This window comes from Peribacillus sp. FSL K6-5616 (assembly GCF_038008245.1).
Classification (GTDB): domain Bacteria; phylum Bacillota; class Bacilli; order Bacillales; family DSM-1321; genus Peribacillus; species Peribacillus frigoritolerans.
This window is the reverse complement of record NZ_JBBOYT010000001.1, coordinates 1,315,572-1,373,242: the sequence shown is the minus strand read 5'-3', so window position 1 is coordinate 1,373,242 and position 57,671 is coordinate 1,315,572. Positions and strand designations below refer to the sequence as shown.

General features: G+C 38.5%; 54 protein-coding genes and 3 pseudogenes (2 of these 57 cut by a window edge). 14 read left to right on the top strand and 43 right to left on the bottom strand.

The features are described from left to right. Positions 1 to 73, bottom strand: the start of a protein-coding gene (locus MHB45_RS06645) for a sulfite oxidase (RefSeq protein ID WP_048680987.1). The gene continues 992 nt to the left of window position 1, outside the view; the window shows 73 of its 1,065 coding nt (coding positions 1–73); the start codon lies at positions 71 to 73; its stop codon lies beyond the left edge, outside the window. Between the two features lie 1,247 nt (positions 74 to 1,320). On the opposite strand from MHB45_RS06645, the gene MHB45_RS06635 reads away from it, so the two are divergent. Next, complete coding sequence (locus MHB45_RS06635; protein WP_048680977.1) at positions 1,321 to 1,773, top strand: hypothetical protein; 453 nt, start codon at positions 1,321 to 1,323, stop codon at positions 1,771 to 1,773. Positions 1,774 to 2,096: 323 nt separating this feature from the next. On the opposite strand, the gene MHB45_RS06630 is transcribed toward MHB45_RS06635, so the two are convergent. The 3 genes and pseudogenes from MHB45_RS06630 to MHB45_RS06620 form a co-directional block, all read right to left on the bottom strand. Further along, on the bottom strand, positions 2,097 to 2,411 hold the full coding sequence (locus MHB45_RS06630; RefSeq protein WP_072272759.1) for an MTH1187 family thiamine-binding protein: 315 nt from the start codon (positions 2,409 to 2,411) through the stop codon (positions 2,097 to 2,099). Between the two features lie 236 nt (positions 2,412 to 2,647). Continuing rightward, positions 2,648 to 3,808 (bottom strand): annotated as a pseudogene (locus tag MHB45_RS06625) (MFS transporter). Positions 3,809 to 4,060: 252 nt separating this feature from the next. Then, complete coding sequence (locus MHB45_RS06620) at positions 4,061 to 5,437, bottom strand: aminotransferase-like domain-containing protein (protein WP_048680966.1); 1,377 nt, start codon at positions 5,435 to 5,437, stop codon at positions 4,061 to 4,063. Between the two features lie 161 nt (positions 5,438 to 5,598). Here MHB45_RS06620 and MHB45_RS06615 point away from each other — a divergent pair, with 161 nt between their 5' ends. Together MHB45_RS06615 and MHB45_RS28235 are read left to right on the top strand one after the other, a co-directional pair. Next, entirely contained in the window at positions 5,599 to 6,501 is a 903-nt protein-coding gene (locus MHB45_RS06615; RefSeq protein ID WP_048680964.1) for a DMT family transporter, read from the top strand. A gap of 56 nt (positions 6,502 to 6,557) precedes the next feature. Further along, positions 6,558 to 6,620 (top strand): annotated as a pseudogene (locus MHB45_RS28235) (FMN-binding negative transcriptional regulator); the annotation flags it as partial. Positions 6,621 to 6,955: 335 nt separating this feature from the next. On the opposite strand, the gene MHB45_RS06605 reads toward MHB45_RS28235, so the two are convergent. Further along, positions 6,956 to 7,204, bottom strand: a complete 249-nt coding sequence (locus tag MHB45_RS06605) for a hypothetical protein (RefSeq protein ID WP_253349249.1) — start codon at positions 7,202 to 7,204, stop codon at positions 6,956 to 6,958. Positions 7,205 to 7,536: 332 nt separating this feature from the next. Then, complete coding sequence (locus MHB45_RS06600) at positions 7,537 to 8,028, bottom strand: hypothetical protein (protein ID WP_340907534.1); 492 nt, start codon at positions 8,026 to 8,028, stop codon at positions 7,537 to 7,539. 581 nt (positions 8,029 to 8,609) lie between these two features. Between MHB45_RS06600 and MHB45_RS06595 the strand changes: the two genes are divergently transcribed. Further along, positions 8,610 to 9,701, top strand: coding sequence for a GerAB/ArcD/ProY family transporter (locus tag MHB45_RS06595; RefSeq protein WP_048680949.1), 1,092 nt, complete (start codon positions 8,610 to 8,612; stop codon positions 9,699 to 9,701). 310 nt (positions 9,702 to 10,011) lie between these two features. On the opposite strand, the gene MHB45_RS06590 is transcribed toward MHB45_RS06595, so the two are convergent. Beyond that, positions 10,012 to 11,244 carry a serine hydrolase domain-containing protein gene (locus MHB45_RS06590; protein ID WP_142953072.1) on the bottom strand — a complete coding sequence of 411 codons (1,233 nt, stop codon included), beginning with the start codon at positions 11,242 to 11,244 and terminating at the stop codon, positions 10,012 to 10,014. Between the two features lie 428 nt (positions 11,245 to 11,672). On the opposite strand from MHB45_RS06590, the gene MHB45_RS06585 reads away from it, so the two are divergent. The 4 genes from MHB45_RS06585 to MHB45_RS06570 all read left to right on the top strand — a co-directional run bounded on the left by MHB45_RS06585 (position 11,673) and on the right by MHB45_RS06570 (position 15,292). Next, positions 11,673 to 12,350 carry a vanadium-dependent haloperoxidase gene (locus MHB45_RS06585; RefSeq protein ID WP_237766601.1) on the top strand — a complete coding sequence of 226 codons (678 nt, stop codon included), beginning with the start codon at positions 11,673 to 11,675 and terminating at the stop codon, positions 12,348 to 12,350. 1,283 nt (positions 12,351 to 13,633) lie between these two features. After that, positions 13,634 to 13,879 carry a hypothetical protein gene (locus MHB45_RS06580; protein ID WP_072272758.1) on the top strand — a complete coding sequence of 82 codons (246 nt, stop codon included), beginning with the start codon at positions 13,634 to 13,636 and terminating at the stop codon, positions 13,877 to 13,879. Between the two features lie 69 nt (positions 13,880 to 13,948). Further along, positions 13,949 to 14,140, top strand: a complete 192-nt coding sequence (locus MHB45_RS06575) for a hypothetical protein (RefSeq protein WP_072272757.1) — start codon at positions 13,949 to 13,951, stop codon at positions 14,138 to 14,140. Positions 14,141 to 14,509: 369 nt separating this feature from the next. Further along, positions 14,510 to 15,292: a S8 family peptidase gene (locus MHB45_RS06570; RefSeq protein WP_072272756.1), complete on the top strand. Its 783-nt coding sequence runs from the start codon at positions 14,510 to 14,512 to the stop codon at positions 15,290 to 15,292. 71 nt (positions 15,293 to 15,363) lie between these two features. Here the strand turns inward: MHB45_RS06570 and MHB45_RS06565 are convergent, their stop codons facing one another. From MHB45_RS06565 to hflX, 11 genes and pseudogenes are all read right to left on the bottom strand, one after another. After that, positions 15,364 to 16,020: a hypothetical protein gene (locus tag MHB45_RS06565; protein ID WP_072272755.1), complete on the bottom strand. Its 657-nt coding sequence runs from the start codon at positions 16,018 to 16,020 to the stop codon at positions 15,364 to 15,366. Next, positions 16,017 to 16,250 (bottom strand): hypothetical protein, encoded by a 234-nt coding sequence (locus tag MHB45_RS06560; protein ID WP_072272754.1) that lies wholly within the window; start codon positions 16,248 to 16,250, stop codon positions 16,017 to 16,019. The genes MHB45_RS06565 and MHB45_RS06560 overlap by 4 nt, the downstream gene beginning before the upstream one ends. A 327-nt stretch (positions 16,251 to 16,577) precedes the next feature. Beyond that, entirely contained in the window at positions 16,578 to 16,919 is a 342-nt protein-coding gene (locus MHB45_RS06555; RefSeq protein ID WP_072272753.1) for a YolD-like family protein, read from the bottom strand. A gap of 205 nt (positions 16,920 to 17,124) precedes the next feature. After that, on the bottom strand, positions 17,125 to 17,706 hold the full coding sequence (locus MHB45_RS06550; RefSeq protein ID WP_072272752.1) for a VanZ family protein: 582 nt from the start codon (positions 17,704 to 17,706) through the stop codon (positions 17,125 to 17,127). Between the two features lie 21 nt (positions 17,707 to 17,727). Next, positions 17,728 to 18,117 (bottom strand): hypothetical protein, encoded by a 390-nt coding sequence (locus MHB45_RS06545; RefSeq protein ID WP_072272751.1) that lies wholly within the window; start codon positions 18,115 to 18,117, stop codon positions 17,728 to 17,730. Between the two features lie 307 nt (positions 18,118 to 18,424). Further along, entirely contained in the window at positions 18,425 to 18,943 is a 519-nt protein-coding gene (locus MHB45_RS06540; RefSeq protein ID WP_260089155.1) for a peptidoglycan-binding domain-containing protein, read from the bottom strand. Between the two features lie 36 nt (positions 18,944 to 18,979). Beyond that, a pseudogene (locus MHB45_RS06535) lies at positions 18,980 to 19,123 on the bottom strand (M15 family metallopeptidase); the annotation flags it as partial. 271 nt (positions 19,124 to 19,394) lie between these two features. Then, entirely contained in the window at positions 19,395 to 20,729 is a 1,335-nt protein-coding gene (glnA, locus tag MHB45_RS06530) for a type I glutamate--ammonia ligase (RefSeq protein WP_034313424.1), read from the bottom strand. 36 nt (positions 20,730 to 20,765) lie between these two features. Beyond that, positions 20,766 to 21,170, bottom strand: coding sequence for a MerR family transcriptional regulator (locus MHB45_RS06525; protein ID WP_048680941.1), 405 nt, complete (start codon positions 21,168 to 21,170; stop codon positions 20,766 to 20,768). 196 nt (positions 21,171 to 21,366) lie between these two features. Then, a complete protein-coding gene (locus MHB45_RS06520) occupies positions 21,367 to 22,635 on the bottom strand; it encodes a methionine gamma-lyase family protein (protein WP_048680936.1) in 1,269 nt (422 codons plus the stop codon). A gap of 12 nt (positions 22,636 to 22,647) precedes the next feature. Continuing rightward, positions 22,648 to 23,901: a GTPase HflX gene (gene hflX / locus MHB45_RS06515; RefSeq protein ID WP_048680932.1), complete on the bottom strand. Its 1,254-nt coding sequence runs from the start codon at positions 23,899 to 23,901 to the stop codon at positions 22,648 to 22,650. A gap of 168 nt (positions 23,902 to 24,069) precedes the next feature. Between hflX and MHB45_RS06510 the strand changes: the two genes are divergently transcribed. Further along, positions 24,070 to 24,678, top strand: coding sequence for a trimeric intracellular cation channel family protein (locus MHB45_RS06510; protein WP_048680928.1), 609 nt, complete (start codon positions 24,070 to 24,072; stop codon positions 24,676 to 24,678). A gap of 37 nt (positions 24,679 to 24,715) precedes the next feature. Here MHB45_RS06510 and spoVK read toward each other — a convergent pair whose 3' ends face one another. The 12 genes from spoVK to MHB45_RS06450 form a co-directional block, all read right to left on the bottom strand. Continuing rightward, positions 24,716 to 25,672, bottom strand: a complete 957-nt coding sequence (gene spoVK / locus MHB45_RS06505; RefSeq protein WP_048680925.1) for a stage V sporulation protein K — start codon at positions 25,670 to 25,672, stop codon at positions 24,716 to 24,718. Positions 25,673 to 26,056: 384 nt separating this feature from the next. After that, positions 26,057 to 26,290, bottom strand: coding sequence for an RNA chaperone Hfq (gene hfq / locus MHB45_RS06500; protein ID WP_034313436.1), 234 nt, complete (start codon positions 26,288 to 26,290; stop codon positions 26,057 to 26,059). Between the two features lie 3 nt (positions 26,291 to 26,293). Then, complete coding sequence (miaA, locus tag MHB45_RS06495; protein ID WP_048680990.1) at positions 26,294 to 27,214, bottom strand: tRNA (adenosine(37)-N6)-dimethylallyltransferase MiaA; 921 nt, start codon at positions 27,212 to 27,214, stop codon at positions 26,294 to 26,296. A gap of 342 nt (positions 27,215 to 27,556) precedes the next feature. Beyond that, positions 27,557 to 28,915, bottom strand: a complete 1,359-nt coding sequence (locus tag MHB45_RS06490) for an IS1182 family transposase (protein ID WP_072272405.1) — start codon at positions 28,913 to 28,915, stop codon at positions 27,557 to 27,559. A gap of 334 nt (positions 28,916 to 29,249) precedes the next feature. Beyond that, positions 29,250 to 30,572, bottom strand: coding sequence for a sensor histidine kinase (locus tag MHB45_RS06485; protein ID WP_340907528.1), 1,323 nt, complete (start codon positions 30,570 to 30,572; stop codon positions 29,250 to 29,252). A gap of 588 nt (positions 30,573 to 31,160) precedes the next feature. Next, positions 31,161 to 32,819 carry an FtsX-like permease family protein gene (locus tag MHB45_RS06480; RefSeq protein WP_142953070.1) on the bottom strand — a complete coding sequence of 553 codons (1,659 nt, stop codon included), beginning with the start codon at positions 32,817 to 32,819 and terminating at the stop codon, positions 31,161 to 31,163. Further along, positions 32,752 to 33,051 (bottom strand): hypothetical protein, encoded by a 300-nt coding sequence (locus tag MHB45_RS06475; RefSeq protein ID WP_142953069.1) that lies wholly within the window; start codon positions 33,049 to 33,051, stop codon positions 32,752 to 32,754. Before MHB45_RS06475 ends, MHB45_RS06480 begins: the two co-directional genes overlap by 68 nt. Next, a complete protein-coding gene (locus MHB45_RS06470; protein ID WP_340907526.1) occupies positions 33,029 to 33,805 on the bottom strand; it encodes an ABC transporter ATP-binding protein in 777 nt (258 codons plus the stop codon). The genes MHB45_RS06475 and MHB45_RS06470 overlap by 23 nt, the downstream gene beginning before the upstream one ends. A 98-nt stretch (positions 33,806 to 33,903) precedes the next feature. After that, positions 33,904 to 34,965 carry a sensor histidine kinase gene (locus MHB45_RS06465; RefSeq protein WP_081088562.1) on the bottom strand — a complete coding sequence of 354 codons (1,062 nt, stop codon included), beginning with the start codon at positions 34,963 to 34,965 and terminating at the stop codon, positions 33,904 to 33,906. Next, positions 34,962 to 35,669 (bottom strand): response regulator transcription factor, encoded by a 708-nt coding sequence (locus tag MHB45_RS06460; protein ID WP_048689149.1) that lies wholly within the window; start codon positions 35,667 to 35,669, stop codon positions 34,962 to 34,964. The genes MHB45_RS06465 and MHB45_RS06460 overlap by 4 nt, the downstream gene beginning before the upstream one ends. A 72-nt stretch (positions 35,670 to 35,741) precedes the next feature. Further along, positions 35,742 to 36,197: an SMI1/KNR4 family protein gene (locus MHB45_RS06455; RefSeq protein WP_081088561.1), complete on the bottom strand. Its 456-nt coding sequence runs from the start codon at positions 36,195 to 36,197 to the stop codon at positions 35,742 to 35,744. A gap of 397 nt (positions 36,198 to 36,594) precedes the next feature. Continuing rightward, positions 36,595 to 36,888 carry a hypothetical protein gene (locus MHB45_RS06450; RefSeq protein ID WP_142398553.1) on the bottom strand — a complete coding sequence of 98 codons (294 nt, stop codon included), beginning with the start codon at positions 36,886 to 36,888 and terminating at the stop codon, positions 36,595 to 36,597. 308 nt (positions 36,889 to 37,196) lie between these two features. On the opposite strand from MHB45_RS06450, the gene MHB45_RS06445 reads away from it, so the two are divergent. Then, complete coding sequence (locus tag MHB45_RS06445; RefSeq protein WP_048883030.1) at positions 37,197 to 37,634, top strand: DUF1641 domain-containing protein; 438 nt, start codon at positions 37,197 to 37,199, stop codon at positions 37,632 to 37,634. A gap of 38 nt (positions 37,635 to 37,672) precedes the next feature. Beyond that, the gene (locus MHB45_RS06440; protein ID WP_161922677.1) at positions 37,673 to 38,854 is read left to right on the top strand and encodes an FAD-dependent oxidoreductase; all 1,182 of its coding nucleotides are present in this window, start codon (positions 37,673 to 37,675) and stop codon (positions 38,852 to 38,854) included. A gap of 63 nt (positions 38,855 to 38,917) precedes the next feature. Here the strand turns inward: MHB45_RS06440 and chbG are convergent, their stop codons facing one another. The 5 genes from chbG to MHB45_RS06415 are packed head-to-tail and all read right to left on the bottom strand — an operon-like array spanning position 38,918 to position 43,142. Continuing rightward, positions 38,918 to 39,649, bottom strand: coding sequence for a chitin disaccharide deacetylase (chbG, locus tag MHB45_RS06435; RefSeq protein WP_072272745.1), 732 nt, complete (start codon positions 39,647 to 39,649; stop codon positions 38,918 to 38,920). Next, complete coding sequence (locus MHB45_RS06430) at positions 39,646 to 40,989, bottom strand: 6-phospho-beta-glucosidase (RefSeq protein ID WP_048684678.1); 1,344 nt, start codon at positions 40,987 to 40,989, stop codon at positions 39,646 to 39,648. The genes chbG and MHB45_RS06430 overlap by 4 nt, the downstream gene beginning before the upstream one ends. Further along, the gene (locus MHB45_RS06425) at positions 40,986 to 41,333 is read right to left on the bottom strand and encodes a PTS lactose/cellobiose transporter subunit IIA (protein ID WP_048684681.1); all 348 of its coding nucleotides are present in this window, start codon (positions 41,331 to 41,333) and stop codon (positions 40,986 to 40,988) included. The genes MHB45_RS06430 and MHB45_RS06425 overlap by 4 nt, the downstream gene beginning before the upstream one ends. Before the next feature lie 17 nt (positions 41,334 to 41,350). Next, positions 41,351 to 42,700 carry a PTS sugar transporter subunit IIC gene (locus MHB45_RS06420; RefSeq protein WP_048684683.1) on the bottom strand — a complete coding sequence of 450 codons (1,350 nt, stop codon included), beginning with the start codon at positions 42,698 to 42,700 and terminating at the stop codon, positions 41,351 to 41,353. Between the two features lie 4 nt (positions 42,701 to 42,704). After that, positions 42,705 to 43,142, bottom strand: a complete 438-nt coding sequence (locus MHB45_RS06415; RefSeq protein ID WP_072272744.1) for a PTS sugar transporter subunit IIB — start codon at positions 43,140 to 43,142, stop codon at positions 42,705 to 42,707. Positions 43,143 to 43,293: 151 nt separating this feature from the next. Between MHB45_RS06415 and MHB45_RS06410 the strand changes: the two genes are divergently transcribed. Then, positions 43,294 to 44,010 (top strand): GntR family transcriptional regulator, encoded by a 717-nt coding sequence (locus MHB45_RS06410; RefSeq protein ID WP_048684935.1) that lies wholly within the window; start codon positions 43,294 to 43,296, stop codon positions 44,008 to 44,010. Positions 44,011 to 44,748: 738 nt separating this feature from the next. On the opposite strand, the gene MHB45_RS06405 is transcribed toward MHB45_RS06410, so the two are convergent. Continuing rightward, positions 44,749 to 45,483, bottom strand: coding sequence for an alpha/beta fold hydrolase (locus MHB45_RS06405; RefSeq protein ID WP_072272743.1), 735 nt, complete (start codon positions 45,481 to 45,483; stop codon positions 44,749 to 44,751). 610 nt (positions 45,484 to 46,093) lie between these two features. Between MHB45_RS06405 and MHB45_RS06400 the strand changes: the two genes are divergently transcribed. Next, on the top strand, positions 46,094 to 46,615 hold the full coding sequence (locus MHB45_RS06400; RefSeq protein ID WP_340907520.1) for a hypothetical protein: 522 nt from the start codon (positions 46,094 to 46,096) through the stop codon (positions 46,613 to 46,615). A gap of 201 nt (positions 46,616 to 46,816) precedes the next feature. Here MHB45_RS06400 and MHB45_RS06395 read toward each other — a convergent pair whose 3' ends face one another. The 4 genes from MHB45_RS06395 to MHB45_RS06380 all read right to left on the bottom strand — a co-directional run bounded on the left by MHB45_RS06395 (position 46,817) and on the right by MHB45_RS06380 (position 50,787). Continuing rightward, entirely contained in the window at positions 46,817 to 47,425 is a 609-nt protein-coding gene (locus MHB45_RS06395; protein WP_048684692.1) for a methyltransferase, read from the bottom strand. A 110-nt stretch (positions 47,426 to 47,535) separates the two neighbouring features. Continuing rightward, positions 47,536 to 48,348: an SDR family NAD(P)-dependent oxidoreductase gene (locus MHB45_RS06390; RefSeq protein WP_072272740.1), complete on the bottom strand. Its 813-nt coding sequence runs from the start codon at positions 48,346 to 48,348 to the stop codon at positions 47,536 to 47,538. Between the two features lie 191 nt (positions 48,349 to 48,539). After that, on the bottom strand, positions 48,540 to 48,905 hold the full coding sequence (locus MHB45_RS06385) for a PqqD family protein (RefSeq protein WP_048684696.1): 366 nt from the start codon (positions 48,903 to 48,905) through the stop codon (positions 48,540 to 48,542). Continuing rightward, positions 48,895 to 50,787, bottom strand: a complete 1,893-nt coding sequence (locus MHB45_RS06380) for an OPT family oligopeptide transporter (protein ID WP_048684698.1) — start codon at positions 50,785 to 50,787, stop codon at positions 48,895 to 48,897. Before MHB45_RS06380 ends, MHB45_RS06385 begins: the two co-directional genes overlap by 11 nt. Before the next feature lie 334 nt (positions 50,788 to 51,121). On the opposite strand from MHB45_RS06380, the gene MHB45_RS06375 reads away from it, so the two are divergent. Continuing rightward, the gene (locus MHB45_RS06375; protein WP_048684700.1) at positions 51,122 to 51,775 is read left to right on the top strand and encodes a cupin domain-containing protein; all 654 of its coding nucleotides are present in this window, start codon (positions 51,122 to 51,124) and stop codon (positions 51,773 to 51,775) included. Positions 51,776 to 52,404: 629 nt separating this feature from the next. Here the strand turns inward: MHB45_RS06375 and mutL are convergent. The 3 genes from mutL to MHB45_RS06360 form a co-directional block, all read right to left on the bottom strand. Continuing rightward, entirely contained in the window at positions 52,405 to 54,345 is a 1,941-nt protein-coding gene (gene mutL, locus MHB45_RS06370) for a DNA mismatch repair endonuclease MutL (protein ID WP_048684702.1), read from the bottom strand. A 22-nt stretch (positions 54,346 to 54,367) separates the two neighbouring features. Next, positions 54,368 to 56,992: a DNA mismatch repair protein MutS gene (gene mutS, locus MHB45_RS06365; protein ID WP_072272738.1), complete on the bottom strand. Its 2,625-nt coding sequence runs from the start codon at positions 56,990 to 56,992 to the stop codon at positions 54,368 to 54,370. 202 nt (positions 56,993 to 57,194) lie between these two features. Then, positions 57,195 to 57,671 carry the 3' portion of an outer spore coat protein CotE gene (locus MHB45_RS06360; protein WP_034313495.1) on the bottom strand. It continues 63 nt past the right edge of the window, so the window shows 477 of its 540 coding nt (coding positions 64–540); its start codon lies off the right edge, out of view — the gene reads right to left on this strand; it ends in the stop codon at positions 57,195 to 57,197.

The window sequence follows — 57,671 nt, the reverse complement described above, 5'->3', positions numbered from 1 at the left end:
TGGGTGTCTCCTGATTTTCCGGCAGCAAACTACGCGTAGTTAAATAGGGTCTCACTTTTTGAGGTTTTGTCATGATTCCCTCCTAATTAATTTGAATCATTATAGATGTATACGATCATTACTGCCCATTTCATCCTACACACCATCCTGTTTAAATCCAGTTTGACTAATCCTACGGCCGATCCCATTGATCCAGATGCCCTTAGGATATTAATCCAATTGCACTTTTGAGTACTTTCGGTGCCTTTTTAATTCCTTCCGTTCCAACAAAACTGCTCGCACTCGCTATTAAAATGCTTGAAGAAATGAATTTGACCACATAAAAAATTCCTGATCCAATAATTAGATCTAGGATTAAAAACCTTTTAATTGTTGAACCTTTTATTATATAAATAACGATTTGGTCGTTTTTCTTCATACCCAGAATAGTCACACCCTTATCTTTTTCTAAATGTTATGTCAAAGGGGGTTGTCATATTCTTGTGCATCTTGCCTTTACTATTTAATTAGAACTGCTTTCTGTTAGCGTTGGGCATAAAAACATATTTCTTTTGCTGCAATTTTGTGACGACTCCATATGGTCGATATGAATGTCTTTCATTCCACCAATCTAAAATCCTTTACGTACTGAATGGGTTCTCCAGATGGAATATTAACAAACTTGTCATGGCGTTACAGGCAGGAATAATAACTGGCAAACAAAATAAAAGATATCGGATAACTTAGTGGGTACTAGTTGCTCTTACAGTGTTTTCACTGTCAGGAGTTTATACCCCTTCATCTATGAATGGATATGATGTTATTGATCTAATTTTATTTTTTATTATCAATGTGATTGCAATCTATCTTTTAGTCGGTATTTATAAAAAAAGAATGAGGAAAGAATTAGATTTCTTCTTGCCCTTTTTTGGCTTACTGATTCCACTTTTTTTACATAACAGCATATGGACCATACTTTTAACTATCATTGGCTCTATTTACATTGTCTTATTTGCTCCTTATCATTCACTTGAGGAAACTAATATTATCGATTTAAGTATTAATGCTATGGTCGAAGTTGTCATGAATATTATGTTTGTCCATTATTTTAAGAAGATATATAACTAGGAAGCACCTATTTTGGTGCTTTTTTTAATTTGACTTCACACTTTCACTTCTTCCTGACAGCTTCATTCATGCCTTATAGGTATCACGTTTCATTCCTATTAATTAAACAAACGAGAATCAAAAACAAAAAAAATTTGCCTCTTATCAGGTTCTTAGTACTAATCTCTTTTTCTCCTAATAAACTTAATAAACTAACTATTTAGGAGGGATGCAATGTTTAATCAAAAACTGGATAATATTAGGCCGCTTATTTGTAAAATTAATGACGTCACTTACCAAAAGTACCATCTATATAAGAAATCATATGAGCGGGAAGTTTTCGTCATAAAAGATTACTGTGAAGACCGCGGTATTACCAATAAGAGTATTGCATTATTCGAAGCAGTCAAGGATCATTTTGATCGTTTTAAAATCGCTAAAATTACTAAAGAAATTCATAAAGATAATATTTTTCTCGATAGCGATCTTATCCTTATAGACAAAAAAGGAAATGAGTTACACCTTTCTGGTTGTAGTTGCGGGTATGCTGGCACTGGTTCACAGGGGACAGTTGAAGTTTTGAATAAGGCTGGATTCGAGATAGATAGAAGGTTTGTGTTTTGTTCAAAAGGATTCACTCTTTTTCATCCAAATGAAGAAAAAGAACTTTATGGCGAACGTTTATAAATTATCCAGATAACGGTTTATATCTATCATTACCTAATCTCTCAGCAAGATAAAAATGGAAATGTATGAAATAAAAAATAAAAAAGCCTTGGGAACTGATAAATCAGTAATACCAAGGCTTTAAAACGATTAATACATTGACATTAATTAAAATCATTAACGAAACTCGGGATATATCTATGAAGAACAGCATTATATCTTCGAAAAACTACAATATATCGACGAAATTCAGGATATATCTCCGAAAACAGCAATATATCGACGAAATTCAGGATATATCTCCGAAAACATCATTATCTACCCACTGTTATTTACAAAGCCTGTTATTCCTCAAGCATGCCCTTCACTCGCTCTACTTTGTCTTCCATCCTGCGTTCTTTATCACGACGGTCATCGATTCGGATATTCGTACAAACTCTAGTAAGACCTTTTTCAAAAGGTACTTCGTGCATCGCTTGGATCACTTCAAACAATTTAGGCAGGTCGCCTTCAATGATTGTATTCATGGGTGTCAATTGAAAACGAATTTCCCCCTTATCTTCATATTGCTTTAATACTCTTTGAATATCCGCCACATAGCTGCTAACACTTGGAGTTTGTGTCCCGACAGGAATAACCGTTACATCAACTATTGCCATTCTTATTCACCAATCCTTTATATGTATTTCAATCAAGAAGCATCCATCCTATAGAAGACGGATGTTTTTTACTATTATAACTCAAACTTCGCACCTGGGAAATTTGATAGGAGCTTTGAAGTTTGCCATTCGTGAAACAAAGCGCTTCTACTGGCAAGAAAATTACTATAAAATCGGCCAAATAAAAAAGAACCAGCAAACAAATCCACCTCTATTAAAATAGAGGTGGATTTATTTTAGATATGCCTTATCTTTTCATTTAAATAATCCTTATAGACCAACACAGCAACAACAATAAAACTTAGACTAACAAACCTGAAGATCATCTCTAAACTGATCTATTCTGCTAAAATACCTAATACAAACGCGCTAACTCCAACACCAACGTCAAAACTGGAAAAAAAGGTTGCGTTGGCTGCTCCTCTTTTTTCTTCACATACCTTTTGAACAGTCCATGTTTGTAAACATGGCATAACGGTGCCATAACCTGCCCCAAATAAAATCGCCGCAATGATAAGTTGAGATTCATTTGTCATATATGACAGGATAACAAGTGAAAAGAATCCTAACACAGCTGCCATAATGATAATAGACCAAGGTCCTTTTTTGTCATACCATTTTCCGGTAAACGGACGTAGTAAAGTTGAGACCGTTGCATTGATAAGGAAGAATAGAAAAATATGATCTACTTCCCTTTGCTTCCCAAAAAGAACCAAAAATGTGATGATAGCCCCAAAACCTAGTGTTGTAATAACCGTAAGTAACGCTTGGAACCATACGTCTTTTTCAAAAATCATATCCCAAAAGCGAAATGGCTTCTTCTCACGCTTTACAATAGTAGGTGAATAGACAAATTGAAGCGCAAGTAATGCCAATAAGCTCAATACTGCTGATGACCATATCAAAATATCGAAGGAAAAAGAGTCATAGATAAGGATACCTATACTCGGTGCAATGATAGCCCCGACCGTTGTGGATATAGAAAAATACCCTATTCCTTCTCCTAAGCGTGTCTTAGGAATAAAATCCACTACCATTGTACTGTTAGCTGTGGTTGATACCCCCCAAGCTGCACCATGGAAAAGCCTTAACAATAGAAGAAGCCATATCATATTAAGAAACGGATATAGAATTGTAATGACCATTAAAGCTGCACTTGCACAAATGGCCAGACTTTTCCTCTGGCTATCCATTAAATAGTAACCTACAAAAGGCCTGATTAAAACAGCACCTATCGTAAATAATGATGTTACCAGACCAACTTGAATGGAAGATGCATTCATGCTTAACAAATAGGCAGGCAAAATAGGAAGCATCATTTCAAACCCAATAAAAACTAAAAAGTTGCTTATAAATAAAAAAAGAAATGATTTATTAAAGATTCTTTGATTTTTCATATAATTATTCCTCGCTTCTAAATTATTTTTCTAAGTTAGAAGCGTTTGGAACACCGAAACATTTTTCAATTGCCTAAGGTTTTTAGTCAATTGACTCACCCTCTCTTAACCCCTTAAAAAATTTATCAAACAATCATATCAGAACCCACCTTTATAAACAAGCAGTTCTTTTTTTTATAACTTTATAGGAAGGAATTAAGTGAGCGACAAGTTAAGATTATTTAGGTTGTGACCGGAAAAACCCGACACTTTCTAAATGAGTAAAAAGTTATTGGGAGTACTATGTTTTTTTCTACTGTCAAGTAAAGCAATACAGTGAGCCAATCGCTCTACCCCTAGTTTAATTTGACTCTCGTTCACTTGAGAGATGCATAAACGAACGAGATTTTCCTTTTTATATTCTGCTAAAAACATTCTGGAGGCATCATCAACATATATATGCTGCTCGTTTAGCATATGAACCACCTGTTTTGCTTTCACATGCTCGGGCAAACTGATGGAAAGATAGAATCCGGAATTCGGTTTAGAAAAAGAAGTATTAGCCGGCAGCAATAATTCACATGCATCTTGAAGGATTTGCATTTTAGTTCGGTATACCTCTTTTACTTTTTTGAGATGACTATTAAACATACCGCTTTTTAAATAGATTTCTAGCGCACCTTGAGAAAGTGCTGAACTATTAAAATCCGAACTGAATTTATACCGTAAAAAGTTGTTCATCATTAATGCAGGAAGAACGACAGTCCCAATCCTTAACCCTGGGAGAAAAATTTTCGAAAGGCTTTTAATATAAATCACTCTCCCAGAAGGATCAAAAGAAAATAAAGGATCTGATTTTGGATTTGGATCAAGGTCTCCTAAAATATCATCCTCCACTATATATACATCGTATTTTTCAGCTAACTCAACGATTTTTTTCTTTTCGCCATTTGTGTAACTATGTCCAAGTGGATTGTGAAATCTCGGGATAATATAGAAAAATTTTATATCATTATTTCGAAAAATGTATTCCAGTCGATCAAGGTCTATTCCTTCCATTGATAATTCGATCCCAAAAGTGGTGGCTTGATGCAGATTGATGGACTCGATGAATCCAAAATAAGTAGGCTGTTCAATTAGAATATTGTTTTTCCCATTTGGAAATGGCATAGAAACTAATAAATGGAGGGCTTGCTGCGAGCCAGAGACAACGACTAATCTTTCTGGTTGGGTGAAAACCTGTAAATTTTGCAAATATTTCACCAACTGTACTCGCAGTGGGTAAAGTCCTTGTTGATCAGAGTATGTAAAAAGCTCTTCTTTATAATGGTCAATTGCTTGATTCATACAATGTTGAAATTCTACATAGGGCATAACATTTTTATCTGGACCGGCAGATAAAAAATCAATCACCCCATTTTCTTCCGCCTCTTTTTGATAATCATTCACAACATAGTAGCCGCTTTTAGGAACAGAATAAATTAAATGCTCTTTTTCAAGTTCGTCGTATGCTTTAATGACCGTATTCTTGCTACATGAAAAATACTCAGATAACTGACGAACAGAAGGAAGTTTACTGCCTGCATTTAGCGAACCACCTGCTAGTCGAAGCTTAATGTCTTCCATTATCTTAATATATTTTGAGTTCATCACATAATCCTCCTTAAACTGTACCAGGTCAGATGGGTAAAAAATGGGTTTATTTTTATTGTATGTACTCATAGTATGTTAATTATAGCAAAACTGTTTTTTATGATAAATAAACAATGGTACAGATGTGATACAAAATATAAAGATTGGGGTTGGGTAAGATGCAGGGAGTAACCAGGGAGAAATTAGGATTATTGTTGGGATTAGCAGGCGTCATTTGTTTTAGCTTAACGCTCCCCGCTACAAGTATTGCTGTAGAGTATTTTGGGACTACGGTCGTCGGTTTAGGAAGAACGGTTGTTGCTGCTATTTTAGTAGCGGTGGTATTGTTCGTTCGAAAGGAAAAACTGCCTTCTCCAAGTCAATTCAAAAGTCTACTTATTGTTGCTGTTGGTGCAGTTTTAGGATTTCCTCTCCTCACTTCTTGGGCAATGGAATCCTTGCCTGTTTCTCATGGAGCTGTGGAAGTAGCACTGTTACCGTTAGCAACAGCTGGATTTGCTATGTTTAGAGCAGGTGAAATCCCTTCAATCAAATTCTGGATTTCAAGTATAATCGGCTCTTTAGCTGTCATTATGTATGCACTTCATCTTGGATTCGGTCAATTGCAATTTGCCGATTTAGCTTTACTAACGGCTGTGATCATACTTGGGCTTAGCTACGCAGAAGGGGGGAAATTAGCGAAAGAATTAGGCAGCTGGCAAGTGATTGCTTGGGCAATAATGATCGGTGCTCCATTTTTCATTATTCCAGTTGGACTAAACCTTACAACTGAAATGCTCCATGCCCCTATCCAAGCTTGGGTTAGCTTAATTTATCTCGCAGTGGTTAGTCAATTTCTAGCATATGTTGCTTGGTATAGCGGAATGGCTATGGGCGGGATAGCAAGGGTTAGTCAGATTCAATACTTACAACCATTTTTGATGATTCTATTTGCAACAGTATTTCTAGATGAATCCATCACATCTTTCACTCTTGTAACAGCAGTGATTGTTGTCTTTTCTGTCATATTAGGCAAAAATGCTCCCGTAACAAAAAAAGTAGCTGTATCAGGGAAAAGCTAACTGCATTTAGAACAACCGAATTCCAATAGATGAAAGAGACCGACAGTCATGAATATGGATTCAAAATAAAAATCAACAAAATAGAAGGGAAAGCTAAGTTAAGTCAAAATCATCCATTGTAAAGACAAAAGTTAATCGTTGAACAACTGAACGAATTTCGAATACGGATGAGCAACTGATTTCATTATTAATGAAATCAAATCTAAAGAAATAATAGAATGTTACTGCACTAACAGGAGTGTTGATCAAATAAGGATTAACGCTCTATCTTTTTTCACATTAGGCTTAAATCTCGTATTGTAAAATCCTTATATGTAAAAGTTTTCATTTTCATTAGGTCTTCCAGATCCCGCGACTTAGCTTCACTGGCTTCTTAGCCGTTTTCTTTTCTTATCATGGTTCATCGTTCTCACCGCCATAAAAAAGCACCCAAATTATTGGATGCTCCTCCTTTTTATTCGTCAATTTTGACTTCTTTCAATAGATCATTTCTATACGAAATTGCATCTCGTTCAAAAACTTTTTTAAACCTGTTTTCGTACTCTTCACGGGTTATTAGACCTTTTTCTTCCAGTAATTCCACTATAGCTCTAACCCTTACTCTACTCGACACTAATTCGTTTGTCATATTGGACAATAAAATACTGATTTTCTCATCATCATTCATTTTCTCATCATCATTCATTTTCTCATCATCATTCATTTTCTCATCCCCTTTGTTTAACTAATTTGACAAAAGGGACCAATTCCCTGCAAAGAAAAGCACCCAAAATAATCGATGCTAATGTTTTTCAATAGGTTAAATGAGGATGGTGTTAGTTCCTTTTTTACACCCTCATATAAACTATGAGCCATACTATAAAACCATATTATCGAAAACTTTATAAGGACTACCTAATTGTATCCTATGGTAATAATGCACCTTTTACTCTATGTAAACTCCTTCAATCTTTGCTACATTAAATAATGAATGCATGTTAACAGCTAAGAGTTTATGCTATTCTATCGGCTTAACCTTATATCTCAAAACTGTTTTTAATTTTGAAGGTTCAACTTTCCCAAAATCTGAAAGATATATTTCCCTATGTTGTAATATTTTTCCAGATTATTATTTTTTATGAATTCATTCATTACTTTAAAACTTTGAGGTTCATCATATGGACCAACATGAAGGATTTGGACAGATAAACCATCTTGAAATGTACCGAACCTTACATCATTTAGAAATGGATGTGGTTTCTTTTTTTCTACATGTTCAAATGCTCTGTCCACTATTTCCTTTGTTACAAAATCTGGTTGTCTAATCATGATCGTATATAATAATTCATCTTTATTTAATGTATCTAGTTTCTTACCCTCTTCCGTTAAATCCCAAATTCCTTCTAATGGATATACGGTATATTCAAAATATCCAGCTGGAGTGTATCCTTGCTTCGGCATCATTCTGACCGCATAAGCCAATGAATAAAGAACACCTATCTTTTCAGCGAATTCGTGCTCATTTGGATTTCCTTTTCCCTTTATCAAAAAAAATTTCTGTTCTGGAATTGATACAAGTTCAGGTTTTTGTTTTGGAATATATAAATTCTTCTCTTGTTTTTATTTCATTAGCTTTTGTTCCCTTCTATATATTTTTTCCATTCATCAAGAAATTTACAAACAGTTTGTCATCTTATTATCAAAGGACAATAGTTCTCTAAACGTTCATCGTCAACCTTTTTATTAGCCGTGTCCGGAAAAGTATTAAGATCACTATTGCTTAATATTTCTTTTTATCACTCATCTATTATACCCCGCTGTTGTTCCAGGATAAGACTTTCCAACTATCCTTAGGAAAAGGGCATCCCGGTTCTCTATTTCCCTTTTTTGTCCGCTTACGCTTAAACACATTCCTTATTGTAAGCCAGACCCTTGCCGTCCACATGTGTCCGTTCCTTGTCTAATGCCTCACACAAATAGTTTCCATTAAATGTAACTGAAACTCTCAACATACCGACAAGGATCCATACTAAAATTCCATCCATAATTTAATCGATCTTTTTTGAATAGATTTCACTTATAAAAGCCAGATTATTAAAATATATGAGTGATACAAATGAGGGTCCTACATGAATCAAGCTGGTGTTAATGAAAAATATAAGGTATCGCCATTTTATGTGTTTTTTTTAGTGCATTCCATGCAAACTGGATTAGGCGTATTGAGTTTTCAAAGAGATTTGGCTAAAGCGACGGGAACCGATGGCTGGTTATCCATACTCCTAGCTGGATTGATTGTTCATATATTAATTTGGTTAATCTATAAGATATTTAGGATTGTTCCTGGAGATATAATCTCCACTAATAATCATGCATTCGGTAAATGGATTGGTAATTTCTTCAGTCTATTATTTATTCTTTACTTTTTTGTCCTTGGAATGACGATCATAATCGGCTATATAAATGTCATTCATGTTTGGATGTTTGAAGAGGTACCTTCATGGGCATTTGCTTTGGTTTTCCTTATTTTGATTTATTATATAAATACAGGAGGATTCCGAACCATTACGGGTATTGCCTTCTTAACTGTAATAGTTTCATACTGGCTTTTATTTGTACCTTTTTATGGTTTTAAATACTCTGATTTCACCGGTTTTCTTCCTATTTTCCATCATGATTTAGTCGAAATAATGAAAGGAACTAAAAGTTTTTCATTATCCATGCTTGGATTTGAAATGATACTTATGTATTATCCGTTCATCAAAAGTGCTGAAACATCGCAAAAGTATGCTCACGGAGGAGTTGTGCTCACTACGTTATTGAGCTTATTACTTTATTTTGTATCGATAATCTTTTATTCACAGAAACAATTGACCCTTACTCTATGGCCAACACTAACATTGACCAGTATTATTGAGTTGCCCTTTATTCAACGGTTTGAATACATAACTGTTTCTTGGTGGACAATCGTTATCATACCCAATATGGTCATTCCTTTGTGGGCTGCCAGCAGGGGGGTCAAGCGCTTATTCAATGTCCAGCAAAAGTATCCCTTATGGGGAATGTCCATAATCATACTACTTGTGAATATATTTTTTTATGATATCGATTCCTTATATATATTAAATAAAATAATCAATCCCTACAGCATATGCTTCATTGTTATATACTTGCCTCTTCTTTTTGTTTTCATAAGCATTAAAAAATCGCGGAACCGGTTATGAAAAAGTTGGAAATTTCCAGTGATCCTGTAGCTGCTGTTCTTATAACGAGCTCACTATCACAAATTGTCCCCATCAGATAAATATCAATTCCTTCACCAAATAAGTTCGGGCTAGGGAAACAAAAGGAAGACCACGTAAAAGTGGTCTTCTTAAGTACATCCTATGGAACTAACGCACCCTATTGTTAAGAACAATATTTACACTCTTGCTAAGCTAAGTACCAAAGGCAACTTTTGCTTCCAATCGGCCGCAAGGGAGTTGACCGTTGGGTGTTTTGGGTTGAGAGAGGGCGTACCTGGCGAGCTCGTTGTCAGTCTTCGATTGCCTGGTAGACCATGGTCCAGAAGTCGTGGATAAGTCTCGCTGAATCCGGGGTGGACATCCCGACCTGGGTGAGCAGGATTCCGGCGAGCTGTTTGTCCGGGTCGGCGTATGTCGTGGTGCCGGCTCCACCGTCCCAGCCGAACTGGCCGATGGAAGCGTAGTCACCACGGTAAGTGCGCACTGCCATCCCGAAGCCCCACCCGCCGTGTTGCCCTTGGCCGAATGACACATGGACGTTGTTGCTGGCCATGGCGTTTCGCGCAGCTTGTTGCTCGTGCGTGAGGCGGTTGGTGGTCATCAGCTGAACAGCGGGCCGGGACAGAATCCGTTCTGTCCCATGCATCCCATGATTCAGCAGCATCTGGAAGTAGGCGTGGTAGTCGTCGACGGTGGATGAAAGTCCGCCTCCGCCGCTCTGGAACGCCGGAGGCTGGCTGTGGCGTCCCCCCTTTGCCTCGTCCCACACGATGAACTCCCCTGTCTGCGGGTCAGGGGCGTAGAGGGGCGGCAGCCGGTCAATCTTGTCGGCGGGCACGTGGAAACCGGTGTCCTTCATGCCCAGGGGTTCGAAGATGCGTTCGCGCAGAAACGTCTCTAACGACTTGCCCGTGACCCTGGCGACGAGCACGCCGAGTAGATCGTTGCTGATATGATACTGCCAGCGCTCTCCGGGCTGGTGCATCAGCGGGAGTGTGCCCAGGCGGCGCATCCATTCATCCGGCTCGAGCATCGGCTCCGGTAGATCGGGCGTGAGCCCCTGCTCGAAGATCGCTCCCATAATCGGAGTGCCCAGCAACGTTATATCCATGCCGAGCCCGAACGTGGAGGTCAGCAGGTCCCGTACGGTGATCGGCCGCCGTGCCGGCACGGTATCGTCCAGCGGGCCGTCGATCCGCTTCAGCACCCGCCGGTCGGCGAGTTCGGGCAGCCACTGCTCTACTGTGTCATCCAGCCTCAGCCTGCACTCGTCGAGCAAGATCATCGCCGCCGCCATCGTGACCGGCTTGGACGTCGAGGCAATCCGGAAGATCGTGTCCCGGCGCATCGGCGCACCACCGTCATGGCGCATCGTACCTATCACTTCGACATGCGTCTCACCGTACCGGCTGACCAGGGCGACGAGTCCAGGGATTTTCCCGGACTCGACATGCCGTGCCAGCACCTCACGAAGTCTACGCAGTCCTGCTTCAGAGAAGCCGTTGTTGCTTATCTTTTTCACTTGGGTTCCCTCTCTTCACCTTTTTATCAGCCCTATTGTTCTACAAAATCGCTTTTGATAGAGCCATATGTTCATCGGACGTTTATTCTCGGTTTTATCTTTTCCGTAAGTAATCTTCTTTGACAACCGTGGTCTTGCCTACTAATTGGAGCCGAGCATAGCGAAAATACTGCCCCTATCCATTTAAGCTCCTACCTTCACAACACCTAAATATGTATATTCTGGAAGTCAATATATATTCTTTCTTCAAATAACTTCCCCGATAGTTGCAAAGTCTGCCTGAGCATCCAGGGAATTGAAGTAAAACACATCTTAATCTAAGTGTATAACTCTTTCTCCTCTGATAAGGAATCAAAAAGTTATATGGTCATACTTCATTACACTTAATCATAAGGAACAAGGAGAACATTAATTAGGGGGTGGTCTTTATGAGAATAAGTTATAGAAGATGGACAGAGTTTCCTTACCCAGGGGAAAGTCTCCCACCTAAAGGTTCTCCAGAGGCAGGAAATTGGCCAATGTTTTTTATTTCAAGGGGAAGAGACAATGATTTCCTGGACCCCTTTCATCAACGAATCATTTGGCGAGTTAAAAATCCACTTGATATTGATTGGGAAACAGAGTTATTCATTGTAGAAGAGACATTAAAGTCATTGACTTCCCAGCAAATACGCATCGCACAATATTGGGGAACAGGTGAATTAACGGCGAAAATTACCACTCTAATTTTCAATTTAGCTGAAAAATATATGCTGGGGTCACCGAGTGTTGCAAGGATTCAGAGTTATTTCCACGCGGCTATGAATGATACCTTTGTTATCACATGGTTTTTAAAATATCATTGGGATGTTGCACGTCCAAATCAATATGGAAGAAATCTGTCTACTGTGCTGTTTACCCCTCGTTTTCCAGCTTACCCTTCTGCACACGCAACAGTGGCAGGCTGTGCAGAGACAGTATTAAGTTATTTCTTCCCTCAAGAGTCTTCAGAATTAATAAAAATAATGGAAGAAAGTGCTCAATCTCGTTTGTACGCTGGCGTACATTTTAATGTGGATAATAAAGAAGGTTTAAGTTTAGGCAGACAAATTGGAGAGGTGTTGTAAGCTTTTTAAGGGCACAAAATCTAAATACGCTTCAATAATATTTTAGGTTCAGGTTGTGCTAACCTGAACCTTTAGTTAAATAAAGAAAGAGCTGCATAAAGTCAGCCCCGACCTTCAGCTAAAGCACCTGTTAGTGGACCAAGACTATATACTCTCCATAGCTAACCAATTTTTCATCCACTTTGTTCTTGGAAAATTGGTCTTTATATTAGTAATGTTTATAGGTTTTACCTTGGACAAAAGGCAATGTTCCCGCAACTGCATCTAAGGGAAAAAAAGAGTGAATGAGCTAAATATAAAACATAAAAGATTTTTATCTTTCTTTTGAAGTTATGAAAAAATAACTGATCAAGTAATCTATAAAAATGAAAGAAATGCCTGAGCCTAATATTGAGAATACAGGCCCACTTTTTGTACCCTTTGCTTCTACAGCAAGTGACAGATCATTAGTTTCTGTTTTAAACATGAGCTATAAAAAGAACTATTCTACAAACAAAGGTACTGCAACCTAAATCCGAATGCAGTTTCATTACCTTTTCCAAAGGAAAAGATTAGGTCATGGCAGCGTTGCTATAACTTCTGATGTATACGCACATATAAACAAAAAACTCGAAAAGAAAAACATAGACAAGTTTGAGGAATACACCAAGGGAATAATCGATTAAATTTTTTTGCTGAATTTGGTGGGTAAATGGTGGGCAAATATCTACTTCATTTATATGACTTAGATTTGCCCACCAAACAAAAACCCCTGACACCAGAGGTGCCAAGGATTTGAGCTATTAATACATGGACATATATTGTTCGCGTTCCCATGGGTGGACTTGTGTACGGAACATATCTTTGCCTTTCGCCTTTTTCAGACTGATTCATATTGGTTGATTTAATAAGGTTTTATATAAACAATATACAAATTTCTATTAAGTTTTTTCACCTTTGAATTATTATTATGTGGTCAGTTGGTGGTCAAATATATTTGGGTGATCACCTACTGTTTTTTATTGGTCCACCGATCATCAGCGACCGTTGCCCCTCTCTTATTATCAAATTAATTCCCTTTTCGAATTTAATACATACACTAAAATTCGGTTAAGAGCATAAGTAATCATTTTTTTATTGTTACCATGTATAATCACCTTGAGAATGTTTTATAGTGATGATGTAAATGAAATCTAATATAAAAAAATTAATAAAGGAATCCCATGATGAATCAATTAGTGGTGGTTCAGATGGACTAACTATTGAGTTTGAATTAAATAAATAAAACGAGAAGAGCAAAATTAATGAATATAAATATAAAGGTTTACTTACATTCAAAAGGAACAAAATTTTTACAGAGTGGGAACTTCCCTGTTTTAAGCTCAGATTTTAAGAAAGACCCAGATTGGACAGCTGCAGTTGCAGCATGCGAGTGGATACTGCAGATTAAAAGTAACTTTGCAGCTAGTAAGGATTTTCATATAGTTCAGGTGATTTATAACGATGATATTGATATTACTGAGTTAGTTAAGAGTAAATTTTCACTTTAAACTTTATTTACTTAGAAAAAATTGTTAATTTTAAAACTGGATATCAAATTTTAAAAGGAGTGGGGAAAAATGTGGAAAATAGTAGTAATGATTTTTTTAATTTTAATAGGAGGGATAGGTGGCATTGGCATAGTTAGCCTTTTTGAAGGAAATGAAGTTTTTTCCGGATATCATGCTGGTATTGCAGCTATGTTAGGAATGATAATCGTATTATTAATTTTTATTGCGGCACAATTAAATAATATAGAAGAAAAAGATTAAGATATCATATTCAAAATTAATATGGCATTTACTTTTTATATAAAAAGTATTATTTCTTTTAACCGAGGACAAACAATTTGAAAAAAAAATTATCACTTTGTACAATGCTTATAATATTAATATTTAGCTTATCTAAACAAAACATTATTACACCGGAATATATTTTAGAGACAGCTCACATTGATTCAATACAAACTAAGTATTTAAGAAGCGAGCCCAGAGTACAACTTATACAAAATAAAACTTAACAATCAAGAAGAAATAGAATTATTAAAAAAAAGTAAATACGTTAAAAAATTATTTATTTTATCAAAAGATAATCCAATTAAATTTACTATAGATAACAATCTATTGTCTGGATACAAATCGATGAATTTTCCATTAAAAATAAATAATTCCTCAAAAAACAAAGTAAAAATAGCAATTTTGGATAGTGGGTTTGATCATGAAGAAAGTTCAATTTCTTTAAATATTTTTAAAAGTTACGATTGTATATCATTTGAAAAATGTACACTTAAAGAAAATACTAAAGATAAATATGGTCACGGAACTCATATATCTAAAATAATTGCCTCTGGTACTTTACCTAATGTTCAATTAATTCCTATTAAAATATTAAGTGATACTGGTAATGGAGATATTAATGCATTTGTTAATGGAATAAATATGGCCATAAAAGAAAATGTTGATATTATTAATCTCAGTTTAGAGATTGACAAGGATATATCTTCTGTATATAAAGTGATAAAGAAAGCATATGATAGGGATATTATTATTGTAGCTGCATCTGGAAATAATGGAACAGGAAAAGTCAGCTATCCTGGAAAATATAAAGAAGTCCTATCTGTTGGTTCTTATAACAACTTTTTTGAAAAAAGTCAATTCTCCCAGTATGGAAAAGAATTAGATTTTGTAGGACCTGGTGAATATATGAATCAGGAAATAGAGAATACGGATCAAGTTAATAATGGTACTAGTCTTGCAACAGCTTTTGTAACTAGATCCGTAGCATTGTTTTATTTAGAAAATGATGTATCCTCTAATATTCATTTATATTCTTATTTAAAGAACTCAGTAATAGATTTAAATCAAAAAGGATATGATATACATACTGGTTATGGAATAATAAATGTTGAAAAATTATTAGAATAGAGGGAAGATTTAAAAATAAACGATGGCTAACTTAAATTTCACTAATAAGTTAGCCATCGTTTTATTCAATATTATGGATAAAAAATAAAAGATTCAGAGTCAGTCCATTTATTTGATGAACTACTAAAAGTAATAGATGGAGGCCAGCTTGCTGTGAAACTCTCTACTTTAGTTGTGCCCCAAGTATGCCCAAAATTTCCATATACCTCAAATTTAGAAGGCACTGTTTCAAATTGAAAAAATAATTTTGTAGTACCATAACCCATATTAAGATCTTCGTGACCACCACGATTGGCTATTTTATCTTGCCACTTCCACGAGTATCCATTGCTAGTTCTTGTTTCACTTACTGCTGTAGTACTTGTTGAGAGATATCCGTCGTTATCCCAAAACAAATCGAAGGCATCTCCACTTTTCAAGATTGGCTTGCTTAAACCTACTACAAGTCCATCAACTCCACCTATATTTCCTGTTCCACCCTCATCTAGTTGCCAATCTGAATTAGTCCATTCCCAATCGTAATGAAGTACAAAATCTCTACCAGAACTGGTAAAAATATTCTCATAAAAATCTGCATTAAAACTTACATCAGCTGGACCACTGTAAGCAGCTTTAATGACATCACTTTCTTCAACTTTCCTTAACCCTATAGTTTCTTCCATACTATCATCCATTTGTTTTAACTGTTGTTCAATTTCATTTAATTCCTCTTGATCTTTTTTAATCACATCGCTATTAGCTTTATTTTTAGCGATTTTTTTTCTAATACCTTTTTCTTAACAGTTAACTTATCCATTTTACTAAGATATTCATTGATTTCTTTTTGATTTTCTTTAATTTCTTTTTGTTCTTCTTTTGAAAATTTGTCGAGATCATCAAGTGGTAAAGCCTTTTCTTTCGCAAAGCTATTATCCTCACTCTGACTAAAGAATAAACCAATGATACCAACTACAAACATTGTACTAATGAGTATTTTTTTTCAGTTTTTTTCACCAAATATCCCCTTTTTTTACAAAAAAATATAATATCATACATTTTTAACTATTTATATAATAATTTTCAATAGAGTTAAAAATACCGAGCACTTCCACTTTGTACATCTGGATCAAATTAAGCTAATGTAGCTTTTAAACAAAGGTTGATCAAAAATTAATACACGAAACCTTGATAAATGATAAATAGAAAGGGCATGTTTTGAAAAAAGATTGATCCCTCTTTTGTTGTGTTCCTTAATAAACTAACGCACTCTTTAGATTAGGGACAAACTACAACCCAAACCCACACATTAATCCTCTACAATCACACTAATAACTTCATCGAATTTAATTTTCTCAAAGGAACTATCTTTCTTTTGAATGCGTAACTCTCTCGTGACAGGATGAATGTACACACAATAACCATGCAATTCTTGTGGATTTCCCTCGTTATGTAATCTAAATCTTATCGGTAAATGATATTCCATTGCATAATGAATGTTGTTTTCGAATTCTTCAACCTGGTATTCATCAAGAATAGGCTTTTTATTTAAGAAATAATCAACCTCACCCATTTTTTTTATAGCTTTATGTTCTGGCATAATCAATGCTGCTTGCCATTTAACGAGCCCTCTATCACGAATTGTCCCCATCAGAAAAAGCCCTCCTTTTCATCTACCATACACGAACAAGATTTCTTATTAAAGACAAAAAAAATTCCTTCCCCAATTATGGAGAAGGATAATTACTAGAAAAAAATATTGTGTAAGTAACGTATCTGCTCTATCAGCAGAAATTCCCAGTTTCTTCTGGAATTTATCTAATGTGACCCTTATCTAAAACCTTAGCCATGACCCCTTATTTAGAAACAATTATTAAATTATTCTTATTTAAAAATTGATATAGCAATTTCCATATTAAGAAGCCAATAACAGTACCTAACACATTAAAAATCAAATCATCAATATCAGCAGCACGATAGTTATAACCAATCCATAAACCAGCTAAAGCTTGAAACAGTTCGATTGATAAACTCGCAAAGAATCCAATGAATATAACTTTTCTTATTGTTTGTAAATTTGTAAAAATCATCGGTAAAACAAATCCCATAGGAAGAAAAAGAATGATATTACCAACTACTTGTTTTAAAAGAATAGTTAAACCAAAACTTAAAGAACCATAACTCATAGCATCATAAAAAATTTTAAATGGAATAAAATTATGTTTTAACCCAAGCTGGTCCTCTATCATTGTTTCTATAAAATATTTTTGAACTGGAAATGGAAATATAGTTATTCCAATAAGACTGCATATATAAATAATAAATAGTAATATATACAAAAATTTCAGAATAGATATACGTCTTTTCACAAGTGGAAATATTAATATAATAATAGATAACGATACTATTATTACACTCGGGTATAGGGCTAATATCATAAATAACTCTCCAATTTTTATTTAATAACTTATTGTACCAGATCCTTGAATTCTTTTACCATTTTGATTTTTCCATATTTCATACGAGTATTTTTTACCTTTTGTTAATCCGTATACGGTAGATGAATAAGGAGAACCTGCACTTGATTTACTATAAGTCATTTTACCCATAAGTTTTACACTTATACCACTACTATCATATTCATGAATAGTAAAATAGTTGTCAGTTCCCCAATTAGTCATATTAACTGTACCTGTCGCAGAAGTTTTAGTTGAGGTAAGACTTCCTATCGCAATATGATGTGTAATATTAAATGTAAAACTTTTGCTGGCTGCCAAAGCTGTAATATTAGGGGTAAGAATAATAATAGATACAAGTAATATCCCTATAGTTTTATAGATTTTTTTCATTTCTCCACACTCTCCTTGTTTATTATTGGGTGTTTTTTAAATATGTACATGTACATATGTAAACCTACCATAAAAAAAAGGTAATAGGGATAAATATTCAGAATATTCCTACTTTACCCTATTTTCATGTTACTATTTACTTATATAGAAATAAATAGAAAAACATAAGATCACGATGAAAGATAAAAAAAGTATTATGCCTATAAGAAAATTAACAGTTAAATAAATTGCCGAAATATTTAAAAGGGAAATTACAATTAACGGCGAAACAATGTATAAGCCCCTCTCATTTGAGAAGGGCTTTTGATTATGCAGCAAACAATTCAGTAAAAGTAGCTTTTCCTGCTTGCTTATCTACTGAGATTTTCCGTACCTTTTGAAATATAGATAATGCTGATTCTGTACCTTTTCCAAAGATAGAATCAAGTGATCCAGGATTATACCCTTCCAAATAAAGTGCTGCCTGTAGAATCCATGTAATATTGCCTTTTGCACTCTTTTGGACAGTGACAATGGCTGCTCTAGTCTTAGGTCCCCATTTTCCATCCACAACTAAATTTTTATTGTATTGTTTATTAAGTTCTGTTTGTAGTGCTTTAATCAGTGCTGTTTGAGTTTTCGGTCCATTAATTCCGTCCACAACAAGATTAGCATCATAACGGCTGTTTAATGTTTTTTGGATGTATTTGATTGTTTCATCCCCTTTATCCTTGGATGGCTCCTTAGTAACCTCTGAAGCAACCTCAGTCTTAGGAGGCACAGTAACAACAGTTTCAGAATCAGTCTGGAATTTTAAAGTAAGACTTGGCTTTTTACCAGCTTGCATCTGTGAGTAAGATAATCCACCCGTCATTTCCAAGTGTGGATAATCCTTAAACGAAGTCCAATCCCCACCCCATTTAAATCCTAATTCTTTACCGATGGCAGCTACACGTTTCCATTTTGTATTCACAGTCCACAAAGCTGTTTTACCATCATCAGTTAACAGGAAATAATCAATTGCTACACCAAAGTTATAGCCAGTTTAAAAGATGTGCAGGAACGTTTAGGACATAAATCCATTCAAACAACAGCAGATGTCTATGCTCACGTGTCAAAAAAACTTGAAGATAAAAGTGTGGACGGATATTCAAATTACATGGATTATCCCCAGTTGAATATGAAATAGTTTGAAATGTGGTCAAAATGTGGTCAGCCAGCCCGTTCCCTTTCATTTTATAAAAATAAAAAAAGCCTTGGCAACTGAGAAACTCAGTTATACCAAGGCTTTAAAGCTATTAATACATGGACATATATTGTTCGCGTTCCCATGGGTGAACTTGTGTACGGAACATATCCCACTCGATTTCTTTTGCTTCGACGAAGTGTTCAAGTAAATGTTCACCTAATGCTTCTTTGATGACTTCATCAGATTTTAATGTTTCCAATGCAGCATATAAAGTAGCTGGTAGATCAACTATACCTACTTCTTCACGTTCTTCTTTATTCATTACATAGATGTTGCGATCAACTGGAGCTGGAGGAGTCAAGTCGTTCTTGATACCGTCAAGACCAGCTTTTAGCAGAACGGCAAGTGCCAAGTATGGGTTTGCTGCTGGATCGACACTACGTACCTCTACGCGAGTACTTACTCCGCGTGAAGCTGGGATACGGATTAGCGGGCTACGGTTTTTAGCAGACCATGCAACATAACAAGGAGCTTCGTAACCAGGAACTAAACGTTTGTATGAGTTAACAGTTGGGTTTGTTACCGCAGTGAAGCTTGGAGCATGCTTAATGATACCTGCGATGAATTGCTCAGCTGTTTTGCTTAATTCCAATTTACCTTCTTTATCATAAAATGCGTTTTCGTTGCCTTTGAATAGAGAAACGTTACAGTGCATTCCAGATCCGTTAACACCGAACAATGGTTTTGGCATGAATGTTGCGTGTAAACCATGTTTGCGGGCAATCGTTTTAACAACCAATTTAAATGTTTGGATGTTATCACAAGCTGAAATCGCATCTGCATATTTAAAGTCAATTTCATGTTGTCCTGGAGCTACTTCATGGTGGGATGCTTCGATTTCAAATCCCATTTCTTCAAGCTCAAGAACGATATCACGGCGGCAGTTTTCTCCTAGGTCAGTAGGTGCAAGGTCAAAGTATCCGCCTTTATCGTTCAATTCCAGCGTCGGCTCGCCTGCTGCATCCAGTTTGAATAGGAAGAATTCAGGTTCAGGTCCAAGATTGAAATCTGTGAAGCCCATTTCTCTTGCTTCTGCAAGAACACGTTTTAGGTTTGCACGTGGATCTCCATCAAAAGGAGTTCCATCCGTATTGTAAATATCACAGATCAAACGTGCCACTTTACCTTTCTCGGAAGTCCAAGGGAAGATAACCCATGTATTTAGATCAGGATATAGGTACATATCAGACTCTTCGATACGAACGAAGCCTTCAATGGAAGATCCGTCAAACATCATTTTATTATCAAGTGCTTTTTCTAATTGACTGACTGGGATTTCAACGTTTTTAATTGTCCCTAAAATGTCAGTGAATTGTAAACGAATGTACTTAACATTTTCTTCTTTCGCTAAACGAGTGATGTCTTCACGTGTGAACTTTGCCAATTTCTATTCCCCCTAATAATTCATAAATCATATTTTTTATTGGAAAAAACGGGACATATCCCCTTGTCTAAGAGATGTTCGATGCTTGCTTCCTTGTAAAAGCTCGGCACGCAGAAGCTTGCGAAGCTCCTCGTCACTAAGGTCATGCCTTATTTTTTCCGCTTGTTCTAATTCTTGAGTTTTAGGTAAATTCTGTTCCTTTACAGTGAAAATCTTTTTAATGCCGGCCAGATTGACTCCTTGTTCGATTAAATCTTTAATCTCAAGCAGTCGATCGATGTCATTTAATGAAAAGACCCGACGATTTCCATCTGTTCTCATAGGAGTAATAAGTTGATGCTCTTCGTAATACCGAATTTGGCGTGCAGACAACTCAGTTAACTGCATGACGATTCCGATGGAAAAAAGAGGCATCGAACGCCGAATGTTGTTGCCGCTCATTCTTAGCATCCTCCTTTTGTTTATCTTAAAATAATCTTATATCATGTTATTAAACTTGTCAATATGATGTTACATTTTATAACGTGATTTTATCAGAAAAATTAAATGATTTGTTACTACACAAATATTATGACTATTATTCTTACTGGAATCCAATTGTATCTGGATTCCCATAACATAACTTATTTAATTTCAATTACAATTGAATCAGCTTTTTGTCCATTAGCGCATTCACAGCAGTCAATACAGCCATTTTAACATGGGCGTATGTCAATCCGCCTTGAACATAAGCAACATATGGAGCCCTTGTCGGACCATCTGCCGTCAGTTCAATGCTGGCCCCCTGTATAAAGGTGCCTGCAGCCATGATTACATCGTCCTCATATCCCGGCATATAGGCAGGATATGGTGTCACATGTGAATTGATTGGTGATGCATATTGGATGGCCTGACAGAAGGCAACCATCTTATCCCGTTCATCAAATTGAACGGATTGAATCAAGTCAGTTCGCTTCGCATCCCATTTTGGGGATGTATTCATACCGAGCTTTTCTAAAAAGGCCGCTGTGAACATCGCTCCTTTAACAGCTTGGCCCACGACATGCGGTGCCAGGAAGAATCCTTGGTACATTTCCTGCAGACTATAAAGCGAAGCACCTGCTTCAGCCCCTATTCCTGGTGATGTTAACCGATAAGAGCAAGCTTCAACCAGGTCCTTTTTACCAACAATGTATCCACCGGTTTTCACTATCCCGCCGCCAGGATTTTTAATGAGTGAACCAGCCATTAAATCCGCTCCGACATGACATGGTTCTTGTGTTTCAACAAACTCTCCATAACAATTATCCACGAACACGACGATTTCCGGGTTAATCTCTTTAACAAAGGCAATCATTTCCTTTATTTCATCAATCGTAAAGGAAGGACGTGTAGCATACCCTTTTGATCGTTGTATACCGATCATCTTCGTATTCGGTTGAATGGCATGTTTGACGGCTTCGAAATCAACGGTTCCAGTTTCCGCCAACGGAACGGCCTTATAGCTGATCTGAAAATCACGTAAAGATCCAATACCCGTCCCCCGGATACCGACGATTTCTTCCAAAGTATCATACGGCTTTCCAGTTATGTATAACAATTCATCCCCTGGGCGCAAAATGCCGAAAAGAGCTGTGGAGATGGCGTGTGTGCCTGATATAATTTGGGGGCGCACCAATCCAGCTTCCGCTCCGAAAACATCTGCGTATATCAATTCCAGCGTATCGCGGCCCATATCATCGTATCCATACCCAGTAGTCGGGATGAAGTGGGAATCACTCACTTTATGTGCTTGATAACTTTGTAATACGCGAAATTGATTTTCTTCGATTCGTTCGTCCACTTGCTTATGTAATGGAGAAATCATTGCTTCCACTTCCTGGGCAATGTTTTTCAACACTTCTCCATTTGTTAACTGCTGATACATCAAAATTCCCCTTTATAATGAATATTTCTCCAGCTGCCCGGTTATTGGATGATCAGCTAGACAAAAACCTTTGCATTCATATCTTTCCGATTCTTCATTAAAGGAGAGAGTGCGCAATATGGTTTCATTTTTCAGCTGTGATAATAGTTTACCCTCACTCGATGGCAGGAAAACATGATACGGGATCATTTCTTCAATCACGTACTTTTCAATTTCTTCCATGATTTCATTCAGATCCGATTGTTCATAGGCACTGATCATTAATGAAGCACGACTGGCTGATCTCACAAAATCAGCGTGAACCTTATCTTTCTTATTATACAACGTTAGCTGTGGAATGGAAGGGACATCTAAGTCATTTAGCAAATCCTGCACCGTTTTCTGATGATTAAAGTAATCGGTACTTGAGGAATCGACCACATGTAACAGCAGATCCGCTTCTTTCACCTCTTCCAAGGTAGAGCGGAATGCGGCAATTAAAGATGTCGGCAAATCTTGTATGAATCCAACCGTATCCGTCAGCAGCACGGTAAATCCGCTAGGAAGAATCGCCTTTCGTGTCATGGGATCCAGCGTAGCGAATAATTGGTTCTCTTCATATGAATCCGCCTCCGTCAAACGGTTGAACAGCGTTGATTTACCTGCATTCGTGTATCCCACAAGTGCTATTTGAAAGGTCTTATTACGTTTCCTTCTATCACGATAGCGTTCACGATGCTTCACTATTCCACTTAATTGCTGCTTGATTTCATCTATTTTCCCACGGATGTGGCGGCGGTCGCTTTCCAGCTTCGTCTCCCCTGGTCCCCTTGTGCCGATTCCGCCTCCTAGCCTGGACATTGCCGTCCCCTGTCCAACCAAACGCGGCAATAAATATTGGAGCTGAGCAAGTTCAACCTGCAGCTTCCCTTCCCTGGATCGAGCCCGCTGAGCAAATATATCCAATATTAGCTGTGTCCGGTCTATGACCCTTGCCTCCAATTGTTTCGAAAGGTTCCGAATCTGGCTCGGGGATAATTCATCATTAAAGATAAATAAATCCGGCTCCAGTTCCTCTTCCAGATTCCGGAGTTCTTCCACTTTTCCTTTTCCTATATATGTAGCCGGATCGACGCTTTCCCTTTTCTGGGAGATGGTCATTAAAACCTCAGCATTCGCAGTCTTCGCCAAAGAAGCCAGTTCATCGAGTGAATATTCAAAATGTTCACTGGTCTCAGTTGTTTGACACCCAATCAAGACAGCCGTTTCCTTTATTGCTTCTTCCAAATCACATGCACCACCTTCTGGTAGATTTCAGTTAATCATAACAAAAAAATTGAATATATAAAAATTTCCTCAAAACGAAGCTTTTAACCGTTTTAAAAATTGCGATACCATGCTAAAATCAAATTTGGCTTTACCATCAAAATCGAAAAGACATAGAGGGACATTCATATGACATGGGAAGTATTAAGCTTCATAGGTACGATTGCATTCGCTATAAGCGGAACCATCATCGCCATGGAAGAAGAGTATGATATTTTAGGAGTTTATATTTTAGGAATCATAACCGCCTTTGGCGGCGGGGCAATCCGCAATCTGTTGATCGGCGTCCCCGTTTCAGCTTTATGGGATCAAAGTTTCTATTTTGTCATCGCTTTAGTATCCATCACCATCGTTTTTGTTTTTCCTACAAACCTATCAAAGCACTGGGACAGATGGGGAAATCTCAGTGATGCCATTGGCCTCTCAGCCTTTGCCATCCAAGGGGCGATGTATGCCGTGGAACTTAATCATCCAATAAGCGCCATTATAGTATCAGCTGCATTAACCGGATGCGGCGGCGGGATACTCCGTGACGTGCTGGCCGGAAGAAAGCCATTGGTCTTCAGAAAAGAAATCTACGCAGTATGGGCCATCATTGCAGGCTTGGCTTTAGGCAGTGGTGTTTTATCCCAATCATGGCAGCTTTATTTGCTCTTTGCCGTCATCACGATATTGCGAGTCCTTTCTTACACCAATAATTGGCATCTTCCTAATAAAAAATGGGTGCCTAAAACATAAATTTGAAAAGCCCGCCATCTTGGTGGGCTTTTCCATGTCAATCTTTCTCTTCATCCTCGAAAATCAAATCTTGGCTGGTAAGCGTCAATAAATCGGATTTTTCAAATGAATCTTCCAGTAAAAGCCGCATCGCCTGCGCCCTAATTGACTTTTCTATTATATTGCGGATATAACGACCGTTAGAAAATGAAATAGGTCCCCGGAATGAACGTAATATGATTAAATGTTCCCTTAATTTCCTTTCGGCATCCCGATTCATAAGATACTCCTTTTCCTGCAGCATCCGATCGGCTATTTCCATTAACTGTTCAATCGTATAATCCGGAAAATCAATAACGAGCGGGAACCTGGAATGAAGGCCAGGATTAAGACTTAGGAAATATTCCATTTCCCTCGAATATCCAGCAAGGATCAATATGAATTCATGCTGCCGATCCTCCATATGCTTGACAAGGGTATCTATGGCTTCTTTTCCAAAATCCTTTTCGCCGCCTCTTCCCAAGGAATAGGCTTCATCAATAAATAAGATTCCGCCAATGGCCTTCTTAATTAAATCCCTGGTTTTTTGGGCAGTATGACCAATGTATTCCCCGACTAAATCTGCCCTCTCCGCTTCAATTAAATGCCCTTTCGAAAGTACATTCATTTTTTGAAACAACTTCCCGATTAAACGTGCAACCGTTGTTTTCCCTGTTCCCGGATTTCCTTTAAACATCATATGCAGCGCTTGCCGGCCAGTCTTCAGCCCCTTTGCCTCACGTTGTTTATTGATGTAAATCCAGGCATATATCTCTTTTATCATCCGTTTCATTTCTTCCATTCCAACCAGCGATTTCAGTTCATCTTCAATCTCTTTCAATGCCACATGCTGGTGGGGGATTTCCTGCACCAAAATTTCTTTTATCGGCAGATCCTTTTGTAGCGCTTTTCTGTTTTCCGCATTAAACACAATATTGATTTGCCCGTTATTTTTCATACGGATCGGTTGTTCCATTTCTTTCACCTCTCCATCTTGGACCCTGACTCTAACACCACAATTTTTTATGATGGCATGGCAAATGCTGCATAGCCAAAATTATCCCATCGGAAAATTCGTTTATTCCTTTCGTGATTAAGCCCCATTCCCTTCTTGAAAAGCGACTTATTCTGACAGGATTTTTTCATTGGAGGATTTATTACGACAAATCCCATTCCCATTCACCAATATATTAGGGGTAATGTCATTTCCTGCGGTTTCCCGGAAAATAATCCGTCCCTTGATATATATTCAAATAAGGTACGTAAAATTATCGATTCTTTGAAAAAGGACAGAGAAGGGCATGCAAAAAAAAAAACAGGTCGCTATAAGCTAAACCTGTTTTTTCATTCATATATATGATTATTCCTTCACTTCGTAATCGATCTGAACATTACGTTGTGGAGCAAATGTAGAAATCGCATGTTTATAGACTAATTGCTGCTTGCCCTCCGATTCAAATAAAACGGTAAAATTATCGAACCCTTTCACTTGTCCTCTAATCTGGAACCCGTTTAATAAAAATACCGTCACATACGTACCATCTTTACGTAATTGATTAAGAAACTGATCTTGAATATTTACTGATTGTTTCATGTATTAGTCCTCCTCTTTTCTCTCTAAATTTATGTATTCGCCTTCACTGAAAAGCTTTCCTGCTATAAATCCAGATATTTCATGTATTTTTTTTGGAAAACCTTCGAGATCGGTCATATCAAACCAAATTACATCCATTTTATTCCGGAACCAGGTCAATTGCCTTTTTGCGTATCGACGGGAGTTTTGCTTTAATGTCTCAACGGCTTCATCCAATGAAGCCCTTCCATCAAAATAATCATAGATTTCTTTATAGCCTATAGCCTGGATCGATTGGCAATCCCTCAAACCTTTTTCATGAAATGACTCCACCTCTTGAATCAGCCCTTGTTCTACCATGACATCAACACGTTGATCGATGCGTTGATATAACTTTTCACGTTCCATTGTCAATCCAATGATGCACGTATCATATTTCAATTCTGTAGGCTGTTCATTTAGCTGCTCACTCATCGTTTTACCAGTACAATGAAAAATCTCAAGTGCCCTGATCACCCTTCTTACATTATTGGGGTGAATCCGATTCGCGCTTTCAGGGTCAACGCTGCGTAATTGTTCAAAAACAGGATCGATTCCTGACTCCCTTACCTGTTTTTCAAGTCCCTCCCTATAAACAGGGTCGGATGGAGCCTCCGAAAATTGATAATCATAGATGACTGATTGTATGTATAATCCTGTTCCGCCAACGATAATGGGAAGTTTACCTCTGCTTTGGATATCCTCGATACAAGCATTGGCTCGCTCCTGGAACTCTGCTGCACTAAATGGTTCATCAGGTTCTTTAATATCAAGTAAATAATGAGGGATTCCTTCTGTTTCTTCCCTTTTGATTTTTGCAGTACCAATATCCATCCCCTTATAAACCTGCATGGAGTCTCCGCTAATAATTTCACCATTAAATAACTTTGCCATCTCAATGCTCATCTTTGTCTTCCCAACAGCAGTCGGTCCAATGATAACGAGAAGTTTTCCTTTTTGTTGTTTCACAATCTCACTGCCTTATATGATTTTTTCCCTATCTTATCATAATCTCGTTGAGAGCAGCTAAACATCTACCCATTATGTCCAATTGAGGTACTTTTATTCAATTTTTCACTTGTAATAATCGTCACCTTTATATAAAAAAGGTATGATCCCTTTGAGGGATCATACCTTCCAGTTTGTCGACAAAAGGGGTTCGGAATTAAAAAATTCTGAACCCCTTTTGAAATTCCCTTTGAATTTTCGCCTAAAGTTTAGAGCTTGGGGCTCTACGAGCCCACTATGTTAGGCCATTTTTGGACCTTGCCATGTCCAATTGGCCATCTTCTTTAAATTAATGGCAGCGAAAGTAAGCATCGCCTGCATCGACAATTTTTTAAGTCCCCTTAAAGTAGTCCAACGCATACCATGCTTTTCTTTTGCATCTGCGAATACACGCTCAATCGTTTCTTTACGTTTTGCATATATAGGTTTTACATCTTGATGATGACGCAGATGATCTGCTTCTTCCACATGTGTTTGCCAGATATGCCGTGTCACCACTTTTTGACAGTCTTTGCTTTCTGTACACCGAGATAAAAATGAGCATGTTGTACAAATTTGTTTTGGCGATTTGTACTCGCGATAGCCCTCTTTATTTGTTGTTGAGTACTTTAAAGTTTCGCCCGAAGGGCAAAGGTAACAATCAAAATGTTCATCGTATACATAGTCCTGTTTGCGGAAAAATCCTTCTTTGGTGCGAGGACGTGTATAAGGTAAAGCCGGTATGATTTCTTTGTTAAATAGGTAGCTTGTAATCGCTGGTGTTTTATAAGCTGCATCTGCGGCAACGGCTTCCGGTTTTCCAACTTTCTCAATCACTTGTTCAACTAGTGGCTCTAAGATCTGACTGTCATGTGTATTTCCAGGTGTTACAATCGTTCCCAATACAAAACCGTTGCGGTCTGCGGCCGCGTGGAATGAATAGGCAAACTGTTTTGTTCGTTCATCTTTCACATAGTAGCCACTCTCAGAATCCGTTGTACTTTCTTTAATCTCTTTGGTCTCTTCTTTATCAAATTTATCTGGTGGAAAAGGCTTTTTTCCATGGTTTTCACGATCTTGATTGATTTCTTCTTGAAGACGTCCTTGATACGCTCGTGTTTCTTTACGAACGATTTTCTTTTCAAATTTCCGTTTATTCGCACTGGCTTTCACATGTGTGGAATCCACGAAAACGTGTTCAGCACTTATTAACTTTTTATTAGCAGCTGTCATTAAAATGCGATAGAAAATCTGTTCAAACAGATCTGTATCTTTGAAGCGTCGCTCATAATTTTTCCCGAACGTAGAGAAATGAGGTACTTTATCATGGAAACCATAGCCTAAGAACCAACGGTAAGCCATATTGGTTTCAACTTCTTCAATCGTTTTACGCATGGAACGAATACCGAAGGTATATTGAATGAAAGTCAGTTTAACTAAAATAACTGGATCAATACTTGGGCGTCCTACCTCTGAATACATATCTTTCACCAAGTCATAAATGAAAGTGAAGTCAATGGCAGCCTCCATTTTACGAACCAAATGGTTCGGTGGTACCAGTTGATCTAAAGTAATCATTTCAAGTTGATCTCGCTGAATAGAATCATGTTTAGAAAGCATCCTCATCACCTCAAGTTTTAATACTTCTATTTTAAAACAAACATGACTCCAGGCAAAAGTGTTCTATCTAAAAGGTAAGACAAAGTTGATTGGAACGGAAGGTACGAGACTCCTGCGGGAAAAGCGCGTCTAGGGGAGACCCCGCAGGCGAAAGCCGAGGAGGCTCCCCGACCGCCCGCGGAAAGCGAGTGCCTGGAGTGGAAATCAACGTCCAAATTGTACAAGCCATAAAAATAGACAAACTCGATTTTCATCGAGTTTGTCTACAGTCTGAAAGGTATGATCCCTTTGAGGGATCATACCTTCTTATCAAATGTGTTTCCTTTGGATCAATTTAGCCCATTTTTCCACTTACGGGAATGATCATCGTAACGGTTGTTTCTTTTTCAGAGGATTGTACATGAATCTCTCCATCATATCTGTTCACTAAGTCTTTGACGATGAACAATCCTTGTCCGCGAACTTTGCCCTTTTGTGCCTTTTTGGTTGAAAAACCGCTGGCGAATATATTCTCCAGATCTAATTCCGAAATCATTGGTCCTGTGTTCGTGACCATAAACGTATACTTTTCATCATCAGCTTTGCAGGCAATATTCATTCGGCGTTCTTGCTCTGGCAATTGAATTGTTGCCTCAATAGCATTTTCGATAACATTTGATAATAATTTTATCAAATCGATTGTTTTGATCCAATTGAAGGATTTGGGTGAAACATCAATTTCAATATCGATATTATAATTCTGGGCCGAGAGCCTTTTGGTCTCCAACAGGACAGATAAGCCAGGATGAATCACATCCAATTTCATTGATTCAATTGAATGCACTTCTTTTGAAAGCCCTGTTAAGTATTCGAGTGCTTTTGCGTTCTCCTCTAATTTAAGCAGTCCATGTATCACCTGAATATGATTGGAAAAATCATGCCTTAATGAGCGGACTGAAGCAAATAGAGATTGAAATTCCGATTGATACGTATCTTCCGTATCCCCCACTTCACGTGTCAGTTCCTTTTGATACCATTTTTGAATGACAAAAAAGGTAACCAGCAGCATGATGACAAATCCACCATTATAAACAAGAATGGCAATGCTGCTTTTCAATACCTTGCCGTTAATGGCATTAATATCTTCCGCGCTCACATCAATGCCCAAAAAACCAATAATGTCACCATCTTGATTTTTCATTGGCACTCCCACAGTCAAATACTCACCATATTCCGGATCTTCTAGAATCCCGGTAATGAAGCTTTTGCCCTCATATCCCTGTTTGACCTGCTCCGGCGGAACTGTACATGCACCACCGATAGGAAAATCCCCTTTATGATCTTTAGAAAACCCAGTAATCATGCACTTGGATACTGTGGGATTATCAATCATGATGGTATAAACATATAATGCTCCTATTTTTTCACGGGCATCCTCTAAGTAAGCTTTTATATCCGAATAATCCTGGCTCTTTACTTGGTTATTGAGAAATCGCTGATAGGCCTCCATATCCATCGAGTCGGCTATAGATCTAGCAGCTACCAAGTTTTGATTGGCAACGGATTTTTGCACAGAATTTTTAATGCTTAAATATGTTGAAAACATATTTAGAAGAATGAAAACAATCAATAAAAGTATGGTCAAATAAAGAAGTGCCCTTAACTTTTTATTTTTCATAGGATTAAACTTACCTCATCTCTAGCAGCTAAAAGTTAACGAACCTATTCTGAGTTTACTATATTAAGGGATAAAGAAATAGGGAAAAATCTAATATTCTCTATAACCCCAGGCATATAATACTATAATAAATCAAGTAATTAACAGATCACCCACTATTTTTTTGATCATATGACCTTTTATGTTTTAATCTAAACCACGTCTATTATTAATCATTTCCAATAAATCATTTTATTTCCTCAAAATAATTATTTTAGTATAATTATGTATGTGAAAATGGTAAAAATAAATGATGCGGGGTTCGATATTCTTGCTTAAAGTAAATAATTTTACCCTTTATATGAAAATATTACAAGATTGTAAAAGATTCACCTGTAAAATCACACCATAATTCATATGGTTTGTGCAATAGCGGATTACTCCTCTTTCAATAGTGCATATTAACTAATTTATCATCAATGAAAATGCCGTTTCAATGAGAAGACCTCCTGAAAAAGAAAATGGAATCGAGGGACGGATTCCCTGATTCCATTTACATATGATAGCTTCTATTTAATCGAATTGATGACTGCCCGCCCATACATCTTTTTAGTTACTTGATAGTACAGCAGTTGAAAAAGAAAATACGTTGCGATGACCATGGCCGAGTAGACAAACAAATTCGATCCCAATAAATTGCTTAATGCCACGTAGGCGACTATGGCATGAATCACCCCTATCAGAAAAGGAGCGAAAAAGAGGATGCGTATTTCGGCACTTAAAATTTGCCGTATTTCTTTTTTTGTCAACCCCAATCGATGAAGGGCATGGATTTGGATTTTTTTTATCTTCTAAATTCGTAAAAACTCTAAGATACATCATGCTCCCTTGGACGATAAAGAATAATAGACTGACAAACAAGCCTATAAAAAGAATCAATATGCTACCCTGTTTCATTTCTTGATAAATCGGAGCTCTTGTTTGCAGTTGATTATGATTAGGATTATTAGACATTTGTTCGATTTCACTAGATGTTTCCATTGATTCTTCCCAATCTTTAACTTCATACCCCCGTACTCTTGCCATCTCTTTTAATGGCACATCAGCTGTGATTTCATGATACAGCTGATCATCAACCACCATCAGGGTCGTTGCCGCTTTTATGGGTGCGACTATCGATTGATTGCGCTGACCAATCATTGTTACCTGAATGGTTCGATTGCCAAAGTGCAGCTCCTTTTGTTCTCCCTTATGGACGAATTGATAGTCCAGTCCTCCATAAGGAAAAATGTATAATGCTTCTTTTCCAGATAACTTTGCTGGTTCAATTTTTCGTAATGCAGCCGTATTGTTATAATCACTTTCCGAGATTAATAATGACCTATTTTCACTGGATTCTCCCGTTCTCATATGGGGTAGCATGTGGGTGATGGGCACACCAGTCATATTTACTTCGTAAAGGATCTTGAATCCATCTTCCTTTAATGTTTTCTCCACTGCGGATGGTTCAATAACTGAATAAACAGAAGCGTCATTTTCAACCCAGCCAATTGATTGCGGAATGTTATCCATCCCTTGCTTTTTTAAATCTGCACTGAACATGAAGAGTGTTCCAGCAGCTGTCAAAATCACGGCTGTAATGATCGAGGTCAAAAAGAATAACCTGGAATAGTCCTTAATATTGAATATCAGGTTTGTTTGAGTAATTAAATTCGTTCCGCCATATAAGCTTTTCTTCTTCCGGTAAAGCCTGCTGCATAGAGCGACAATGCTTTGGCTGAATAAAAAATAGGTGCCGATCAGTACGAAGAATACTATGGGCAATACTCGATAAGAATTGTTCAACGACATCGTACCTGCCAAATAATAAGAAATGCTTAAGCAAACTGCTGATAATGCAACTAACCACTTTGAAACGAAGGGAGTCTTTTTGGGTTTTTGTTTATCTTTTAGTAAATCGACTACCTCCGCATTTCCTATGTGGAACAATGAAAGGAGCGATAATAGCTGAAATAGCAAAATGAAACCAACAATGGTATAAACAAAGGCCTCAGGGACAATGACAAACGATATTGGTTGCTCTACAGCCAGTAACCAAGAAACTGCCATTAAGAATAACTTTGAGAACAAAAACCCTAAGCCTACTCCAATCAGGATAGATATGAGGGAAACCATCGTTTGCTCCAGGTAAATCAGTTTTCTAAGTTGGGATTTGGACATTCCAAGCAGTGTCAGCAGCCCAAACTCTTTTTTTCGCGGCTGTATCATTCGTATAAGCGATAAAAAAAACTGAAAATATGATGATCACTATTTCAGCTGCAATGAGTCCCTTACTAATTAACTGTCCCCCTGGAATATTCGCATGGACCACATCTGGATGAAAGATAAATGATGCGTAAATAAAAAAGATTGAGACTGAAAGGACAATACTGAAAAAATAAGCTAGATAACGTTGTGCATTTCCTTGGATATTCCTCTTAGCGAGAAGTCGGATGTTCATGATAGACTCCTCCCAAAACGCTTAACGTATCTAAAATCCTTTGATGGAAGCTCTGTCTTTCCCCTCCGCTGTGAACCTCCGAAAAGAACTTGCCATCCTTTATGAATAGGATCCGGTCACAGAAACTGGCTGCAGTCGGATCATGAGTGACCATGAGGATGGTTGCTCCCTTTTTCTCCTGAAGTGTCGTGAGGGAATCCATTACCTGCTTGGCAGATTTGGAATCCAAATTACCAGTAGGTTCATCCGCTAAAATAATGGAAGGCTCATGAATCATCGCTCTTGCACAAGCCGTTCGTTGCTGCTGACCTCCAGAAATTTCAAAAGTCCTCTTTTCTAAAATCCCTGCTATACCAAGAAGGCTTGCCAACTGATTTACCCTATATTCCATTTCCTGCAGTTTATAATGACCTAACGCTAGAGGAAGGAGGATATTTTCGCGAACGGTAAGTGTTTCAAGAAGGTTGAAGTCTTGAAAAACAAATCCAATTTCCCTCCTGCGAAACAATGCCAGGTCCTGATTGTTTAATTCATTAGGATTTTGATCATTTAGAATGACTTTACCTGTGGTGGGCTTATCAATCGTGGCCATTAAGTTAAGCAGAGTGGTTTTCCCGCTGCCAGATGGACCCATCACACCGACAAATTCCCCTTTCTGTACATTCATGGTGAAATTATGTAACGCCTTATGAATTAAATTCCCCTGCTTTTGAAAATAAGTTTTGGATAGTTGTTCCGCTTTTAAAATCGACATCCGAAAATACCTCCCTTTCTTACCGTAAGTATAATGAATAAAGCGGGAGGCTCCCATCGAAGTTTATTACATAATCGTTTAGCACCCTTACAATTCTGTCACCTTTCATGTAAGATATTTGTCTTAAAGAGAAACTCCACAGTAGTCCCTTCGGATACAGTCGATTGGATGGTAACGACATGCCCAAGTCTATTAACGATTTCCTTCACAAGATATAGTCCCATTCCGGTTGACTCTTGTTTGACTCGCCCGTTCTCACCAGTAAAGAATGGATCAAACACCCGTTTTACATCTTGTGGGACGATACCTATTCCCTGATCTGTTATCCTAAGGAAAATCTCCGACTCTTTTTCAATGATATTGAACGTTATGCTGTCATGCTCTTCCTGCCTTGAATACTTCAGTGCATTAAAGACAACCTGACTAATGGCGAAGTGGAGCCACTTACGATCCGAATGCACATATACATTCTCATGCTCCATTTCAAGCCTGGGATATATGAACCGTTTGATGAACTGTTTTTTTTCCTCGTTAATTACTTGCTTGACCAGATTAATTAAGTCAACCCGCTCCGATTTTACATCCTCCGAAAAACGCTGCAGCCTTGCTCCATGCAATATAATTTCCAGCCCTCTGTGAAATCGATCATTCTCTTCTTCTATCTCTTTAAGATAATCCTTCATCGGCTCATTCGAAAATGTCCTTTTGCCTTCTTGAATCAGTAAGGAAATGACTGAAACAGGTGTCTTCATTTGATGAACCCATTGATGAATCAACAGCTCATATTGCTCCTGCTGTTTGATTTGTTCTTGTAACTGCCCAATAGTTACCTTGTTCATTTGATGAAAAAGTTCCATCCACAACTTTTGTTCATTTGTCAAAGGTTCCCTAAAGGCTTCGACATATTCAAAAGACAAGCTCGGTTCTTGCTTCATCCTTGCTAATTGATTAAGGAAACGGTATTGCCTTATGTAATCGGCGGCTAAAAATATAAGCATCATAAAAAACGCGAGAATAATTAAATAGATGATATTTGAAATCGATATGTGATTCCCCGCTTCCAGAACGGCTAATGCACAAGCAATGATAAGCAGGCTTACCAGTAGAACGGTATAAAATATAAAATAAAGACGGTCTTTAATAAAGGATTTCAGCTTCACTTTTCTTCACCTTGCACTATTTTTAGTCGATATCCTTTTCCCCTGCTAGTTGTTATGGCATGCTTGATGCCAATATCCTCAAGTTTTCTCCGTACCCTTGTGACATTGACGGTCAATGTATTGTCATCAACAAATGAATCATCATTCCATAATGCTTCAAGTAACTCTTCACGAGAGACGATGGTGTCATACTGTCGTAGTAAACAACTCAATAATTTCAACTCATTTTGAGTTAACGTTACCTGATTGTCTTGATATTCGATCATCGCTTTTTCCGTATAAAGCGTTAATCCCTCCATTTCCTTTACTTGTTGGTGGAATGAAGATATATCCGCATATTCACCATACACCCTACGTAGGACACTCTTTATTTTCGCCAATACCACTTCCAAATGAAACGGTTTTGTTAAATAGTCATCTCCCCCGTATTCAATGGCCATGACTTGGTTCATTTCATCTGTCCTTGCAGAGATGAATATGACAGGAACCTTCGAAACCGTCCTTATTAGCCGACACCAATGGAACCCATCATAATAGGGCAGATTAATATCCAATAAAACCAAATCTGGCTTTATATCTTGGAACTCCGCAAAAACTTGGTCCAGTTGCTTCACTTCAAAAACCTCATACCCGTACCTTTTTAAATAATTGATTAAGATTCCTGCTATTTTGAGATCGTCTTCAACCAATAATATTTTATACATTTTTATCTCCTCATTAACATGACAATAAAAACCCTTGAATGGCATGAGCCAATCAAGGGGATTACAATAAAATTAGATTTCCTCCGGGACTTTCAATCCCTCAATGAAGGATTTAAAACTCGATGCAACTTTATAAATGTTTTCATCCTGGCTTGATGGATCCGAATACCAACCCTGATCCCAGAAGTAAACTCCCTTTTCTTCTTCATTATTTATCAGCAAAATTTTACCTGCACATGTATCATTACCTATTATAATGCAATTCTTATGTAAGTCTTCTCTGTTTTCTTCATGCCATTTCTGTAAATCCAGTTCTTTATCTATAAGCTCTAATCCATAAAGTGCTTGTAAGCATACAAGTGTGTCTAATCCATCTACATAAAACTTACAGTTTTGAACCGTAGTTGTGCCGCCATTATGCTTAAGGAGAAATTGTTTATAATCTTCAGGAATTTCAAAACCCACAAATTCCTGAAAATTATTCACTGCTTCTTCTCTCGCTTTCCCATATCCAGTAATACTCACCATTGTATCGACTCCATTTCATTTTATTGTAGTAAAATCAATTGAACTAATTGCTGTTTATAAATACCTTTTCTTAATGGAGATCCTTTAAATATAAATTATTCATTATTGCTTTAGAAAATAATACTTTTTTTAAATATATTAACATAATTTTACTATCCTTTTCAGTATTTTCTGATATATTTTTTGACAATTTCGTTGCTTTTCACTAAGAAAATAGTTTTTTTAATCGAAGTTTTGTCGAAAAATCGATAAATCGTATACTTTCGCAGATAAATCAGAAGTTTTCGATGATATATCTCCATTTTCGAAGATATATTCCCGATTTCGCAGATAAAAATATTATTCTATAAAAAGGCGCCCACTTCATCTTCAAGATTGGGCGCCTTTTCTCTATTTATCAAACAATTTTATAGTCTTCATACGTAATTAATAACCTGCTCATAGAAACTGTCTCAGCACGAAGCTTATTCTTGTCACGACAATAAGCAATGATGGAACTATTAGGAACTTTAGCTGTACAATTCCATTTACTATATTTTTCATTATACCTAGAGGATATTTCGATAATCCCACCACGTACCTTTAACATCCTGCGTTCTACCAAGGGCATCAACTCCAATTCCGATAATAGTATATACCCTAAATCAGATAAAATATTCTCGAGGCCCATTCCGTCAAAGATTATGGACATTATAGCAAAACAAACATACAAGCAAAATAAAAAGGTTTCTGCTATAGATCTATTATTATAGGAATGACAAGGTAGAATGTCTCTAATACCCCTCTTTATTTAAGGTATTATAACCAGAATAATCTTAATATTCTTTTGGAATATTAAGATTATTCAAAAAAACCACCAAATAACTCTTAATTATTACGATAAAATTATATTCGTATCACAAAAGAAATATTTGAAATTAAGAGATTAGAGTCGTATGATTAGTAGTATCGGCGGAAAAAACATAAATCAAAATAATTAAGTTTAAAGGGGAATTAGATATGGTAGATGTAATCTCAAAACCTGAACATGAAACACTTAATATTTCTGCAAACCAAGAGCAATTGGATATCTTAGATCAGCTTTTAAAGCCTGAGGTTCAGGAATCATTGAACACTTTAGTCGAGCAGTTACCAAAACTGACTGAGTTAGTGAATATTTTAACAAAGTCTTATGATTTCGCTCAATCGGTTGCAACTGATGATGTGTTGAAAAATGATACGGTCAGCGCCATTTCGGAGATCGCGACACCTGTGGTCCATTCAGTGAAAGGGCTTGCGGCAAATGCCATCGAAGCTAAGGATCGTGCAGAAGCGAATAATGATGTGATCGGTCTTTTTGGTCTGTTAAAAATGATGAAAGATCCGCAAGCACAAAAGCTTTTCCGTTTCGCCCAAGCTTTCCTTGAAGTCTCTTCAGAACGTAAAAACCAAAAATAATTTGATAACTTTCAATCAGTAAGGACGGGGGATTAACTATGTCAAAACAAATCGTCATCTTAGGTGCAGGTTACGCAGGATTACTATCTGCCTTATCCGTACGTGAATATTACAAAAAGGATGAAGTGCAGGTTACAGTGGTGAACCAATTTCCGACGCACCAAATCATCACCGAATTGCACCGTCTTGCAGGCGGATCCATTTCTGAACAAGCCGTTTCCATTCCGTTGGAAAAGCTTTTCAAAGGAAAAGATATCGACCTTGTCATTTCCAAAGTGGAGTCATTCTCGGTTGATAATAAAGAAGTGAAACTTGCCAATGGTTCCACATTATCTTATGATGCCCTGGTTGTTGCTTTGGGAAGTCAAACAGGATTCTTCGGCATTCCGGGACTTGAGGAAAACAGCATGGTCTTGAAATCCGTAAATGATGCTAACAAGATTTACAAACATATCGAAGATCGCATCCGCGAATATTCTCAAACGAATAATGAAGCGGACGCAACCATCGTGATCGGCGGCGGCGGATTGACGGGCGTTGAGTTAATCGGTGAAATCGTGGACCATTTCCCTAAAATCGCCAAAAAGTTCGGAGTGGACTTCAAGGACTTGAAAATCAAGCTTGTGGAAGCTGGTCCAAAAATCCTTCCGGTCCTGCCTGATCACTTAATCGAACGTGCCATGACAAGCTTGGAAGCACGCGGCGTTGAATTCTTGACAGGTCTGCCTGTAACGGGTGTTAAAGGAAATCAAATCGAATTGAAAGATGGACAAACGATAACGGCCAATACGCTTGTTTGGACAGGCGGAGTTGCGGCTCTTCCTATCGTAGGCGAATCAGGCCTTGAAGTGGATCGCGGCAAAGCAACCGTCAATGAGTATTTGCAATCCAAATCCCATAAAGACGTATTCGTTGTCGGCGACAGTGCCGTTGCGTTCCCTCCAGAAGGCGGCCGTCCATATGCTCCTACTGCACAAAATGCTTGGCAAATGGGTGAGCTTGTTGGATACAACCTATATGCAGCCTTTGAAGGCAAGAAACTTGAAGTATTCTCACCTGTAAACTCAGGTACACTTGCGAGCCTTGGCCGTAAGGATGCAGTGGCAACCGTTGGGGCCAATAACACGTCCCTTAAAGGCCTGCCGGCTACATTGATGAAAGAAGCAAGTAATGTTCGCTACCTATCACACATCAAAGCCCTATTCAGCCTGGCTTATTAATTCTAAGATAAATCACAATAAAAGAGGACCATTCATCTTTTGATGAATGGTCCTCTTTTGAAATCAAATCTTTACTTGGTTGATGCTGAATCTAAGTGAAAATCCCTCAGGTAATTTAGCCTTTGTCAAAATCCTGGTTTCTTTCAAGCGTATATCATTATAAGAGGAGACTTCCAACAATTCTTCATCCATATAAGCAGGATGGGTCATTATCTCCACACTCTCCCCATCCATTATCCTCCCTTTCAAGTTTTGAAAGTAATCTTCAACCACCATTTCTCCATAAAAATCATCCAGGAATACATCTGTAACGGTTTGAATCCCTGCAAGGTGCCTTCCGGCATTACGCACTGGCAATCCATATTTATCTGACAGCTTTTTAATAACCGGTAGAAATGCTTTGATCCCGTGTACATGATGATGGCTGTCGAAATGAGTCGGGAATAGGCCAAATTCCAGGAATCTTTCGATTTGTGCTGACCACTCCCTCTCCAATTCGCTCAAGGAAATGCCGGCAGGATCCCCATATACCGTACCTTGCTTCTTAAAGAAACCAGATTCGTCAACCAAACTCGGAACATCACTCAACAAAGGTTTCCCCCATGTCAGGACTAAGTGAATACCTACCTTCAACGAGGCTGTTTTCTTGGCGATTTCAATCGCATGCTCCGTTGCTTTCGCATTCATCATGATCGTTGCCGAATTGACAATTCCATATTTGTGGCTATCCAAAATCCCATAATTCACCGCTTTAGTTAACCCGAAATCATCTGCATTTACAAGCACTTCTATCATGATAAATTATCCTGCAACTCCTTTTTTTCAAAAAACTGCGGCAAATAATCTTTATGTGCCTCCAGCATTTCATCCAAGATAAGTTTTGCAACCCGGTCGCTAGGAACGAGTGGATTGATCGTCATGGCAAGCAACGCAGTATCATAGTCCCCCGAAATTGCAGCTTCGATGGCTACCCTTTCAAAGGATTTGATTTGCTGAATTAATCCGCGGACAGCGACAGGAAGCTCTCCTACATTGATTGGTTTAGGACCATCCTTAGTTATCACGCAACTGGTTTCAATCGCCGATCCGTACGGGATGCCTTCAATCGCACCATGGTTGACCGTATTCACCGCTTGAATATCTCGCTTATCCGTATGCATCGAGCAAATCAACCGCACAGCCGCATCACTGTAGTAGGCACCTCCACGCTCTTCAAGCTGCGGTGGCTTGATAGCCAGATCTTGGTCTTTGTATAGCTCGAATAAGCCTGCTTCAAGTCTTTGAACGACCTCTGCACGTGTTTCCCCTTTTTCCGCATCCTTCAATTCTTGGGCCAGCACATCACCCGTTTTATAATAGTAGTTGTGGTATGGACACGGAAACAGGTTCAACGCTCTAAGGAATTCCGGCTCCCAGCCCATTGCATGGATATTCTTCATCGTGACAGCTTTAGCTGGATCCGTAATCAACTGGATGATTTGATCTTTGACACTCTCGCCATCAACGAATACATCCAAGCCGTAAACCATATGGTTCAACCCAGCAAAGTCGATACGGACCCTTGATGGCTCTACATCCATCAAATCCGCAACACCTCGTTCCATCCCAATCGGCACATTGCAGAGTCCGATGATTTTGGAAATATTACTGTGACGCAGAACTGCTTCCGTTACCATTCCTGCAGGATTCGTGAAGTTAATCAGCCATGCTTCCGGACATAATTCCTCCATCTCATGAGCAATATCCAGAATGACGGGAATCGTTCTAAAGGCCTTGAAAAGCCCGCCTGGTCCATTCGTCTCCTGTCCGATCACTCCGTGTTTCAATGGAATCTTCTCATCAAGAGCCCTGGCTGCTAGTTGCCCAACCCGCAGCTGGGTTGTTACATAATCAGCGCCTTTAAGCGCTTTCTTTCTATCCAGCGTGAGATGGACTTCAATATTCACTCCAGCCTTTTCAATCATCCTTCTTGCCAAATTCCCGACAATTTCAAGCTTTTCCTTTCCCGCTTCGATGTCCACGAGCCAAATCTCACTCACAGGAAGTTCTTCATGATATTTGATGAAACCTTCGATCAATTCAGGCGTATAGCTCGAACCTCCGCCAATCGTGACGATCTTCAACCCCTTGCTCATTCGGCAGCCCTCTCCTTCACAGCATCTGCATGTAAGAATTCTTCGCGTAGATCGATCATCTCAATTGCAAGATCTTTTACAGTCATCGCTGTCATTAAATGATCTTGTGCATGCACCAGGATAATGGGAAGATCAAAAGAGTCCCCGCCTGCCTCAGCATGGATTAATTGGGTTTGATATTTATGGGCTTGCAGTAATTCCGTTTCCGCCTCGGCGATTTTCAAACGGGCAGAATCAAAATCCTTCATCTTTGCCTCCTGCAACGCTTCCATTGCAAAGCTTCTCGCATTCCCGCTATATAAAATCAATTGAAAGGATAGCTGGTATAATTCTTCTTTTTCCATTTTTCATCACTACTTTCTTAAAGGCTTAGCGTTTCTGAATCTTTTGTAAGCTTTGTTTCATTTTTGGTGTCTATCTTCACTTGAGCATAAACGAATGGTAAATAAATAGCTGTTGAAATGACTAGATTGATTGCAGCCAGGACCGCTCCAGATACATGTCCGCCTGTGGCCAGGAATCCACCCACAATCGGCGGGGTAACCCATGGAATCTTAGCGACGATCGGGAAAACCATTCCGCTGCTTACCGCGATATAAGAGATCACCGTTGTAATTACTGGGCCGAGAACAAATGGGATGAACCACATTGGATTCAGAACGATAGGCAATCCGAAAAGAATGGGTTCGTTTATCTGGAACACTCCTGGCGCCCCTCCGAGTGCAATCATCTGTTTATACCGTTTCCGGCCGGCAATGATCATTGCAATGATGAGGCCCAGTGTTGCACCAGATCCGCCTAAATAAACAAATGCATCCAGGAAAGAACCCGCCAATACCCCGTATTGGTCCATGTCTTTGACGCCTTTTGCATATAAATCGATATTTTTCACTCCTGAACTTTCAAAAAGCGGTGTCGTTATCCCGCCAAGGATATTGGGTCCATGCAAACCGATCATCCATAATAAATGAACAAGAAATACTAGTAAAATAGCGAATGGCAATGAATCTACTGCACTTTGTAATGGAGATACGATCACTTTACTCAACCAGTCATTCAATACCTGCCCATCCGTAGCTTTACGGAACAGCAGTCCGAATACGCCAGCGATAAAGATCGTTGCCATCCCCGGCACTAACTTTGCAAATGAACGGGCTACCGCAGGAGGAACTCCATCAGGAAGCTTGATGACTAAATACTTCACTCGGGAAAGTCTCACAAAGATTTCAGTGGCTATCAAGGCAACGACAATTCCTGTAAAGAGGGCTGTAGCATTAAAATAGTTTACGCTTACAAAACCCCATGCCCCGCCAGTAACATCCTTATCATCGATAGTTAAAGTGACATTTCCGATTTGAGGCAATAGTAAGAAGAAACAGGCTGCGGATACCAGCATCGCTTCAAAACCATCGTCACCGTATGATCGTGCCAATTTATAAGAAATGCCGAATACAGCGAATACCGTCATGAATGCAAATGTTCCAAACCAAATATCACCGCCGAGCGTATTCCATGCAGGACCGAAGATGGCCTCCATCATTCTTCCGTAAGGCTTGATGACTTGCCCTAGATTATTAAACAGGACGGCGAATGACCCGATCATTGTAATCGCTATCATTCCAATCAATGCGTCACGAATCGCAAGCAAATGCCGGTTATTTCCTACCTTTACCGCCCCAGGCATAATATACTTATCAATAAAAGTCATCATATCCTTATTCTCCTTTTATTAAAGTAGTGGCTTGTTTTAGCACTTCTTCACCATTACATAGTCCATAGAACATCGGATTGATGGTTGCGACAGGAATTCCCTTTTCTTTCCCCGCTTCCTGTAGCTTGGAAAGAAGATATCTAACCTGCGGACCTAATAAAATCACATCGGCCTTATCTATTTCATTGTTAACTTCTGTAGAACCAACTGCCCATATATGACACTCTACCCCTTGTTTTTTAGCACTTTCCTCCATCTTGGTAACTAATAAACTAGTAGACATCCCTGCAGAACAACATAATAAGATATTCATTGAAATTACCCCCCTTTTTAATGATTGATTATTCAGTATTTTCAAGTGAGTTGAAACCGCTTTCTTATAAATAACCGATGTTACTTTTTTATCACTTCCTTTGAATGGAATGGGTATTATTGCCTCCATACATACATTGTAGTTACAAATTGGAAAAATATCAACACAAATTTAAATTTGTTACTAAAAATTTGTGAATTTAAGTTGATTATTGTACTTATCCGAGATAATCTATATGTATATATTGGGAATGAACATAGGAGGAATCACTGTGGAAACCATGAATAAAGAAGCGGCATTGCATTCCATAGTCAAGGAATCGATTATCGATCTCATAAAAAATGGCGAATATCAAACAAATACAAAATTACCGACCGAGGCTGAATTTTGTAAAATATACGGAGTAAGCAGGACAACTGTTCGCACGGCCTTACAGCAATTGAACGTCGAAGGCTACATTTACCGTGTTCAGGGCAAAGGGACTTTCGTTTCGGAAAATAAAGTGAAGCAATTTCTTTCAAGCACGGTTGAAAAGTTCTCTGAGCAAGTCACGATGCAAGGAAAAAACCCTTCTACAAAGGTCATTAGCTTAAAGGTGATCGAAGCAAACGCTACCCTTGCCAAGCTTTTTAAACAAAATATTGGAGACCCCGTAAATAAACTGGAACGGATACGTTACGTAAACGATATCCCCCTTCAATATGAAATTGCCTTTCTCCCTTGGTATAAAACACCCGGGCTTAATATCGAAGCCTGCGAAAAATCACTCTTTAAAGTACTTGAGACACAATTCAATTTAAAAGTAAAAAAAACGGTCGAACACTTGGAGTTTTCACTTGCCGACGATTCCATTTCTGACAAATTGGACGTACCGAACGGCTCACCTTGTTTTTCATTGGAAACTTACACATATGAGACTGACGGATCGGTCATTGAATTCTCTAAAACTCTCTTTAGAGGCGATCGCGCGCACTTTGTCATCGAGCGGAACTATTGAATATTATTATATAAAATAAGACGGCTGCCTTATTAATTAAGGCAGCCCGGACTGTAGACATACTCGATTTTTTTAGGGTTTTGTAAGATTGGAACGTTGAATTCCACTCCAGGCACTCGACTTCCGTAGGAGGCTCGAACACCGACTCCAATCAACTTAGTTTTAAAGTTTAGATAAAAACCCTTTTTTTGATAAAAGTAGGCTCGGAAGACTTTGTTACCCTTCATGTTTTTTACTTTTTTAATGGGTGAAACGTCATTGGATTGAAGAAATTTGCGCCACTCCTCCGAATAACTGGCTAGCCGAGACCCCACAGCCGCTTGCATTGATGAGGCTTTGCAGAAAAAGGGAACGGATTTCTGAAATCAACTGAAACAAACTTCATGCAAACTCGTTTTTCTTCTTGAGAGAGGCAATCATAACGATTGCCTCTCTTTTCGTTGTGTGTCCGGATAATTATTTACATACTTACAAATACACTCATTAAATGAGTGAATTTACAAATATAGCATAATATTAAACAAATAACGCGAAAGCAATAATCCGGACCGGGGAGGTGTGGTGCTTGTCGTTTAGTCTACATCCCCCCCTTTTTCCGCATACCGGATCCCTTTGCATCATTGTTTACAAGTCCAAATATAATTCGATATGAAAATGCCCCCAATTAATTCATTGAGGGCATCTCTACATCATCTTAGAATAAAGGTCCTTTTTCTCATGGCTCAAGCTGAATTTTACTTACTCCCCATTCTGATCAAGCCATTTTTTTGTGACAGCTATCATCTCTTCTTGTTGTTTCTTAGCTGAGATAGTCGCTTCATGATCTCCCTTTTGCTTTCCGTATACACCAAATTGACCGTGGTTTCCCCCCGCTATCTTATGCATGTTTGCCTCTTTAGATAGTAAGTGCTTTGTCTTCATAATCTTCTCTACTGTAGATAGCCCATCATATTCTGCATATAACGATAGCATAGGAACTTTCATTTTTGAAAAGTCATTCGAGTCACTGGGATATGAACCGAGGAGGATAATCCCTTCCACCTCTTTTGGATTTTCATAAGCATATGCGGTGGCGGCCACTCCTCCTAACGAGTGTCCAGCAACGTACCATTTCTCCACTGCTGGATATGCATCTTTAGCTTCCGTCGCTTTATTTTTATCAAACAAAGCGAAATTGAACCTTACATCCGGGATAACGACTGTATATCCCTCTTTCGCTAATTCTTTTGCATAATAACCGTATGCTTCGGGCTCAACCTTAGCACCTGGATACAGGACAATGCCCACTTTCTTGTTTTTTGTTGGTTCGAATGTGACAAACCCATTTTCCTTTTTTATATCCCCCTTTCCAACTAACGCATACAATTCATCTGATGGTTTGTATGTTTGTTCTGACCATATATAAAAGCCGCCGAAAGCGATAATCATTAATGCAAATATACTAACAAGAATATATTTAATGACTTTTTTCATTTTATACCTCACTATCCCTAAAATTTATTTCTAAGTACTTTTACTAACGCACATAGATACTCGTATTGCTCTTCATTTCCTTAGGGGCTATATAAAACGAACATTACGTCTAACTTCCTTCTCTTTTGAATATCTTATGTCATTTTCCTCATGTAGACGGATAAGTCATCTCTACTTAATCTAAAAAAGAATCAAGGCGCGAAAGAAGCTGGTTACCATGTATTTCAATGGTGCTTAACAGTAATATCGGTATTTATGGCAATGCTTCCATCCTTGTTTAAATATAAAGTTTCTTATGTAGACCCTTGAAACTTATAAAAAGGGCATAGAAAGCCTACCTATTATATTCTCCGAATAGGTATTTACAATCTTTCCGGAATATGAATTTCACAATAAACTAAAATTATAATTAAAAGGGCACTTTTATGTTTTGTTCTATTATAGTACGGAAAAAACAATATAGGGGGTGATGTAGTTGGATACTATTTTATATTTTTGTTATTAAATCGTTTATATGATTCTTTTTATCATGGGAATGGTGTTACTTCGACAGGACCGCAAACTCTTTTCGTATTCAAGCTTTCTTCTTCTAGTTACTTTTGGGCTTATCGTGGATAACTTAATTATTGCCTCGGGAAAGTTCATTGGTGATGGCCCTTTGTTAAAGTCATTAAATGCATTACGTTTTTGGAGTCATGGATTTATCACTCCCACATTGATCTTGTTTGGATGGGGAATGGCAAAAAGGATACATATTCCTTTTACAAAAAAAACGATAGCACCCTACTTTTTCCTTTTCCTTACAGCTGGGCTTATCATCTATGAATTTATTGAAAATATGCATAAGACATTTGTACCAATCTACGAGTATGGAGTTTTAAGATATGTTAGTGAGGAATCTTCGGGCCCACCTTTAATGGTACTTATTGTAACCTTTATATTATTGGTGATTAGCATCTACATATTTATAAGAACACGTTGGATTTGGATGCTTTTAGGGGCTATAGTCATGATAGTTGGAAGTGCCATTCCTATTCCCATAGGAAGTTCGGCTGTTACCAATGCATTTGAATTAATTTTTTTATGTTCACTATGGCTTACAAACTATAAACTAGAACCTCGCTCTTCATAGACAAAGTGATTCATCCTTAGAAATGGAAGGGCATAAAATTAAAGTGATAAAAAATGAAATAGGAGCATGCAAAAAGAAAAAAAGTAATAAGGATTTTACAATCCGCTTTAAATTAAGCGCCTTTATTGGCTTCACTCTTTGCACCCAAGCATCCATGAGAGATTGCTTGGGTGTTTTTATCACCGAAAAACCAATATCCATTCAATATGACAATTGGTATATGACGAATTTCTCAAAAGGATTAGATTCAGTCAAGCCAGGTAACATCACTTCGTTTTTCAGCTCGAAAGCGGTTTGATTTTCGAGGAAAAAAATATAATCCTGTGAAGCATAATATAATATCAGTTCGATTTTTCGCGGTTCTTTTTCAAAGGAAAGTAAAATGTTATGGATGATTTTCATGAAAATCTGTACCGAGAACGGATTAAAGAAATAAAAATGATTGTCTTGCGTATCAATATCATATTCTTCTGCCAAGCAACAGTGGAATTCTATATTGTTATTGTCGTTTTTCCTTTTTTTCATGTAGCCATTCAGATTCTCGATCGCTTCTTTATAGAAATTTTCATTCATTTCCACGCCAACCACAGATGATTGATAGAAGTGGTGGATCAAAAAATTCAAGCGTCCTTTACCGCATCCAAAATCCACAATGCGATCATTTCTTTTCAGTCGATATTCTTTGAATAAATGTTCTAATGCGCTGTATGGCGTAGGTTCATATCGATGATAATGCAAAGAATCATTGAAATTTTTTTGTTCACCTTCCGTCCTGATGTTCAGCATTTCATCATAATTTTTTACTTCCATTATTATATGCACCTGCTTCATGTTTTTTAATAAAGCGCTTCCTAACTAAAAACCCCGGAAAGGGTTGATCTTATCCAGGGTAAGGATTTGTTATATGAATGTCCAGACAATTAATTGGAATTTGCTTTCGTTACATAATCATTAAAATCAGAGATGCTTGGATTGGCTATATAATGACCGCCTTCCACTTGGATCGTCTGACCTGTAATGAATTTGGACTCGTCAGATGCAAGGAATAGTACGGTATAACCGATATCCTCCGCTTCACCATGATATGGCAATGCATTGAATTTGCCAAAAATATCGAGTACGGCCTGAGGCATATTATTTTTCGCTGCAGGAGTTAAAATGAGACCTGGTGCCACTCCATTACAACGAATATGATCTTTACCATACTGTGCAGCGATATAACGAGTCAAATTCACTACCCCCGCTTTGGACGCACCATATGCGGATCGTACGGAGTCACCTGTAAATCCAGCCATGGAGGCCGTATTGATAATCGAACCAGCTCCCGCTTTAATCATGTGAGGAATCGCAAACCTGCTTCCCAATAGCACACTTTTTAAATTCACATCCATAAGTCGATCCCATTCTTCCAAATCTAAGTTCACGACATCCAGATCTTTATGCAGGTTAGTTAAACCCACATTATTAACGAGTACCGTAACCGTTCCATATTGTTCAATGGTAAAGTCGACTGCTGCCTGGATGGAGTCTGCTTGTCCAGCATCCAAAAATACTCCAGCTGCTTCCCCACCTTGTTTTTTAATGTTTTCGGCCGCTTCTTTTGCTCCTGCTTCATTAAAATCAGCAATCACGACTTTTGCGCCTTCTTTAGCCATTAGTGTCGATATGGATAACCCAATAATACCTGAAGCTCCACCTGTCACTAATGCTACTTTACCTTGTACTCTTCCCATGATAACCCACCTGCTCTTCAAAATGTGAATAGTTTGCTTTATTAATCATGACTAACAGTCCAAGAATACAACACGTATAAAGTTATTACAAATAATTATACCTATAGTCTAATTTCATAAAATGCAGATGTGGTAAATTTTGTACCAAAACAGTAAAAAGCTGAAGCATCCAGAAGCGCTTCAGCTTTTTTTCATTTTTCTTCTTCATCATCCCATATGATCCAATCATGAACCTCTAGAATTTCCAGGAATTTCATCAACCTCGGTAAGGCTGGTTCTGCTTCCTCGCCAAAATGTTCACTCATCGCTTCAGAGATCTGATTTACATTCCTTTGAAACTCCATCTGTTTAATGGCATATGCTCCAAACTTATCAAGCTTGATTTTACGGACTGATGGCTGTTTTAAGAAACGAATGGTCATTCGTTCCACAAAATTGGTCCTTTGAATGACCAAAAAAGATGCTTCCGAAGATTCTTGCACCATAGTGACGCGTCTTTCCAAAAGGGGAACCATGGTTAACAGGTTCCTCTTTTTTGATTGGCGTTTACGAAGCATCTTCTTTTTTCCCTTTGCTGGATACGAACCAAAGCAATCCAGCTAGAGCAAGGAATAATAAGAATGGTAGCAAATTGCTGGCTAATTTAGCCGCAGCCGGAACTTGGACACCTGCTGCGATCAATATGGCAATAAGAACACCAATCAATGATTCACCCGCTATTAAACCAGAGGCAAATAATACACCTCTGTCAACCCGTGCTTTAAGCGCTTCTTTTGTTTTCGAGAAGAACTCAACGAAGAATCGAATAAATCCACCGATCATGATTGGGGCACTGGTATGAACCGGCAAGTAAATGCCCACTGCAACAACAAGTGAATTCAGACCGAAAAACTCTAATGTAATGGAAATAGCCGCACCGATAAAGATTAGAGTCCAAGGTAAATCTCCCCCTAGAACACCTTCGGCAAGTATTTTCATAAGTGCCGCTTTAGGTGCAGGCAGTTCTGCAGACCCCATCGTATATGCGTTATCCATAAGAACCAGGATAAAACCAATGACAGAAGCCGACGCAACAACACCGATCATCATGGCAACTTGTTGTTTCCATGGTGTTCCGCCGACGATATATCCTGTTTTTAGATCTTGAGAAACATCACCTGAAACCGCAAGCGCTGTACAAATGATCGCAGCGACGGTTAAAGCGGCTACCATTCCAGTCGTACCAGTAAAACCAGTTGCCTTATAGACAATCGCTACAATCAATAGAGTAGCGATCGTCATTCCAGAAACAGGGGAAGAAGAACTTCCGACGATTCCAACAACCCTTGAAGCCACTGTCACGAATAAAAATCCAAAAATCGCGATTGCAATCGCACCGATGATTCCTACATCTGTTATAGGTGTGAAAGCAATGATTAAAATTACGATGATCGTACCCAACCAAACGTATTTAGCCGGTATGTCTTGTTCTGTACGGATAGAACCCGATTTTAGTTGTCCTTTATTGGCTTTTACGCCTTTAAGAGTATCAATAACTGAACTGAAAAGTATAGGTAATGTTTTGATCAAAGTGATCAATCCGCCCGTTGCAACGGCACCAGCGCCAATATAGCGAATATAATTATCCCAAATTCCCCATGCATCCAATTCACCGATCGGTACATCAGAAGGGAAAATGGCTGTCCCATTGTTTCCGCCAAAAAAGCTGATGGCCGGTATTAAAACGACCCAGGCTAATAAACCCCCACCTAGCATTTGTCCTGCAACACGCGGTCCAATAATGTACCCTACACCCAAAAGGGAAGGAAAGGCATCAAGACCAACCACTGCATTTTTAAAATTCGTGATCCCTGTTTCAACCTCTGTCTTGAAAAGCTTAAATCCATCACCAAGCCCTTTAACAACACCGCCAATTACCAAACCGGCTCCGATTAGCTTGGCGCTTGTACCACCCTTTTCTCCTGACTTCAGGACCTCGGCACATGCCGTACCTTCTGGATAAGGTAATGTTTCATGCTCCCTTACAATCAAAAGCTGGCGAAGGGGAACCATCATGAAGACCCCTAAAAATCCCCCAGTTAATACTACGAAAATGATGAATGCTTGACTCACGTCCATGTCCCACATGAATAATGCCGGAATGGTAAATACAGCACCGGCACCAATAGCCTCACCTGCCGTGGTCATCGTTTGCACAATATTGTTTTCTAATATTGAATCCCTGCGAAAAACCCCTCTTAATATGGCCATTGAAATTACCGCCGCGGGTATTGAAGCAGAGACAGTTAAACCAATTAGTAGGCCTAAGTATGCATTTGCCGCCCCGAATACGATTGCAAGAATGATCCCTAGAATGATTGCAGTTGCAGTCAATTCCGGTAGAGATTTAGATGCAGAGACGTACGGGACGAATTTACTCTCTTTTGAATTGTTCGACAATTTAGCCACTTCCTATGTTAAACTTTAAAATCACAGAGAACATTATATCACTGTAATTTAAAGTCACGCAATGGGAAAATTATGTTCATCAAAAGTTTGATAATATTAAAAATTCAGTTTAGTAGTTTCAGTTTTAAAAAATATAAAATAATATTGATATAATAACTACAAATAATTCGTTACACGAAGTCACGGCCTATCATTCATTTTTAATCACAGCATCATCAGCACCCCTTACCAGTTCCATAGGAAATAACGCACTGGGTTATTGCACATTAAAATAAAATATAACATATCTTGAAAAATCAAGTCTTAAAAAAGGAATGATAAATTCATGGTCTCCTATATGGACTATACTTCACCATCCACACAATTCTTTTTCGATATCAATAAAAGCAATTTCATGAAAAAAGACAATCAAAACTATATTAATGTATTAGGTGTCAAACAATTGAACACCCTCGAAAATGTTTCATTATTAGATATTTACCTCAGCACAGACAATGTCGTAGAACCGCATTATCACCAAAATGCAGCCGAGCTAGTGTATTGCATTTCTGGAGCGGCAACCGTTTCATTACTGAATCCATTCACAAAGCAAATTCAAAATTATCCCATTAAACCCGGTCAAGTAGCCAACGTCCCACAAGGTTGGTGGCATTATGAAGTGGCTAATGCGGATAATACTCATCTGCTCGCCATTTTTAATGCACCAACACCTGAGGTGATCCTCGGTTCAGATATCTTGAAATTGACGCCTGCAAATATTATGGCCCATACTTATTGCATGGATGAAAACCAATGGAAAAAAGCAATTGCACCAGTTCAGCCATCAACATTCATCGGTCCGCCAGCCAACTGCCATCGAGCGGCCGAAGATGACATGCAGCAATATCCTCAATATATTAATCACTATGATAACCAAATGTATACTGCTCCGGCTTACAACTATCTATATCAGCCCAATCCCCCGTATTATTATTATTGAAGATAGATGTTGGGAACATGATTCCCCCTGTTCGAAGGCCTATACAACTAATAAACCGGAATCGAAAAAAGCAATGGAGAACTCCATTACATAAGGGTTCTCCATTGCTTATAATTACATGATCCGTTTTTTTCACTTCGCCACATCTTATATTATGGTAGTCACCTAATGTGATTTATGGCCATTCATGATACGCTTGGATACAATTATCAGTTATCTCTATATATTCTACCGAGTTTCTTCTTATAATATAAGAAATCTCAAATGGACCCCCATCTAAACAACAGATGATTCACTTCAATTTTACGATGGCTCAGAGATTTTCTACTCTATAAAGGTACCTACCCATATCAAAGTTTTCAATCCACAGTTCTATAAAATTGCAACTATAATGTTGGAGATCGGAGAAAATGCGAAAGTGGTATCAGAAAGATTAGGACATTCAAAAGTTTCTATAACCTTAGATACATAAAGTCATGTTACACAAAATATACAGGACTCTTCAGCTGAAAACTTTTCAAAAGCTCCAGGATAAAAGTCCATGGACCAATAAATGTGGTCATTTTGTGGTCATTTAACTAAAAAAGCAATGGAGAACCCATTACATAAGGGTTCTCCATTGCTTTTAATTACATGATCCGTTTGAACATTTTTTCCATTTCATATATGGAATATGAGATGATGATAGGTCTTCCATGAGGGCATGTGAAGGGATCTGTTGTCCGCCTCAGTTCATCCAATAGTGCTTGGATTTCATCATTGCGCAGATGACGGTTTGCCTTTATGGAGGCTTTACAGCTCATCATGATGGCTGCTTCTTCGCGCAATTTTTTGATGTCGACCTTTTTCATCGATAGCAATTGTTCTATCATTTCCTCAAGGATTTCCTGTTCAATTCCTTTAGGGAACCATTGTGGATGCGATCGGACAATATAGGCATTATAGCCAAACTCCTCTAAAAAGACGCCGACTTTTTCCAACTCATTCCGATATTCATTTATCCGGATACATTGATCTGTCGAAAATTCAAGGGTGATGGGGACCAGCATATCCTGTAGCTCGTTTTCAACTCGACCGACTTTTTCTTTAAAGTATTCGTATTTGATCCGTTCCTGGGCAGCATGTTGGTCTATGATATACAAGCCCTTTTCGTTTTGGGCGAAAATATATGTTCCATGCATTTGCCCAATCGGGTACATCGGAGGGATGCGGCTTTCCGGTTCATTCGCCTCGATTTCCTCATCTTGTTCGACAGTGTAGGTTGTAAACTTTTCAGCTGACTCGAAATATGGTTTGCTTTCATCATCTTGTAAGACCGGTACATAGACATCTTCCATTTGCTGCTGTTCAGTGCTATAGATTATTTCCTTTATTGGTTCAAGATTGAAATCTTCATTATGATCCACGTAATTCTTTTGTTCCTGCTTTTCCCGTATCAAGGTATCCTTCAAGAGGGAAGCTTCTTTCTTGGCTTCTTCCAGGACCCGCTTGCCGCTTTCCACAACATGGTCCAATTCCAGAGTGGTTTGCTCACTTTTCACCTGTTCCGGCTTTGCTGCTGGTGTATATCCACTTGGTATTAGAGACATCTTTTTAAACGAAGATTTAATCGTTTCCGATACAAGACTGTACAATTCATGTTCCTTGCTGAGCCTTACCTCCATTTTGGATGGATGTACATTGACATCGACAAGAATCGGATCCATTTCGATATTCAGCAAAGCGATTGGAAAACGTCCAATTGGAAGAAGTGTATGATACCCATCCAGGATTGCTTTCACGAGCGCATAGTTTTTAATGAAGCGTCCGTTTATCATGGTTGAAATGTAATTCCTTGAAGCCCGGGTGATCTCGGGCATGACGATATATCCGGATAATTTGAAATCCAAGGAGCTTGCCTGAACCGGAATCATCTTTTTGGCAATATTCGTACCATAGATTGCCGCCAGCACCTGCCTGACATCACCGTTACCATTCGTATGGAGGATACGCTTCTCATTGTGTGTTAACCGTATAGAAACATCCGGATGTGAAAGTGCGAGCCTGTTAGCGACATCCGTAATATTTCCTAGCTCGGTATGAATGGTTTTCATATATTTCAACCTTGCAGGGGTATTAAAAAACAAGTCGGAAACCAGGATATCCGTTCCTTTACGGCTGGATGAAGCCTCAAGTTCCTTAACCATGCCTCCTTCAAGAAGTATGCGCGTTCCTACTCCTTCACCAGTGCTGCTTTTCATTTCAAAACGGGAAACTGAAGCAATACTGGGCATGGCTTCACCGCGGAAGCCAAGTGTTCGGATTCGGAAGAGGTCATTTTCATCTTTTATTTTACTAGTGGCGTGACGTTTAAATGCCGCTTCTATGTCATCAGGTAAAATCCCATCGCCATTATCCACGATCCGAATGGAACCAAGTCCAGCCTCCACCAATTCAATCTCTATAATGGTACTGTTTGCATCTATTGCGTTTTCCACAAGTTCCTTAACGACTGAGGCTGGGCGTTCAACAACTTCGCCAGCTGCGATTTTATTAGATAAAGCCTCGTCAAGCTGTATGATTTTTCCCATTTTTATCGCCTCGCTTTAATTCTCATTTAAGTTTCTTTTGTAATTTATAAAGGGTATTCATTGCCTCAAGCGGCGTCATTTCAAGGATATCCAGTGATTTTATGTCATCCAGCACCTTTTTTTCCTTTGGTGAAGTATTCACCCTTCCTTTAGGAGCTTCTTCCCCAAAGAAGGAAAGCTGTGCCTCATTGACGGATGACACAGGGGCAGCTTCGGCAATAGGTGCTTTATCAGCAGCAGGCTGTTCAGGACTCGCCTTTGCCTGTCCATTTTCATTCTCTAGCTGGGCTAAAATAGCAGCTGCCCGATCTATTAACTGCTCCGGTAAATCAGCAAGCTTAGCCACATGAATTCCATAGCTTTTATCTGCTGGCCCTTCTTTAATTTTATGAAGGAAAACGACATTTCCATTTTGCTCAATGGCACTTACATGGATATTTTTCAATTTTGGGAGTTCCGTTGCCAATACAGTCAATTCGTGATAATGAGTCGAAAAGAGTGTCTTTGCCCCAATTTCCTCATGAATATATTCAATGATGGCCTGAGCAAGCGCCATCCCATCATAAGTTGATGTTCCCCGGCCTATTTCATCAAATAATATCAAACTGTTTTCTGTCGCATTCATGATGGCATTTCTTGCTTCAAGCATCTCGACCATGAATGTACTTTGACCGGAAATCAAATCATCTGCCGCGCCAATCCTGGTAAATACCTTATCAAAAATAGGTAATTCAGCTATACTTGCAGATACGAAGCATCCAATTTGCGCTAAAATCGATGTTAGCGCTATTTGACGCATATACGTACTTTTACCCGACATATTGGGCCCTGTGATCAAGAGTAACTCCCGATCTCCATCCATAAAGCAGTCATTGGGGACATATTCCTGTGATTGAAGGACTTTCTCGACCACTGGATGCCTGCCTTCCTTCAGTACGATTCTTCGATCATCGGAAAAGACAGGCTTCACATAATGGCGTTCTTCACTAATCGTCGCAAAGCACTGCAGGACATCCAGTTCACTGACGCCTTTCGCCAAATCCTGTAAGCGAGGGATATAGCTTTTGACCTCTTCACGAAGATTGAGGAATAAGTCATACTCCAAACTGATGCTTTTTTCTTCTGCTTGTAAAATCAAAGCTTCCTTTTCTTTCAATTCAGGTGTGATATAACGTTCGGCATTCGTTAAAGTCTGCTTCCGTTCATAACGGCCTTCTTCAAGCAGATGCAAATTTGCTCGTGTGACTTCAATGTAATAGCCAAATACACGATTATATCCGATTTTCAAGGATTTGATCCCGGTGCGTTCCCGCTCTTCGCGTTCAAGCTGTGCAATCCAAGTTTTCCCGTTTCTGCTGGCATCCCTGTATGTATCCAGCTCCTTATGGAAACCATCCTGAATGATATTCCCTTCCTTCACGGACAATGGAGGGTTTTCTACAAGCGCCGTTTCAAGTAAATCCGTCACTTCTTCACAAGGATCCAATTTATCGGCCAGGATTGAAATATCCTGATTGGAAGCCATTGACTTCACGATTTCACGAATGACCGGCACCTGTTGCAAGGAACGTTTCAGTTGAATCAAGTCCCGAGCGTTTACATTCCCGAAGGCCACCCTTCCGGCAAGCCGCTCCAAGTCGTACACTTCCTTCAGGCGTTCACGTAAGTCTTGTCGTTCGAAGTATTGATTTTTCAGGGTTTCAACAAGGCTTTGTCTCCGCTCGATCTGTTTTTTATTAATGAGCGGTCTATCAATCCATTGCTTCAACATCCTTCCGCCCATGGCTGTTTTTGTTTCATCAAGCAGCCATAGTAATGAGCCTTTTTTACCTTTGGAACGAATGGTTTCAGTTAATTCCAAATTACGTTTGCTATAATAATCAATTTTCATATATTGTGATGTTTCATATGCAAGCACTGGCTGTAAATGATCCAGGCTGCGTTTTTGGGTACGGTATAGATAATTCAATAAACGTGAGGTCGTTGTCGCCAGTTTCTGGTCTTTTAACAAATGAAGCAATGGAGCGAATGACTCGCTTTGAACCAAATTACTCTCTAGGGATAGAGCGGCTGCGCCCCGTTCTTGAAGTATTTTTTTCCATTCTTCATTGAAATCCTCGGCAATGACCACTTCACTCGCACCAAGGATCGCAAATTCATTCAGAACTTCCTCGAAACTCTCAATCAATGTAACCTTATTTTCCCCTGTCGATAAATCATTGTATCCAAAGCCAAACTGACCATCCGTAAAATAAGTGATGGTGGCAATATAATTATTTTCCTTTTCACGAAGACCCTTACTATCCATTTTCGTTCCCGGGGTAATCAGCTGGACAACTTCCCTGCGTACCACACCTTTGGCTTGCTTCGGATCTTCGGTTTGTTCACAAATAGCTACTTTAAAACCTTTTTCTATCAATATATCAATATAATTAGCAGCCGAGTGATACGGAATGCCGCACATCGGAATTCGCTCTTCACTACCGCCTTCTCGGCTCGTTAATGTGATTTCGAGCTCTTGTGATGCATTCAGTGCATCGTCAAAAAACATTTCATAAAAATCGCCTAAACGAAAAAATAAAAAGGCATCCTGATACTCTGCCTTAATTTTTAAATATTGCTGTATCATCGGAGTATATCCAGCCATTCCTTCAAAACCTTTCCAAACTAAAATCTATTACACATTTATGTCCTTCATTATAACATACGAAAATGCAACATGGCCTGTATTCGAAATTGCATGGTAAATTTGTAAGCTAGCTGTATCTGCAAAGCCATAGGGACTTGTCCCGCTTCAAATTAAATAAAACCGGATGAAGGGAATGTCATCCGGTATTAATTTCTATATTCTATTCGTCTTCGAATTCATCAAGGAAATCCGGATCTAAATCTTCGAAATCCTCATCATCGAAATCAGAGCCCCAGTCATCCTCACAGCGGCCATCTGGACTTACAGCGACACAAATTTTCGTTTCGCCGACGACTTCCACAAAGAATTCCCTTTCCACATGGACAATGATTTTTTGTCCACATGGGGAGATGCATGCTTCTAAACAATTCGGCTGTTGGACAGCTTTTGCAACGATTTCATGGTCATCAAGACAATCGGGATCACGGTATTTCAGCGAAATAACGTCGGTATATTGCACTTTTTCAGTTACAACTTCCGTCTTTGAATTTTGGTTATAAGAATACCAGACGTTGATTTCGTAGCTGCCGTGAATTTCTACCTTTTTGCCGACTTTCTTTGCATCGTATTTATGGTTGATGATCCAACAACCTAGAATGCTAGAAGGATGATGAGCCGGGCAAATGGTGTGAGAGGA

Excerpts from the sequence above, each read along its gene's own strand:
- MHB45_RS06570 (WP_072272756.1), top strand. The coding sequence starts at position 14,510 with ATGAATTTTCCATTAAAAATAAATAATTCCTCAAAAAACAAAGTAAAA.
- mutS (WP_072272738.1), bottom strand. The coding sequence starts at position 56,992 with ATGGCTGGATATACTCCGATGATACAGCAATATTTAAAAATTAAGGCA.
- MHB45_RS06520 (WP_048680936.1), bottom strand. The coding sequence starts at position 22,635 with ATGTATCAGCAGTTAACAAATGGAGAAGTGTTGAAAAACATTGCCCAG.
- MHB45_RS06420 (WP_048684683.1), bottom strand. The coding sequence starts at position 42,700 with ATGATGACTTTTATTGATAAGTATATTATGCCTGGGGCGGTAAAGGTA.
- miaA (WP_048680990.1), bottom strand. The coding sequence starts at position 27,214 with ATGAGCATTGAGATGGCAAAGTTATTTAATGGTGAAATTATTAGCGGA.
- MHB45_RS06605 (WP_253349249.1), bottom strand. The coding sequence starts at position 7,204 with ATGAATGATGATGAGAAAATGAATGATGATGAGAAAATGAATGATGAT.
- MHB45_RS06460 (WP_048689149.1), bottom strand. The coding sequence starts at position 35,669 with ATGTATAAAATATTATTGGTTGAAGACGATCTCAAAATAGCAGGAATC.
- MHB45_RS06410 (WP_048684935.1), top strand. The coding sequence starts at position 43,294 with ATGAATAAAGAAGCGGCATTGCATTCCATAGTCAAGGAATCGATTATC.
- MHB45_RS06490 (WP_072272405.1), bottom strand. The coding sequence starts at position 28,915 with ATGCTTTCTAAACATGATTCTATTCAGCGAGATCAACTTGAAATGATT.
- MHB45_RS06545 (WP_072272751.1), bottom strand. The coding sequence starts at position 18,117 with ATGAAAAAAATCTATAAAACTATAGGGATATTACTTGTATCTATTATT.
- MHB45_RS06480 (WP_142953070.1), bottom strand. The coding sequence starts at position 32,819 with ATGATACAGCCGCGAAAAAAAGAGTTTGGGCTGCTGACACTGCTTGGA.
- MHB45_RS06580 (WP_072272758.1), top strand. The coding sequence starts at position 13,634 with ATGAATATAAATATAAAGGTTTACTTACATTCAAAAGGAACAAAATTT.
- MHB45_RS06615 (WP_048680964.1), top strand. The coding sequence starts at position 5,599 with ATGCAGGGAGTAACCAGGGAGAAATTAGGATTATTGTTGGGATTAGCA.
- MHB45_RS06475 (WP_142953069.1), bottom strand. The coding sequence starts at position 33,051 with ATGAACATCCGACTTCTCGCTAAGAGGAATATCCAAGGAAATGCACAA.
- MHB45_RS06550 (WP_072272752.1), bottom strand. The coding sequence starts at position 17,706 with ATGATATTAGCCCTATACCCGAGTGTAATAATAGTATCGTTATCTATT.
- MHB45_RS06630 (WP_072272759.1), bottom strand. The coding sequence starts at position 2,411 with ATGGCAATAGTTGATGTAACGGTTATTCCTGTCGGGACACAAACTCCA.
- MHB45_RS06440 (WP_161922677.1), top strand. The coding sequence starts at position 37,673 with ATGTCAAAACAAATCGTCATCTTAGGTGCAGGTTACGCAGGATTACTA.
- MHB45_RS06445 (WP_048883030.1), top strand. The coding sequence starts at position 37,197 with ATGGTAGATGTAATCTCAAAACCTGAACATGAAACACTTAATATTTCT.
- MHB45_RS06395 (WP_048684692.1), bottom strand. The coding sequence starts at position 47,425 with ATGGAAGTAAAAAATTATGATGAAATGCTGAACATCAGGACGGAAGGT.
- MHB45_RS06585 (WP_237766601.1), top strand. The coding sequence starts at position 11,673 with ATGAGAATAAGTTATAGAAGATGGACAGAGTTTCCTTACCCAGGGGAA.
- spoVK (WP_048680925.1), bottom strand. The coding sequence starts at position 25,672 with ATGGAACAACCGATCCGTATGAAAAATAACGGGCAAATCAATATTGTG.
- MHB45_RS06620 (WP_048680966.1), bottom strand. The coding sequence starts at position 5,437 with ATGAACTCAAAATATATTAAGATAATGGAAGACATTAAGCTTCGACTA.
- MHB45_RS06555 (WP_072272753.1), bottom strand. The coding sequence starts at position 16,919 with ATGGGGACAATTCGTGATAGAGGGCTCGTTAAATGGCAAGCAGCATTG.
- MHB45_RS06575 (WP_072272757.1), top strand. The coding sequence starts at position 13,949 with ATGTGGAAAATAGTAGTAATGATTTTTTTAATTTTAATAGGAGGGATA.
- MHB45_RS06525 (WP_048680941.1), bottom strand. The coding sequence starts at position 21,170 with ATGAGCGGCAACAACATTCGGCGTTCGATGCCTCTTTTTTCCATCGGA.
- MHB45_RS06455 (WP_081088561.1), bottom strand. The coding sequence starts at position 36,197 with ATGGTGAGTATTACTGGATATGGGAAAGCGAGAGAAGAAGCAGTGAAT.
- mutL (WP_048684702.1), bottom strand. The coding sequence starts at position 54,345 with ATGGGAAAAATCATACAGCTTGACGAGGCTTTATCTAATAAAATCGCA.
- MHB45_RS06470 (WP_340907526.1), bottom strand. The coding sequence starts at position 33,805 with ATGTCGATTTTAAAAGCGGAACAACTATCCAAAACTTATTTTCAAAAG.
- MHB45_RS06450 (WP_142398553.1), bottom strand. The coding sequence starts at position 36,888 with ATGTCCATAATCTTTGACGGAATGGGCCTCGAGAATATTTTATCTGAT.
- MHB45_RS06390 (WP_072272740.1), bottom strand. The coding sequence starts at position 48,348 with ATGGGAAGAGTACAAGGTAAAGTAGCATTAGTGACAGGTGGAGCTTCA.
- MHB45_RS06540 (WP_260089155.1), bottom strand. The coding sequence starts at position 18,943 with ATGCAAGCTGGTAAAAAGCCAAGTCTTACTTTAAAATTCCAGACTGAT.
- MHB45_RS06415 (WP_072272744.1), bottom strand. The coding sequence starts at position 43,142 with ATGGAGGCAATAATACCCATTCCATTCAAAGGAAGTGATAAAAAAGTA.
- MHB45_RS06595 (WP_048680949.1), top strand. The coding sequence starts at position 8,610 with ATGAATCAAGCTGGTGTTAATGAAAAATATAAGGTATCGCCATTTTAT.
- MHB45_RS06635 (WP_048680977.1), top strand. The coding sequence starts at position 1,321 with ATGTTTAATCAAAAACTGGATAATATTAGGCCGCTTATTTGTAAAATT.
- MHB45_RS06385 (WP_048684696.1), bottom strand. The coding sequence starts at position 48,905 with ATGCTTCGTAAACGCCAATCAAAAAAGAGGAACCTGTTAACCATGGTT.
- MHB45_RS06560 (WP_072272754.1), bottom strand. The coding sequence starts at position 16,250 with ATGTTTGTAGTTGGTATCATTGGTTTATTCTTTAGTCAGAGTGAGGAT.
- MHB45_RS06425 (WP_048684681.1), bottom strand. The coding sequence starts at position 41,333 with ATGGAAAAAGAAGAATTATACCAGCTATCCTTTCAATTGATTTTATAT.
- MHB45_RS06510 (WP_048680928.1), top strand. The coding sequence starts at position 24,070 with ATGACATGGGAAGTATTAAGCTTCATAGGTACGATTGCATTCGCTATA.
- MHB45_RS06485 (WP_340907528.1), bottom strand. The coding sequence starts at position 30,572 with ATGAAAAATAAAAAGTTAAGGGCACTTCTTTATTTGACCATACTTTTA.
- MHB45_RS06375 (WP_048684700.1), top strand. The coding sequence starts at position 51,122 with ATGGTCTCCTATATGGACTATACTTCACCATCCACACAATTCTTTTTC.
- MHB45_RS06430 (WP_048684678.1), bottom strand. The coding sequence starts at position 40,989 with ATGAGCAAGGGGTTGAAGATCGTCACGATTGGCGGAGGTTCGAGCTAT.
- chbG (WP_072272745.1), bottom strand. The coding sequence starts at position 39,649 with ATGATAGAAGTGCTTGTAAATGCAGATGATTTCGGGTTAACTAAAGCG.
- MHB45_RS06405 (WP_072272743.1), bottom strand. The coding sequence starts at position 45,483 with ATGAAAAAAGTCATTAAATATATTCTTGTTAGTATATTTGCATTAATG.
- hfq (WP_034313436.1), bottom strand. The coding sequence starts at position 26,290 with ATGAAACAATCAGTAAATATTCAAGATCAGTTTCTTAATCAATTACGT.